The organism is Neorhizobium phenanthreniclasticum, assembly GCF_040066075.1.
GTDB classification, from domain to species: Bacteria; Pseudomonadota; Alphaproteobacteria; order Rhizobiales; family Rhizobiaceae; genus Neorhizobium; species Neorhizobium petrolearium.
Genome location: NZ_JBEAAL010000006.1, coordinates 278,544 through 324,458 on the forward strand (window position 1 = coordinate 278,544; position 45,915 = coordinate 324,458).

Annotated in this window: 39 protein-coding genes (1 of these 39 cut by a window edge); 23 read left to right on the top strand and 16 right to left on the bottom strand. The window is 58.3% G+C overall.

Annotated features, from left to right (window positions below; translation table 11 throughout):
- Both ABK249_RS11355 and ABK249_RS11360 read right to left on the bottom strand, forming a co-directional pair.
- On the bottom strand, positions 1–35 hold the 5' portion of the coding sequence (locus ABK249_RS11355; protein WP_052182843.1) for an MFS transporter. The gene continues 1,183 nt to the left of window position 1, outside the view; only the first 35 of its 1,218 coding nucleotides appear in the window; it begins with the start codon at positions 33–35; the stop codon falls past the left edge of the window.
- Between the two features lie 33 nt (positions 36–68).
- Positions 69–758 (bottom strand): Crp/Fnr family transcriptional regulator, encoded by a 690-nt coding sequence (locus ABK249_RS11360; RefSeq protein ID WP_037150835.1) that lies wholly within the window; start codon positions 756–758, stop codon positions 69–71.
- A 364-nt stretch (positions 759–1,122) separates the two neighbouring features.
- Here ABK249_RS11360 and ABK249_RS11365 point away from each other — a divergent pair, with 364 nt between their 5' ends.
- The 11 genes from ABK249_RS11365 (at position 1,123) to ABK249_RS11415 (ending at position 13,111) form a co-directional block, all read left to right on the top strand.
- Complete coding sequence (locus tag ABK249_RS11365; RefSeq protein ID WP_227702453.1) at positions 1,123–1,980, top strand: transporter; 858 nt, start codon at positions 1,123–1,125, stop codon at positions 1,978–1,980.
- Between the two features lie 48 nt (positions 1,981–2,028).
- Positions 2,029–2,820, top strand: coding sequence for a hypothetical protein (locus ABK249_RS11370; RefSeq protein WP_227702454.1), 792 nt, complete (start codon positions 2,029–2,031; stop codon positions 2,818–2,820).
- A gap of 51 nt (positions 2,821–2,871) precedes the next feature.
- Entirely contained in the window at positions 2,872–3,894 is a 1,023-nt protein-coding gene (locus tag ABK249_RS11375) for a DUF1214 domain-containing protein (RefSeq protein WP_227702455.1), read from the top strand.
- Entirely contained in the window at positions 3,891–5,255 is a 1,365-nt protein-coding gene (locus ABK249_RS11380) for a DUF1254 domain-containing protein (RefSeq protein WP_227702456.1), read from the top strand. Before ABK249_RS11375 ends, ABK249_RS11380 begins: the two co-directional genes overlap by 4 nt.
- Positions 5,256–5,479: 224 nt before the next feature.
- On the top strand, positions 5,480–6,691 hold the full coding sequence (locus tag ABK249_RS11385) for an alpha/beta hydrolase (RefSeq protein WP_227702457.1): 1,212 nt from the start codon (positions 5,480–5,482) through the stop codon (positions 6,689–6,691).
- Positions 6,692–7,030: 339 nt separating this feature from the next.
- The gene (locus ABK249_RS11390) at positions 7,031–7,738 is read left to right on the top strand and encodes a FadR/GntR family transcriptional regulator (RefSeq protein ID WP_037154504.1); all 708 of its coding nucleotides are present in this window, start codon (positions 7,031–7,033) and stop codon (positions 7,736–7,738) included.
- The gene (locus tag ABK249_RS11395; RefSeq protein ID WP_227702458.1) at positions 7,735–8,901 is read left to right on the top strand and encodes a PLP-dependent transferase; all 1,167 of its coding nucleotides are present in this window, start codon (positions 7,735–7,737) and stop codon (positions 8,899–8,901) included. The genes ABK249_RS11390 and ABK249_RS11395 overlap by 4 nt, the downstream gene beginning before the upstream one ends.
- 32 nt (positions 8,902–8,933) lie before the next feature.
- Complete coding sequence (locus ABK249_RS11400) at positions 8,934–10,190, top strand: ABC transporter substrate-binding protein (protein WP_037154500.1); 1,257 nt, start codon at positions 8,934–8,936, stop codon at positions 10,188–10,190.
- Positions 10,191–10,277: 87 nt separating this feature from the next.
- Positions 10,278–11,213, top strand: a complete 936-nt coding sequence (locus ABK249_RS11405) for a carbohydrate ABC transporter permease (protein ID WP_037154498.1) — start codon at positions 10,278–10,280, stop codon at positions 11,211–11,213.
- A 4-nt stretch (positions 11,214–11,217) separates the two neighbouring features.
- On the top strand, positions 11,218–12,048 hold the full coding sequence (locus tag ABK249_RS11410) for a carbohydrate ABC transporter permease (RefSeq protein WP_037154495.1): 831 nt from the start codon (positions 11,218–11,220) through the stop codon (positions 12,046–12,048).
- Between the two features lie 4 nt (positions 12,049–12,052).
- A complete protein-coding gene (locus ABK249_RS11415; RefSeq protein ID WP_227702459.1) occupies positions 12,053–13,111 on the top strand; it encodes an ABC transporter ATP-binding protein in 1,059 nt (352 codons plus the stop codon).
- Positions 13,112–13,261: 150 nt separating this feature from the next.
- Here ABK249_RS11415 and melA (ABK249_RS11420) read toward each other — a convergent pair whose 3' ends face one another.
- The 6 genes from melA (ABK249_RS11420) to melA (ABK249_RS11445) all read right to left on the bottom strand — a co-directional run bounded on the left by melA (ABK249_RS11420) (position 13,262) and on the right by melA (ABK249_RS11445) (position 22,264).
- Entirely contained in the window at positions 13,262–14,632 is a 1,371-nt protein-coding gene (melA, locus tag ABK249_RS11420) for an alpha-glucosidase/alpha-galactosidase (RefSeq protein ID WP_227702460.1), read from the bottom strand.
- A 21-nt stretch (positions 14,633–14,653) separates the two neighbouring features.
- The gene (locus tag ABK249_RS11425; RefSeq protein WP_037154536.1) at positions 14,654–16,321 is read right to left on the bottom strand and encodes an ABC transporter ATP-binding protein; all 1,668 of its coding nucleotides are present in this window, start codon (positions 16,319–16,321) and stop codon (positions 14,654–14,656) included.
- 10 nt (positions 16,322–16,331) lie between these two features.
- Complete coding sequence (locus ABK249_RS11430) at positions 16,332–17,465, bottom strand: ABC transporter permease (RefSeq protein ID WP_037154490.1); 1,134 nt, start codon at positions 17,463–17,465, stop codon at positions 16,332–16,334.
- Position 17,466: 1 nt separating this feature from the next.
- Positions 17,467–18,474, bottom strand: coding sequence for an ABC transporter permease (locus ABK249_RS11435; RefSeq protein ID WP_227702461.1), 1,008 nt, complete (start codon positions 18,472–18,474; stop codon positions 17,467–17,469).
- A 111-nt stretch (positions 18,475–18,585) separates the two neighbouring features.
- The gene (locus ABK249_RS11440; protein WP_265105670.1) at positions 18,586–20,673 is read right to left on the bottom strand and encodes an ABC transporter substrate-binding protein; all 2,088 of its coding nucleotides are present in this window, start codon (positions 20,671–20,673) and stop codon (positions 18,586–18,588) included.
- A 124-nt stretch (positions 20,674–20,797) separates the two neighbouring features.
- A complete protein-coding gene (gene melA / locus ABK249_RS11445; protein WP_348862881.1) occupies positions 20,798–22,264 on the bottom strand; it encodes an alpha-glucosidase/alpha-galactosidase in 1,467 nt (488 codons plus the stop codon).
- 214 nt (positions 22,265–22,478) lie between these two features.
- On the opposite strand from melA (ABK249_RS11445), the gene ABK249_RS11450 reads away from it, so the two are divergent.
- The 3 genes from ABK249_RS11450 to fcl all read left to right on the top strand — a co-directional run bounded on the left by ABK249_RS11450 (position 22,479) and on the right by fcl (position 25,995).
- Entirely contained in the window at positions 22,479–23,357 is an 879-nt protein-coding gene (locus tag ABK249_RS11450) for an AraC family transcriptional regulator (protein WP_227702463.1), read from the top strand.
- A 570-nt stretch (positions 23,358–23,927) separates the two neighbouring features.
- On the top strand, positions 23,928–25,031 hold the full coding sequence (gmd, locus tag ABK249_RS11455) for a GDP-mannose 4,6-dehydratase (protein ID WP_407720924.1): 1,104 nt from the start codon (positions 23,928–23,930) through the stop codon (positions 25,029–25,031).
- Entirely contained in the window at positions 25,024–25,995 is a 972-nt protein-coding gene (fcl, locus tag ABK249_RS11460) for a GDP-L-fucose synthase (protein WP_227702465.1), read from the top strand. The genes gmd and fcl overlap by 8 nt, the downstream gene beginning before the upstream one ends.
- A gap of 294 nt (positions 25,996–26,289) precedes the next feature.
- Here fcl and ABK249_RS11465 read toward each other — a convergent pair whose 3' ends face one another.
- Positions 26,290–26,616, bottom strand: coding sequence for a sunset domain-containing protein (locus ABK249_RS11465; RefSeq protein ID WP_348862882.1), 327 nt, complete (start codon positions 26,614–26,616; stop codon positions 26,290–26,292).
- Between the two features lie 781 nt (positions 26,617–27,397).
- Between ABK249_RS11465 and ABK249_RS11470 the strand changes: the two genes are divergently transcribed.
- From ABK249_RS11470 to ABK249_RS11480, 3 genes are all read left to right on the top strand, one after another.
- Positions 27,398–27,766 carry a plasmid mobilization protein gene (locus ABK249_RS11470; protein ID WP_037154463.1) on the top strand — a complete coding sequence of 123 codons (369 nt, stop codon included), beginning with the start codon at positions 27,398–27,400 and terminating at the stop codon, positions 27,764–27,766.
- Position 27,767: 1 nt separating this feature from the next.
- The gene (locus ABK249_RS11475; RefSeq protein WP_227702467.1) at positions 27,768–29,948 is read left to right on the top strand and encodes a relaxase/mobilization nuclease domain-containing protein; all 2,181 of its coding nucleotides are present in this window, start codon (positions 27,768–27,770) and stop codon (positions 29,946–29,948) included.
- Positions 29,949–30,144: 196 nt separating this feature from the next.
- On the top strand, positions 30,145–30,849 hold the full coding sequence (locus ABK249_RS11480; RefSeq protein ID WP_037154460.1) for a GntR family transcriptional regulator: 705 nt from the start codon (positions 30,145–30,147) through the stop codon (positions 30,847–30,849).
- 8 nt (positions 30,850–30,857) lie between these two features.
- On the opposite strand, the gene fabG is transcribed toward ABK249_RS11480, so the two are convergent.
- The 4 genes from fabG to ABK249_RS11500 form a co-directional block, all read right to left on the bottom strand.
- Positions 30,858–31,634, bottom strand: a complete 777-nt coding sequence (gene fabG / locus ABK249_RS11485; RefSeq protein ID WP_037154458.1) for a 3-oxoacyl-ACP reductase FabG — start codon at positions 31,632–31,634, stop codon at positions 30,858–30,860.
- Positions 31,631–33,340, bottom strand: a complete 1,710-nt coding sequence (locus ABK249_RS11490) for an acetolactate synthase catalytic subunit (RefSeq protein ID WP_227702468.1) — start codon at positions 33,338–33,340, stop codon at positions 31,631–31,633. The genes fabG and ABK249_RS11490 overlap by 4 nt, the downstream gene beginning before the upstream one ends.
- Entirely contained in the window at positions 33,337–34,677 is a 1,341-nt protein-coding gene (locus tag ABK249_RS11495; protein ID WP_227702469.1) for an aspartate aminotransferase family protein, read from the bottom strand. Before ABK249_RS11495 ends, ABK249_RS11490 begins: the two co-directional genes overlap by 4 nt.
- Before the next feature lie 87 nt (positions 34,678–34,764).
- Positions 34,765–35,457, bottom strand: coding sequence for a GntR family transcriptional regulator (locus ABK249_RS11500; protein ID WP_227702470.1), 693 nt, complete (start codon positions 35,455–35,457; stop codon positions 34,765–34,767).
- 253 nt (positions 35,458–35,710) lie between these two features.
- Here ABK249_RS11500 and ABK249_RS11505 point away from each other — a divergent pair, with 253 nt between their 5' ends.
- The 5 genes from ABK249_RS11505 (at position 35,711) to ABK249_RS11525 (ending at position 41,285) form a co-directional block, all read left to right on the top strand.
- The gene (locus ABK249_RS11505; RefSeq protein WP_227702471.1) at positions 35,711–36,823 is read left to right on the top strand and encodes an ABC transporter ATP-binding protein; all 1,113 of its coding nucleotides are present in this window, start codon (positions 35,711–35,713) and stop codon (positions 36,821–36,823) included.
- Positions 36,820–37,725 (top strand): ABC transporter permease, encoded by a 906-nt coding sequence (locus ABK249_RS11510; RefSeq protein ID WP_227702472.1) that lies wholly within the window; start codon positions 36,820–36,822, stop codon positions 37,723–37,725. Before ABK249_RS11505 ends, ABK249_RS11510 begins: the two co-directional genes overlap by 4 nt.
- On the top strand, positions 37,715–38,593 hold the full coding sequence (locus ABK249_RS11515) for an ABC transporter permease (protein WP_081952905.1): 879 nt from the start codon (positions 37,715–37,717) through the stop codon (positions 38,591–38,593). The genes ABK249_RS11510 and ABK249_RS11515 overlap by 11 nt, the downstream gene beginning before the upstream one ends.
- A gap of 86 nt (positions 38,594–38,679) precedes the next feature.
- The gene (locus ABK249_RS11520) at positions 38,680–39,729 is read left to right on the top strand and encodes an ABC transporter substrate-binding protein (RefSeq protein WP_227702475.1); all 1,050 of its coding nucleotides are present in this window, start codon (positions 38,680–38,682) and stop codon (positions 39,727–39,729) included.
- 29 nt (positions 39,730–39,758) lie between these two features.
- Complete coding sequence (locus ABK249_RS11525) at positions 39,759–41,285, top strand: M81 family metallopeptidase (protein WP_280107495.1); 1,527 nt, start codon at positions 39,759–39,761, stop codon at positions 41,283–41,285.
- A gap of 283 nt (positions 41,286–41,568) precedes the next feature.
- Here ABK249_RS11525 and ABK249_RS11530 read toward each other — a convergent pair whose 3' ends face one another.
- From ABK249_RS11530 to ABK249_RS11540, 3 genes are read right to left on the bottom strand one after another with little or no spacing between them, the layout of a single operon-like run.
- Positions 41,569–42,078, bottom strand: a complete 510-nt coding sequence (locus ABK249_RS11530) for a GNAT family N-acetyltransferase (protein WP_227702477.1) — start codon at positions 42,076–42,078, stop codon at positions 41,569–41,571.
- Between the two features lie 54 nt (positions 42,079–42,132).
- On the bottom strand, positions 42,133–43,434 hold the full coding sequence (locus ABK249_RS11535) for an aspartate aminotransferase family protein (RefSeq protein ID WP_348862884.1): 1,302 nt from the start codon (positions 43,432–43,434) through the stop codon (positions 42,133–42,135).
- Between the two features lie 2 nt (positions 43,435–43,436).
- On the bottom strand, positions 43,437–44,702 hold the full coding sequence (locus ABK249_RS11540) for an 8-amino-7-oxononanoate synthase family protein (RefSeq protein ID WP_348862885.1): 1,266 nt from the start codon (positions 44,700–44,702) through the stop codon (positions 43,437–43,439).
- Positions 44,703–45,122: 420 nt separating this feature from the next.
- Here ABK249_RS11540 and ABK249_RS11545 point away from each other — a divergent pair, with 420 nt between their 5' ends.
- Positions 45,123–45,581 carry a helix-turn-helix domain-containing protein gene (locus ABK249_RS11545; RefSeq protein ID WP_052182998.1) on the top strand — a complete coding sequence of 153 codons (459 nt, stop codon included), beginning with the start codon at positions 45,123–45,125 and terminating at the stop codon, positions 45,579–45,581.
- The last annotated feature ends 334 nt before the right edge of the window (positions 45,582–45,915 follow it).

Consider the following 45,915-nt stretch of genomic DNA (forward strand, 5'->3'; position numbering starts at 1 on the left):
GCTTGTGTCCTGAATGTCTGAGATTCAACGTTCAAAGTTTCCCCCAGCGAGCGTTATTCCATGGTCTATTATTCAGAACCGTCGCCTTCCGAGAACTGTCGCAGCGCCTGCGGATTGACGACGGTGATGGATCGGTAGGTGTAGTCGACCCAACCAGCGGCAACGAAACGCTGCATTGCGATGTTGACCTGCTGCCGTGAAGCATTCGCCATGACGCCAAGATCGCTCTGAGACAGGCCGATAGGCATGTCGCCGAGCCAGCCAGCCCGTTGAAGCACCGATGCGATCCTGCGCCCCACATCGCGCTTTTGCAAATCGTGGACGATGCGGAGCAGAACATCAACGGTGAATACAGTGTTCATTCCAATCGCACGCGATACGCCAGGATCGCGTGCCGCCATCTGCTCAAGGGCGTCGAGTGGCACATGCATCATCCAAGCGCCACCAAGGGCCTTCAACTCGACCCTGCGTGGCTGGCCGGTCAAGAAGGGGCCTTCACCTGTCCACGCACCCGGCATCCCGAGATGGATCAGCCGGGGGGTCGCGTCAGGTGGCGCTGAATTGATGGTAAGGGAGCCGGCGACTAGCCCATACATGCCACCGACCGGATCGCCGTATCGGTATATGATCTGGTTGGCAGTGAACTTTTGCAAATGCGCGTTACGCAGCAGCTCCGTCCTAAAGGTCTCGCTCATGCTCGCGAGCCAGGCGCCTTGGGCCATGACTTCTTCCGCCTTCTTTCGCGTCAGATCCAGCATGATTTCCTCCACATTGCCAAGATCCGGACAGAATAGATGTCACCGATCAGCTACAAAGCACTCGAACATACGCGCTTGCATCACGGTCGCAAAATAAAGCAGCCGGGGAATGCCGGTGATGATATACTTGTCCGAATTTTCTAAGAATGTCCGAATCCGGACAATTTGATGTCGGCGAATATGCAATCTGGGCCCGTCGATGATGAATTGTCATGGTGTGGCGCAAGCATTGATTTGTAGAGAAGAAATCGAAGCCCGCTTAGATCGCGACACACCATTACAGTCAGGAAATAGCGCGGACCTCCTTTGAGCTTCGCGAGATCTTCCTACCAATTCTCGCCGACCAAAATATGCCAAAGAACTTTTGGGGCGGAAGATGAATTCTGGAATGTCGGGACATTCACCCTTCGTGAATCGCAAGTACAGCGGCGGTGAACTCGCGTTTATTTCCCTTTTTTTTCTATTCGTCAGCTTCCCTTGCGGCAATGCCGCGGCGCAGGCAACTGCGGACGACCGTTCGCAGAAACTGGCCAATCCACCTGCAAATCTGACCCGCGTTCCGCTCCAAAACAACGTCGATTTCGGCGCAGGCGTCAACGGCCACGGTTTTGCTTATACGTTGAATATCCAGCCGGTCATGCCGCTCGAGCTGACTGAAGACTGGAACCTGATTACGCGCACCATAATTCCCATCGGCTACCGCGATTATCTGCCCGGCGCAGATGTCTCGGGTCTGGGTGACGTCAATGCGAGCTTCTTCTTTTCGCCCAAGGGTCCAGGACCCGGCGGACTGATCTGGGGTGCTGGCCCCGTTGCTTTACTGCCGACAGCCACGGACGACTTCCTCGGAGCAGGAATATTTGGCCTTGGATCGACAGCCGTCGGTCTTGTTCAGCAGGGGCCTTGGACGGTCGGAGCACTGGCCAACCATATCTGGTCGATCGCAGGACCGAATGATCGGCCCGACGTCAGCGTCAATCTCCTGCCGCCCTTCGCATCTCATAATTTCGGCGGTGGAAGGTCGGTCTCCCTCAGCGTCGACGCCAACCATGACGGGAACAACGAACAACGGATTGTTCCGGTCAATTTCGGCGTCTCCCAGATTTTCACCTTGGGTTTTCAGGCCATGAGCTCCCAGATCGGAGGACGGTACTACGCCGGCGTACCGTCGGACAGCCCGGAATGGGGGCGGACCACGCTCGCATTCCTGTTCCCGAAATAAATGCGGGGCCGGATCGAGATTGATATTTGTTGGCAGAGGGACCAGTCAATGAAAGTCCATAGAATATTCACGGCGATGGTACTGATCAGTGCGTCCGCGGGTTCGGCCGCAAGTGCTGCGGACCTTCAGCAGCCGTTTATCATCCCCGAGGCTAAGCCGGCTGTAAGTGACGGCTGGACCTTTGCGGTGAGCCCTTATTTCTGGGGCGCCGGCATCTCTGGCGATGTCGGGCAGTTCGGTCTGCCGGCCGTTCATCTTGAATCCGATTTCGGCGACATTCTGAAGGATCTCGACTTCGGGTTCATGGCGGTTGGCGAAGCGCGTTACGATCGGTTCAGCATCTTCGGCGATGTCATCTACACCAAGGTATCGTCGGGGGCATCCACGCCGCTCGGCATCGTCGCAGAACGGGTCGACGCCACGTCGGAGACGTTCGCTGGACTTGTCGGTGCGGGTTATGCCGTCTTCCAGGATGGCCCCAGCAACATCGACGTCGTCGCCGGCGCGCGCGTCTGGCACGCGAGCACGGAGATCTCGTTTTCCGGCGGTCTTCTGGGCGGCGTTTCAGCCAAAGACAGCGCCACCTGGGTCGACGCGATGGCGGGTGTGCGCGGCCGGTACTTCCTGACGGACAATCTCTATCTCAGCGCCTGGGCATTGGTGGGGGCCGGGCAGGCAGACCTCGACTGGGATCTCGCTGCCGGCATCGGCTACCAGTTCAATGACAGGATCTCGGCCGTCGCCGGCTATCGCGCACTAGGCGTCGATTACAGCAACGACGGTTTTGTTTTCGACGTGGTGCAGCAAGGCCCGATTCTCGGCCTGGTCGTGCGCTTCTGACCGTTCGTCGATCAATCCGCTTCTTTACAGAACTAGCTTTGGAGGACTTCCATGTTTCTTGCAAGATTGAGCTTTTCGACAATTGCGGCGGCGGCACTGCTTCATGCGTTGCCGGCTGCAGCCGATCCAATCCTCGTCAACAGCGACAACTTCGTGCGCGCTGAGAGCGACCTCTACTTCTCCGGCATCGCTGCGAACGGAGGCTTCGCCAAGTTCGACCATACGCGGGAAATGGCGCCGCTTGACAAGCAGACGGTCATCCGCCTGAACCGCGACACACTTTATTCTTCCGCCGTGTTCGATCTGGATGCAGGACCGGTGACGATCAACGTGCCGGATACCGGAAGCCGGTTCGTGTCGCTTCTTATAATCGACCAGGACCACTATGCCCATGGCGTATATTACGGCGCTGGTTCGTACACCTTGACGCGCAAGGACATAGGGACCCGCTATGTCGTGGCTGCCTTCCGCTTTTTTGCTGACCCCAACAACTCGGAAGACATGAAGAAGGTTCATGCGCTTCAGGATGCGGTTACGGTCAAGCAGACGGCAGAGGGTCGTTTCGAGATTCCCGAGTGGGACGGCAAAAGCCGGGACAAGACCCGCCGCGCGCTCCTGGATCTCGGCGCGCTGCTCCCGGACACAGCGAAGATGTTCGGATCACGCGATGAGGTGGATCCGGTCCGGCATCTGATCGGAGCAGCGCTCGGATGGGGAGGAAACCCGGACAAGGAAGCGCTCTATCTCAACGTGACGCCGGAAAAGAACGATGGCAGGAGCATCTATCGGCTGACTGTCAAGGATGTTCCCGTAAAAGATTTCTGGTCGGTCACGGTCTACAACAAGGACGGCTTCTTCACGCCGAACGAGTTGAATGCCTACTCGCTGAACGACGTAACCGCGCAGAAGAGCACGGATGGCTCGATCACGATCCAGTTCGGAGGCTGCGACGGCAAGATCGCCAACTGTCTGCCGACGCCCGAGAGCTGGAACTACATGGTCCGCCTGTATCGGCCCGAGACGCAAATTCTCGACGGAAGCTGGAAATTCCCCGTTTTGGAGGAAGTGAAATGAAACGTCGCACTTTTTTGCAAGGCACCACCGCATTGATGGTGCTGCCGTCACTTCCGGCTTTCGCGCAGGATGACATCAGGGCGGTCGCCCGTGAAGCGTATATCTACACCTATCCGATGGTGAAGAACTACCTCACCATGTATCAATACGCGCTGGAACCGGGCGGTAGCCAATACAAGGGGCCACTCAACACTCTGGTCAGCATCGCCAGGGTCTACACGCCTGAAGATACGGCAATCATCACGCCGAATTCCGATACGCCCTATTCCTTCATCGTCTTCGATCTGAGGACTGAGCCCGTCGTGGTGACGATGCCGCCGATCGAGAAGGACCGCTACTATTCGCTGCAACTCATCGACCTCTACACCAATAATGTCGACTATCCGGGAACGCGGGTTGACGGCAATGGCGGCGGCGACTTTTTGATCGCCGGCCCCGGCTGGAAGGGCGACATGCCGAAGGGCATCAAGCGCGTGATCGAAATGCCGACGACGCTCGCCATGGGCATCGTCAGGACGCAGCTCTTCTCGCCCGACGATCTTGAGAGGGTAAAGGAGGTTCAGGCCGGCTATAAGGCGCAGCCGCTTTCCGTCTATGCCGGCACGCCGGCCCCCACCGCCCCGCCGCCGGTCGACTGGATGCCTGTCTCGGACGAGTTGATGGTCACGAACTACTGGCCGCTTGCTGCCTTCCTGCTCCAGTTCGCTCCCCCTTATCCGGGCGATGATGCACAGCGGGAAAACCTCGCCAAGCTCGGTATCCAGGAAAGAGTAACTTGGCCGGGAACGGCTCTTTCATCCGATATCGTGGCGTTGATGAAAGAGGTGGTGGTTGCCACGGAAAAGGAAATCCGTGACGAGGCTGCCAGGCTGACGGATTCGTCTAAGATATTCGGGACGCCCGAGTTCATGAAAGGCCAATACATGACTCGCGCCGCAGCGGCGCAGGGCGGCATCTATGGCAACTCCGTGCAGGAGGCACTCTACGTCATCTACGCTTTCGATGGGAATCGTCAGCTATTGGACGGCAGGAGGGGAAAATATACGCTAACCTTCTCCGTCGACATGCTACCTCCCGTCGACGCTTTCTGGTCAATCACAATGTATGACAAGCCCAAGCAGCTTTTGGTGCCTAATCCAATTGATCGTTACCTGATCAACTCGCCGATGCTTGCCGACCTCAAGAGAAACGACAAGGGCGATGTTGTCCTCTACCTGCAGCACGAAAGCCCGGGTGCGGAACTGGAAGCGAACTGGCTCCCCGCGCCGAGCGAAACTTTCTACGCGGTCATGAGGCTCTATCTGCCCAGGGCGGAGGCGCTGGACGGCCGTTGGAAGCCGCCGGCGGTCGAAACGCTTTAGTCGCAAGGCCCAAGACGCTCCCTTGACCAGCGGCCGGTTCCAGGCCTCCTTGAAGGCGTTGGGGTGGCCTTCGCTTCCACCCCAACCTGCCGTCCAAGGTTAGCATCAGTAGCGCTTTTAATTCGTGGTCCGCGGCGAGCTCGACGGTTCGAAGCACGCCGCGCGAACCTTCTTGCTCAAAACCTGGGTCACCGGATCGTGGGTGGCTCCTCGACGGAGTGGCCATGCACAAGGCGCTTTTCCTCGGTATCTTGCTTACTCTTTCAAGCTGCGGCCATCCCCCCGGTGTCATGCAACCCGTCACGCTGGCCGCAAATTCCCAGAAAACATCCCAGGTGGAGATGCTGGTCGCGACTAACCGTCAGCCTTCTGGTGACCCGGAGACACTGTTTAACGGCGAGCGCAGCCCGAAGCCGTATCTGACGGAGGTCGCCGTTTCCATCCCGCAGGAGAGAAAGCAGGGCGCTGTGCAGTGGCCTCGGCAACTGCCGCCGAACCCGGCCAGCGAATTCGCGGTTATGAAGGTCAAGCAGGTCGAGACCCTCTCCGAGGCAACTGCATGGTTTAGGCAGAACATGGCAGGCGGTCATGCTCTGGTCTTCGTTCACGGATATAACAATCGATATCAGGATTCTGTTTTCCGCTTGGCCCAAATTGTCCATGACAGCCGCATGCAGGCCACCCCGATCCTTTTCACCTGGCCATCGCGGGCTCAACTGATGGCGTATGAATATGACAAGGAGAGTGCCAACTACTCCCGCACGGCCTTGGAGCAATCACTGCAAGTTCTGGCATCGAACCCAGATGTCAAGGACATTACCATCCTTGCCCACTCGATGGGAACGTGGCTCACGATGGAAGCACTGCGTCAGATGGGCATCCGCAACGGTCGCGTGAACCCGAAAATTGCCAATGTCATCCTTGCGTCGCCCGATATCGACATACAGGTTTTTGCGAAGCAGTTCGTCGAGATGGGGCCACACACCGCGAAATTCACGATTTTCGTATCACAAGACGACAAAGCGCTCGCGGTTTCCAGCTTCCTTACCGGCAAGGTGCAGCGTCTTGGCGCGGTCAATCCGGCAGAAGAAGTCTACCGCTCGAAATTTGAGAAAGCAGGCATTACCGTCGTTGATTTGACGAAGCTCGATACCAGCGATCGCCTCAATCACGGGAAATTTGCGGAAAGTCCGCAAATCGTCCAGCTCATTGGCGAGCGGCTGATGAAGGGACAGACGCTGACGGATTCCAACGTGACCTTGGGAGATGGGGTGGCAGCGGTCATCGGAGGCACGGCACGCACGATCGGCGCCGTTGCGGCAACAACAATCTCCGCACCATTAAATGCCGTGGAGAAGCGGCAACAAGCTTCACCGCTGCCGGATATCGCTCAAACGCTCACTGAAGCGCCCGATTCCAAACCTCTCATCGATTGACTCCCCGCCATCAACGATATCTGCGTCGGGTTGATGAGCGGCACGGCTCACCGTCCATCGCCGGTCTGCGTGGAAAGTGGCTATTGCATTGGCCGAGAGGCTAAGTCTCCGACCTGTCGGGCCGCTGGTCATTCTGTTCAGCCGGGCGATAAGGCGAGCATCACGTTCGAAGCTGAAGGCGACGCCTTCTGTACGAGGGAAACTGCCGACTTCCATCTGCCCCGTGGCGATCCTGATCCTGCGTGTACCAATCGACGAGGGGGCGTGGAGCCACCTCTCTATTGACAGGTGGGATAGCAGGTTATTTTATTGCTCAGATGTCAGACCAATTTTCGCCTTATGAGTAAACTGTTGATCTCCGCGCTGCCGCCTGTCGATCGGGCCCGCCAAGTCGGCGAGGCGCTCGCCGATTACGTGGAGGGCGCTGATCTGAAGGCCGGCGACCGGTTGCCGGCCGAGCGGGAGCTGATGGCGGCGCTTGGTGTCGGACGCTCGACCATCCGCGAAGCGATGCGCCGGTTCCAGGCGCTTGGCGTCATCGAATCGCGAAAGGGAAGCGGCAATTATCTGCTGAAGCCTATCTCCAGGCGCACGATCCACATGCCGTTGTCGCTCGATACGGCCAATCTTCGCGATGCGCTGTTGCAGACACTGCAGGTGCGCAGGGGGCTTGAATGCGAGGCCGGCATGGTCGCGGCGCGCATGCGGACTTCTGCTGATCTTAAGATCATCGAAGCGCGTCTCGAGGAAATGGAGCGGGTCCATCACGCCAAAGGCGCTTCGGGGCCGGAGGATCTGGCGTTTCATCTGGCTGTCTACGATGCCACTCACAATCCGCTCTTCCGTCAGTTGCTCGAACAGATGCGCGAAACCTTCGAGCGTTTTTGGAGCCATCCGTTCGAACGTTTCGACTTCGCCCGCCGGTCCTTTCCTTACCACCGGACCCTGTTTAACGCGATTGCCGCGCAGGATCCGGAAGCGGCACGCAGCGAAACACTGAAAATCCTCAAGATCGTCGAAGAAGATATCAAGGAAATGTCCAAATGAATGACGGCTTGGAACAGTTCGAGTTCGCCTCGCTGATCACGGCCCACGACGACGGCAATTACGCCGAGGCGGTGGTTCCCCCGATCTTTCAGACGTCGCTCTTCACCTTCTCCGATTTCGACGACATGATCTCGGCCTATCGCGGCGAAAAAGTGCGGCCGATCTATACGCGCGGGCTCAATCCGACCGTGCGCGCATTCGAGGAGATGCTTGCAAAGCTCGAGGGTGCGGAAGATGCGCTCGGTTTTGCAAGCGGCATGGCGGCGATCTCGTCCGCTATAATCAGCTTCGTTGAGCCAGGCGACCGGATCGTTGCCGTCAAACACGTCTATCCCGATGCATTCCGGCTGTTCGGCACGATCCTCAAACGAATGAAGGTGGAGGTGACCTACGTCGACGGCCGTGATGAGGAAGCGGTTGCCAAGGCCCTGCCGGGCGCGAAGGTCTTTTACATGGAAAGCCCGACAAGCTGGGTGATGGAAGCTCACAATGTCGGTTCGCTTGCCGAGCTCGCAAGGAAGCACGGCGTGGTTTCGATGATCGACAACAGCTGGGCAAGTCCGTTCTTCCAGCGGCCGATCACGCTCGGCGTCGATCTCGTCATTCATTCGGCCTCGAAATATCTCGGCGGGCACAGCGATGTCGTCGCGGGCGTCGTCGCAGGCTCCAAGGAGATGATCGCAAGGCTAAAGGCCGAGGCCTATCCCTATCTGGGTGGCAAGCTTTCGCCCTTCGATGCGTGGCTCCTGATCCGCGGGCTTCGGACGCTGCCGCTTCGCATGAAGGCGCATGAGGCAGCTGCACTCACCATTGCCCGCCGTCTTCATGAACTCGACGTGGTGGCGCAGGTGTGTCATCCGGGTCTGGCGAACCGCCTTCCGGTAGGTCTCAACGGCACCTCGGGTCTGTTCTCGTTCATCTTCCGCGAGGGCGTCGATATCCGCGCCTTCGCCGACCATCTCAAGCTCTTCAAGCTCGGCGTCAGCTGGGGCGGCCACGAAAGCCTGATCGTCCCGGGCGAAGTGGTGCTGCAGCAGAAGGCCCAGCCGAATTCCGCGCATGCCTTCGGCATCCATGCGCGGTCCGTGCGCCTCCATGTCGGCCTCGAGGGAACAGAGGCCCTGTGGAGCGATCTTCAGGAGGCGATTGCCGTCGCCTCCTAAAGCATCAACCGATAACAACTGGGAGAACGACAATGAAAACACTCGTAACAACTGCGCTTTTCGCGACGTTGATGGCAGGCAGCGCGATGGCCGATACAACCCTTAAGTTGGTCGAGGTGATCACCAGCCCGGAACGCACCGAGACGCTGAAATCGATCGTCGGCAAGTTCGAGGCCGCCAATCCGGGCGCCAAGGTCGAGATCATCTCGCTGCCTTGGAACGAAGCCTTCCAGAAGTTCGCGACCATGGTATCGGCAGGCGACACGCCGGATGTGATGGAGATGCCGGATACGTGGCTGTCGCTTTACGCCAACAACGGCATGCTCGAAAGCCTCGAGCCCTATCTGGCAAAATGGGAGCACACCAAGGAGCTGACGCCGAGGGCGCTCGAACTCGGCCGCGATGTCAACAAGACTGCCTATATGCTGCCCTACGGCTTTTATCTGCGGGCCATGTTCTACAATAAGAAGCTGCTTTCCGATGCCGGTGTTACAACGCCGCCGAAGACGATGGACGAGTTCGCCAAGGCCTCCGAAGCGGTCTCCAAGCTGCCGGGCAAATACGGCTACTGCATGCGCGGCGGCCCGGGCGGCCTGAACGGCTGGATGATCTTCGCCGCCTCGATGGCCGGCGACAACACATACTTCAAAGAGGACGGTACCTCGACTATGAACAGCGAGGGCTGGACAAAGGGCATCGAGTGGATGGTCGATCTCTACAGACAAGGCTATGCGCCAAAGGACAGCGTCAACTGGGGCTTCAACGAAGTGGTCGCTGGCTTTTATTCCGGAACCTGCGCTTTCCTTGACCAGGATCCGGACGCGCTGATTGCGATTGCCGAGCGCATGAAGAAGGAGGATTTCGGGGTCATTCCGCTGCCGAAGGGGCCGGACGGCAAATCCTTTCCGACGATCGGCTATGCCGGCTGGTCGATGTTCTCGACGACCAAGAACAAGGATTTGTCCTGGAAGCTGATCGCAACGCTTGAAGGCAAGGAAGGCAATCTCGAATGGAACAAGAAGATCGGCGCCCTGCCGGCCTATACGTCCGCGGAAAAGGACCCATTTTACGCCGGTGATCAGTTCAAGGGCTGGTTCGAGGAACTCGCCGATCCGGACACGGTCCCGACCGTAATGCCGACCTATCTCGAGGAATTCGCCTTCTTCAAGGATTCGCTCGCAATCAAGACGTCCCAGCAGGCGCTTTTAGGCGACATCACCCCAAAACAGCTGGCCGATCAATGGGCAGAATATCTGACCAAGGCGCAGCAGAAGCACCTCAAGAAATGAGACGAACTGGAAGACCGGCAGCGTCAACGACGGCCGGTCTTCCGCCAGATCAAGACGGCGAAAAGCCGCGAAGGGGAAATCCTGTCCATGATGATTGCTGTCGGCACCAGGAACGGACATCCCGTCCGAAAGCCATGGTTGACGCGTTTGGCTGATGCCTCGGAGCCCTATCTCTACAGCGCGCCGTCGCTGATCCTCATCGTCGCGGTCATGCTGGTGCCGCTGGTCATCGGCATCTCCTACGCCTTCAGGGATATCCAGCTCCTCAACCCCTTCTCGGGAGGGTTCATCGGCATCGAGCATTTCCGCGCGCTTTCCCATGATGCGGCCTTTTACGGGGCATTGAAGAACACGCTTTGGTGGACGGGCGCTTCCGTCCTCCTGCAGTTTTTCTTCGGGCTCATCCTCGCCCTGCTATTGGACAAGCCGTTCTGGGGCAGGGGCCTCGTCCAGGCGCTGGTCTTCCTGCCCTGGGCGGTTCCCTCCTTCCTCGCCGGTCTCAACTGGGCCTGGCTCTTCAATCCGGTGATCGGACCGATACCGCACTGGCTTTTCGGGCTCGACGTGATGTCCCAGCCAGGCAACATCCTTTCTGATCCGCAATATGCGATGTGGGGGCCGATCGTTGCGAATGTCTGGTGGGGCATTCCATTTTTCGCCATCACCCTGCTTGCCGCGCTCCAAGCAATCCCACGCGATCTTTATGAAGCCGCATCGATCGACGGCGCCAACTGGTTCCAGCGGTTCTTTTCGATCACCCTGCCGTTCCTTGCACCGACGATCGCCATCACCGTATTGCTTCGCACGGTGTGGATCTCCAATTTTGCGGACCTGATCGTCGTGATGACCGGTGGTGGGCCCGCCGATCGGACCCAGATCGTCGCAAGCTATATCTTCACCCAGGCCTTCAAGGCGCTCGATTTCGGCTACGCATCGGCGATCGCGCTCGTGCTGCTCGTTCTTTTGCTCGCCTATTCGATGATCATCATCCTGCTGCGGCAGACTTTGCTGAACAAGGATTGAACCCATGAAGCAATCCCTTCTGCTGATCGTCGCGCATCGCCTCGCGATCCTCTGCTACATCGTCTTTGCGCTTTTCCCGCTGTTCTGGCTGCTGAAAGTATCGGTGACGCCGAACGATCTTCTCTATTCCGAGGGCGTGCGGATGTGGCCCTCGCGCGCGACATTCGACCATTATTCCTTTGTGCTGCGGCACAGTGCCTTTCCGACCTTCTTCAAGAACAGCCTGATCGTATCGGGATCGACTGCCGTGCTCGTGACGGTCTGCGCGTCGCTTTCGGGCTATGCGCTCTCCCGCTTCAGCTTTCGGGCGAAATACTGGATCGTCGCGCTGATGTTGCTGACCCAGATGTTTCCGCTGGTCATGCTGGTCGCGCCGATCTTCAAGATTCTGTCGCCGCTCGGCCTCACCAACAGCCTGACAGGACTGGTGGTGGTCTACACCGCGTTCAACGTGCCCTTTGCCACCTTCCTGATGCAGTCTTTCTTCGACGGCATCCCGAAGGAACTGGAGGAGGCGGCGATGATCGACGGGGCGACGAAGTTTACGGCCTTTCGGCAGATCATCCTGCCGCTTACGCTGCCCGGCATCGCCGCGACGCTCGGCTTCGTCTTCACTGCCGCCTGGAGCGAACTGCTTTTCGCGTTGATGCTGATCAACGGCAACAACGCGGCCACCTTCCCGGTCGGGCTCCTGACCTTCGTTTCGAAGTTCTCAGTCGACTTCGGTCAGATGATGGCTGCCGGCGTGCTGGCTCTCATCCCGGCCGGACTCTTCTTCCTTCTCATTCAGCGTTACCTCGTCCAGGGCCTGACGGCCGGCGCGGTCAAAGGGTAGTCAAATGGCATCCATTGAGATCGAAAAACTCGAAAAGTCCTACGGCCATGTCTCCGTGCTGCATGGCATCGACCTCGATATCCGCGACGGGGAGTTTGTCGTGCTGGTTGGCCCGTCGGGCTGCGGGAAGTCGACGCTGCTCAGAATGATCGCGGGGCTGGAGGACGTCAGCAGGGGCGAGATCCGCATTGCCGGCAACCGCGTCAACGACCTGCATCCGAAGGACAGGGACATTGCCATGGTGTTCCAGTCCTACGCGCTTTATCCGCATATGAATGTTGCGGGAAACATGAGCTACAGCCTGCGCCTGCGCAAGGCGACGAAGGAGAAGATCGGTGCGGCCGTTGCCGGCGCTGCCGCAAAGCTCGGCCTGGAGCCACTCCTCGAACGGCGGCCGAAAGCGCTCTCTGGCGGGCAGCGCCAGCGCGTCGCGATGGGTCGCGCTATCGTTCGCCAGCCGAAAGCCTTTCTGTTCGACGAGCCTTTGTCCAACCTCGATGCCCGGCTGCGCGAGCAGATGCGCGCCGAAATCAAGAAGATGCATGCCGACCTTAAGGCGACCTCGATCTATGTGACCCATGATCAGATCGAGGCGATGACGCTCGCGGACCGCATCGTGGCCATGCATGGCGGTGTGGTGCAGCAGGTAGGCAGCCCTCTGGAGCTTTACGATCGCCCCGCGAACCTTTTCGTCGCCGGTTTTATAGGCTCGCCTGGAATGAATTTTCTCGACGTAACCTATCGCGGCGGCGCGCTCAGACTGAAAGACGGAAGCCGCGTTGCCGACAGCCCGCCTGTCGCTGTTCAGGAAGGAAGTGACCTAACGCTTGGCATTCGACCCGAGCACCTGACGATCACGACCGATAGCGGTGGCATATCGGCCGAGGCCGAGCTGGTGGAGCCGACTGGCTTTGGCATCATCGTGCATCTGACGTTGCACGGAATGCCGGTGAAGGTGTTCACGCTGGACCGACAAGCATTGGCAATCGGCGGGGAAATCAAAGTGTCTTTCCCGGTCCAGCACATTCATCTGTTCAACGATCAAGGTAGCCGGATCGGATAGCTGTCCGAGCGATATTCCACGTCGAAAATCGACTGCCGGAAGGTCCGGCTGGCTACTCTAGGGGAATTCCGGCAGCCTCAGCCAACCAAAGGTACACTCCAAACCTGAGACGGGTAGCGATCCACCCACGCGCCCGCGGCCCCGGTCGGGTCATGCTACGCTGGCTTCATGCCTGGTGCGAACCCAATCCGGCAGCCAGTCGCCATGGGCGGCCAGAAGATCGTCGACCAGGGACCAGATCTGATCGAGATCGAGTTCGGCCGCTGTATGGGGATCCATCATCGCCGCATGATAGATATGCTCGCGGTTTTGCGTCATCAGCGCTTGCACCGTCAGTTCCTGCACGCTGATATTGGTGCGCATCAGCGCCGTTAGCTGCGGCGGCAGTTCACCGACATAGGTCGGCTGGATGCCGGAGGCGTCGACAAGACAGGGAACTTCCGCCGCGCAGTTTGCCGGTAGGGAGGTAATACAGCCGTTGTTGCGCACATTGCCGTAGATCACCGAGGGTTCGCCGGTCCAGACGGAGTTGATGATCGAGGAAGCATATTCTTTCGAAGGGTTGACCTCGATTTTATCGGCGCTTCGATAGGCCGCGGCCTGATCTTTCCAGCGCTCTATCTGCTCTATGCAGCGTTTCGGATATTCATCGAGCGGTATGCCGAACCTTTCAATGAGGTCGTCGCGTCCCTCCTTGATGAAATAGGGGGTGTATTCCGCGAAATGTTCCGAACTTTCCGTGACGAAATAGCCGAGCCGCGTCAGCATCTCGTAGCGAACCTTGTTCGGGCAGCGCGGGTTCCAGCCGGGCTTCGGCGCCCTGCCTTCGCGATAGGCTCGAAGTAGCTCGGGATAGAGGTTCTTGTAGGAACCGTCGGACTGCCGATGCTCGAACGTCAGGAAGAAGGCCATGTGGTTGATGCCGGCCGATCTATAGCGGATCTCTTCGTAGGGGATGTCGAGGTCATGCGCCAGCTCCATTGCGGTCCCCTGAACCGAATGGCACAGGCCGACCTGCTTGATGTCCGGATATTTTTCCGCGATCGCCCAGGTGTTGATCGCCATCGGGTTCACGTATTGCAGCATGATCGCGTTCGGGCAGACGACGCGCATGTCCTCGCAGATCCGCCACAGATGCGGCACGGTGCGAAGCCCGCGCATAATGCCACCCACACCAAGCGTATCGGCAATGGTCTGCCGCAGCCCATATTTCTTCGGCACTTCGAAATCGGTGACCGTGCAGGGTTCGTAACCGCCGATCTGGAATGCGACGACGACGAAATCGGCGCCGGCCAGCGCCGTCTTCTGGTTAGAATAGGTCTCTGCCGTCGCTTTGACACCCAGCGTCGAGATCAGCTTGTTGACGACAATTGCGCTCTCCTCGAGCCGCTGTGGATTGATATCCATGAGTGCGATGGTCGCGCCCGAGAGGGCGGGTCGCTGCAGAACGTCGCCGATGATGTTTTTCATGAAGACCGTCGAGCCGGCTCCGATGAAGGCGATCTTGGGATAAGCTGCCATGTATACCTCCGGTATCGGCATTTAGGCGACCTCGAAAGCGGCCCTGACGAGCCGTTTCGTATAGGCGGTCTTGGGATGGGTGAGAATGTCGTCGACAGGCCCTTCTTCGACGATCTTGCCCTGCTGCATGACGATCACACGATGGCAGAGGGCCCGCACGACCTTAAGATCGTGCGAGATGAAAACGTAGCTCAAGCCGCGTTCGTCCTGCAGCTTGCGCAACAGCTCGATGATTTGAGCCTGGACGGAAAGATCGAGCGCCGATGTCGGCTCGTCGAGCAGGATAAACTCGGGTTCCAGTGCAATCGCGCGGGCAATTGCAATGCGCTGGCGTTGCCCGCCGGAGAATTCATGGGGGAAGCGAGACAGAATATTTCCCGGCATGCCGGCGGCTGAAAGGGCCGCGTGTACACGTTCGAGGCGCTCAGCCTTGGTTGCTCCGAGCCCGTTGATAAACAGGCCCTCGTCGATGATCTGGCCGATCGTCATGCGTGGGTTGAGCGAGGCGAAGGGATCCTGAAAGACGATCTGCATGCGCGCGCGCAACGGCCGCATTTGCGCCCTGGAACGGTTTTGGATCGACATGCCGTCAAACGTGATCTTTCCGCCATCGGGCGTGTTGAGTCGCACCAGTGCCTGACCGAAGGTCGTCTTGCCTGAGCCGGATTCGCCGACGAGGCCGAGCGTTTCATGCCGCCTAAGCGTAAGGTCAAGGCTGTCGACGGCCACCAGTTCGCGAAGATCGGGTTTAAAGAAGCCTCCGTGACGCAGCATGAAGGACACGCGAACGCTTCTGGCCTCCAGTATGACATCCGAGCCCTTCGGCAGCGGATTGGCTTGTCCGCGGGGCTCCGAGGCAAGCAGTTGCTTCGTATAAGGATGCTGAGGATCGGCGAAGAGCTGCTCTGTCAGATTGTGTTCACGCATTTCGCCATGCTGCATCACATAGACGTAGTCGGAGAACTTGCGCACGATCGTCAAATCGTGAGTGATGAGGATGACCGCCATCTGCATCTTTTTCTGGAGATCGCGGATGAGATTGAGGATTTGCGCCTGCACTGTCACGTCGAGAGCAGTGGTCGGCTCGTCGGCAATCAGCACGTCCGGTTCGTTCGCAAGCGCCATGGCGATCCCTACGCGTTGCCGCTGACCGCCTGAAAGCTGATGAGGATATTGCTTCAGGCGCGCCTCTGGATCGGGGATCTGGACCTCATTCAGAAGCTCCAGCGCACGGGCTTCCGCCCGCTTCCGGCCGATTCTGCGGTGAACCCGGATTGCCTCCACGATCTGGCTGCCGATGGTATAGATCGGATTGAGTGAACTCATCGGTTCCTGAAAGATCATCGAGATGCGATTGCCGCGCAGCTTGCGGCGGGCCTTTTCGGAAAACTTCAGGACATCGTTGCCGTCATAGTTGACGATCGAGTTCGGTGAGACGAGAGCACGCTTGGACAAGAGGCCCATGACCGTGCGTGCGGTCACCGACTTGCCCGAGCCCGATTCCCCGACAATCGCGACCGTTTCGCCGCGGTAGAGCTGGAAGGAAATGTCGTTGACTGCCTGGATGGTGCCATGCTCGACCTTGAAGCTTACGGCGACATTGCGCGCGTCTATTACGGGAAGGCCGGTGTGGCGGCCATGATCGTGCCGGACCGGCGGGGCGAAAGTCGGGACGAGAGAAAGAGCCATCTTCATCACCTCAATAGGGATCGACCGCGTCGCGCAGGCCGTCGCCCAATGCGTTGAAGGCAAAGACGGTCACCAACACGAAAAAGACCGGCGAGAGAATCCAGGGATAGCTTCCAATCACGGAGTAATTGGCTGTGTCCTGCAGCATCAAGCCCCAGGAGATCAGCGGCGGCTTGACCGCGAAGCCGAGAAAACCGAGGAAGGATTCCAGAAGAACCACGCTTGGGATATGCAATGTCACGGCAACGATGACATGGCTCATAACGTTGGGAAGGATGTGCTGAAAGATGATGCGCCGGTCGGTAGCGCCGACTGCGATTGCCGCGCGCACGTAATCGATGCGGGCCAGCGCCATGGTCTTGCCCCGCACTTCGCGCGACATCTGTGCCCAGCCGAGGGCCGACATCACGATGATGACGAAGCCGAGGAAGACATTGGTTGGCGCGGTGATGGGAATGAGCGAAGTGAGAGCAAGGTAGAGCGGCAATTGGGGAAAGGCGAGAACCAGTTCAACGAAGCGTTGGATCCAGACATCGAAGCTGCCGCCGAAATAGCCGGAAATCAGGCCGACGCTCGTGCCGATGATGGTGACGATCGCAACGACTGTAAGCGCGATCATCAGCGAAATTCGCGAGCCGATAAGCGCCCGTGACAGGACATCGCGCCCGAACTTGTCGGTGCCAAGCAAATGCACCGGCTCCCCGTCCGTCGTGCCGAGGAAGTGCCGATCCGTAGGAATGATGCCGAAGAGCTTGTAATCCCAACCCTTTACGAAGAAGCCGAGATAATGCGGATTGTCGTAATCGGGCCCGACGATCGGCTGGAAGGTGATCGGATCGAGCTCGTCGGATTCGGCAAGCGCGTACACCCGGGGCGGAAAGGAAAGATTGCCGTCCTTGTCATGAAAGCTGATCATCTGCGGCGGTGCGAATCCGACATTGGTCGCCTTCGGGTCCATCGGCGCGAAGAAATCGGCGAAGACGGCCATCATGATCAACAGGGCGACGAGTATGAACCCCATCATACCTGTCCAGGATCGCTTCAGACGACGCCAGACGAGCGCAGTATAGCTTTCGTTGTGTTCCGGCGTATTTGGGGTGACTTCTTCCTGCGACGATGGCGGTGCGGAGATAAAGGCGAACATATCAGGCTCCCGCGAACTGACGGACCCGCGGATCCAGGAGGGCAAGCAGCATATCGGCGATGATGTTGCCGATGATGAGGGTGGCCGACAGCACCATCATAAAGGTCGCCGTGACATAGACATCGCCGATCGCCATGGAGCCAACAATGGCCGGGCCCACCGTTGGCAGCGCAAAAATGATCGCCGTCTCGATCTCCCCGGTCAGCATGTATGGAAGGACCACGCCCTGGTACATGACGAGTGGATGAAGCGCGTTGGGCACGGCGTGCTTCATGACCACGGCACCTGCGGACAAGCCTTTCGCCCGGGCCGTTTCGACATATTGGGCGTTCAGGGTATCGAGCAGATTCCCGCGCATGACGCGCATGTTGTAGGCCAGCCCGCCAAAGGTGGCGATCGCTACGACCGGCCAGACATGGCTGACGAGATCGACGAATTTCGCCAAGGACCATGGCGCCCCGCCATATTGCGGGGAAAAGAAACTGCCGATTTCGGAGACGTTGAACTGGAAGACAAGCAGATAGACGATGATCAGCGCCATCAAAAAGCGCGGCACCGTCATGCCAAGAAAAGCCACTCCAGACAGCAGGTTGTCGACCCAGGTATATTGCCGTGTCGCAGCCCAGATGCCGAAGCCGATGCCCAATAGCGACGCCAGCAGGTGGCAGACCAGCGCCAATGCGAGCGTGCGCGGCAACCGTTCGCCGACGACATCTGCGACAGGCTTGTTGTAATACATGCTGTGGCCAAAGTCGCCTTCAGTAACGATGCCTTTGATCCAATTGAGATACTGAATGATGATTGGTTTATCGAGGCCATGCTCGGCACGGTAGGCCTGGGCTTGCGCTTCGGCCTGCGCGTAAGAGGCGCCACTTTGATTTATGAGCTGGGAGCGGATGTAATCGGCATAGTCACCCGGCGGTGCCTGGATGATCGCAAATGTCACCACGCTCAGGATGAAGAGAACGGGGATGGCGGAGACTATACGCACCAGCAGGAATCGTAGCATGAGAGGGTCCGCTTCTCCTGGCAGCCGAATATCCGTGACTGCTTTGTTGGTTCCGCCGGCCGCGCGCCACGACGCGCGGCCGGATTTGCGTCACTGGAAGGAGGGGAGGCGTTAGTTCGTCGGGCCCTTGTCACCGGGTTTTCCAGGCAGCTGTTCGGGGAAAAGCTCGTATTTGCCTTGGCTCTCGGCCGCGACCCAGAGCCGTTCGCGAATGACGGAGTCTTCGGCCCAGTTGAACATGAAGATCGGCGTGCCTTGCGGCACGTTCGAGAAGCGCTTGTTGATGATCAGAGCGCCTGGATATTCCGTCAGGCCGACCGTATCGACATGCTGCGTCGCCGCCTTTTGATACTGCTTCATCAGGCTGACGCGCTCATCGTTGTTTTGGCTTGTCTGGAACTTGGCGATAAGGCTCACAAGCTCCTTTTCATAAGGCAGCAGATCGACGCTACCATCTTCGCCTGCGCGGTGATGCCAGCTCGTGCGCGGGCCGACAGGGGCGAGCTGTTCGGTGTTTTGAACAACCGAAGCGAGTTCCGGCGTGCTTCGTTGAATCAACCAGTCGAAACGTCCGCTATAATGCGCATCGTCGCGCTTGGGGCCGTCGAGGGCATTGAGGATGACCTTGATGCCGGCCTTTTCCATCTGACCGATCACGCCTTCTGCAAGGCTCTTATCAGTGGCATAGCCATTATTCACGAGAAGCACGATTTCGAGGTTCTTGCCGCCTGCCGTGCCGGACGGGAAGTTTAAGATCCCATCTCCGTCCGTATCCTTGAGCCCAACCTTGGCGAGCCGTGCCTTGGCGCCCTCGAGGTCATAAGGGTAATAGACGGTGGAGTTGCGGTCGTAGAAGCTGGTGCCGGAGGAAATGCCGCCCGGATAGATGGCAGTGAAAGGACCCTTAACGAGGGAATCACCGATCGCCTTGCGATCAATCGCCATGGTGATCGCCTTTCGGAAGTCCTCGTTGCGATTGAGTTCGCGGATTGCCTGTCCACGTGCATCCGGCCTTCCCCAGCCGTTGCCGGAGAGGTTCATACGCAGATTATAGCCGATCAGCCGTGGTCCGAAGGCGAGACGGGCGGGTGCAGTCTTCTCGGCCGCCCGTTTGAGCGAGGCGACGAAATTTTCTGGCTGTTCCAGATTGGAGAAGTCTGCGGAGCCGGCGACCGCCTGCACGTCGCGATCTGCCCACGTCGACAGCTTGTAGTGGAGTTCGTTTAGATAGGGCAGCTGATTTCCCTTTTCGTCCACCTTCCAATAATAGGGATTGCGCCGCATGACGATGATATCGTCGGGACGATATTCGACCGGTACCCATGCGCCCATCACCGGCATGTTCAAAAACTCGGGCGGGAAGGCGTTCTTGAACTGCTCGTAGGTATTCTTCGAATATTTCGGATGCTGCGGCTTGAGGATATGCGACGGCCCCGGGCAGAAGTTCGGATAGGCCATCGTGTAGAGATACTGTTTCGGAAAGGCCTCTTTGAAAGTCCATTCGACGGTATAGGCGTCGATTTTGCGGAGTGTTGTCCCTGTGCCGAATGCTTCCGGGGAGGCGCCTCCGCCAAGCGGCGAGACGTTCGGATCGATGACCTCATCCTCCCAATAGAACATGAGGTCATCAGCATCGAAGGGATCGCCATCCGACCATTTGGCGTTTTCAATCAGGTGCATGGTCAGCTTATGGCCATCAGCCGACCATTCCCAGCCTTTGGCGAGGTTTGGTAGGGGTTCGGTATCTTTCGCCTCGACCTGAAACAGGGGAGCCGTGCGGGTCAGGCACTCGGAGAGCCCGATATCGATCCCACCCCAGCCCTGGGTCTGGCCTGCGCCATAGTTCCATCCCTCGGGGCGTCCGCCGATGACGTGGCGCAGCGCATCGCCATAGACGCCGATGCCGTCGGGCATGTTATCCGTCTTGAAGACCAGCGGTTCCTTCGGCAAGCGATCCTTGACCGGCGGCAGCTTTCCGGCGGAGACGAATTTCGTCGTCACCCATTCTGGTTCGTGATACTCGGGGAGCGCCTTGAACTCCAAAATGGAGTCCCGTGACACATGCTTGATCTTGCCTTCTGCCGGAAATTGCGGCGGGACCGGCGGTGCCGTCGGTTCGGACGCATGCGCGCCCATCGCCACGGCTGAAACACCTAATGCCAAGCCGGCCAGACTGCCGATGTTTCGCAAACTGCTCATCGTCTCTCCCTCTTTTGCCGGAGCGCCGGTGGCTGCTCCATCTTCTCCGTACGATCGTGGCCAAGCCTCCACGTGATGGACTTCCTCCAAAAGCTCCATCTCAGCCCATGCCCACGTCGGCATTTCACACGGCCTGCTTCAGCATCTCCTTTTCTGTGCGCAGTTCATCGATGGAACGCACGCTGCGGCGAGCAGCACCCGCCCAGTCGCGGGTCCTCACGGTAGAGCGAGCAAGCCGTTCCTTGGCGGCAGGTACGGCATCGGCATATTGCGGCAGCCAACGGGCTTCAGCGACCACCATCTCGTCTACCATCTGCCACACCTCCTCCGGCGTGCAGACCGCGCCGACCAGCGGGTCATGCAGGACAGCGAGTTTCAAAAGTTCGATATCGCCGTTGATGGCCGCATGCACCGACATGCGTTGTACATTGATGGAAGACGTGCATGTTGCCGCGCAGGCTTCTGGCAGGGTGATCCCGGAGACCATGTTGATGCCGAAGCGATCGACGAAGCCTGGCGACTCGATAATCGCGTCGTCTGGTAAATTGGTGATCACGCCGTTGTTCTTGACGTTGAAATGGCCACGGTAGACCCGGCCGGTCTCCAGCGCCTCGATGATGTGGCTCGCGTGCTCATTGGAGCGTTTGGTCGGATCGATCGGCTTTTCGGCGGATGCGAGGAAGCTGGGAAACTCCGTTTCGAACCAGTTGCGGGTTTCGGTCGAATGGCGCAGATAGCCGCCGGTCTCTCCGTGGATCCAGTCGGACATGTCGATCCATCTGACGATCTCCTCGGGGCGCTTGCGATACCAGGGCAGGTATTCGGAAAGATGGCCATTGCTTTCCGTCGAGTAGATGCCGAAGCGCTTCAGCACGTCGATCCGGAGCTTCTCCTGCTGCGAATAGACGGGGTGCGCTTCGAAGGCGGAAATCAGTTCGTCTTTGCCGATTCTGCGGCCGTCGAGCCGCAGGTCGATGAACCATGTCTGGTGGTTGATGCCGGCGCAGACATAGTCGAGTTCCTTTACCGATTTCGCGCCCAGAACTTCGGCGATCTGTTCGGCACCGTGCTGAACTCCATGGCAAAGTCCGATGGTTTCGACCTTGCCATATTCGATCGCGGCCCAGGTATTCATCGCCATCGGATTGGCGTAGTTCAGGAATCTGGCCCCGTTTTCGGCGACGTCGCGAATGTCCTTGCAGAAATCCAGGATGACCGGAATATTGCGCTGGCCGTAAAGAATGCCGCCGGCGCAGATTGTATCGCCCACGCACTGGTCGACGCCGTATTTCAGGGGAATGCGAATGTCTTCCGCATAGGCTTCCAGGCCGCCCACCCGAACACAGCTGATGATATAGCGTGCGCCCTCCAAGGCCCGTCGCCGGTCCGTCGTTGCAGTGACTTTAGCCGGCAGCCGGTTGGACGCAACGACCTTGTCGAGGATAGCCTTGATCATCTCAAGATTGTGTTCGCTGATGTCGGTCAGGGCAAATTCGGCGTCCTGAAATTCCGGCACGCAGAGGATGTCCGTGAACAGCTTTTTGGTGAAGCCAACGCTGCCTGCTCCGATAATAGCGATTTTGAAACTCATGAGCTTCCACCTCGATTACGTCCCATGCCGGGAAGAGGTCAGATGAAGGAAGACAGGCTGCATGACAGCGAATGTCGTCCAAAAGTGCCGAATTTACGGGCATCTTTCCCCCAGGCCGTGTCGCGGCCCGTGACCTCTTCCTCTTCCCGACGCAAGATTATGCGGATAAAACAGGTGCCCACCAGAGAAGGATTATGCTTTCGAGGGTAATTTTGTGCTGTCGAATTTGATTGCCAATGGACAGACGATGCGAACGGTGTCGCTGCCGCGCGGGCGCCAACGCCTGCATGCCATGCCCACCAGCACCGGCTATGAGGTCAGGGAGAATGAAATCTATGACTGGGACGGGCGCAGGCGCGGCCAGACGCCCTTCACCGTACTCCAGCACACGATTCGCGGCACGGGCAGGCTGCGCTACCAGAGCAGGAGTTACAGGCTGCAGGATGGCGACACGCTTCTGGTGCTGGTCCCGCACAACCATCGATATTGGCTGGAGAAAGGCGACCGCTGGGAGTATTTCTGGATCTCGATGAATGGCGAAGAGGCGCTGCGCATCCACAAGATGGTTCTGGCCTTGGCCGGTCCGGTTCTGCGGCTTCAGCCGGCCACGATCGATCATCTTGCCGATTGCAGTCTTCGATTGATTGAGGGCGCAACTCCGACACCGGGAGCCGCATCCGCTATCGCTTACGAAGCGGCGATGGCCCTTTACGACGATGTTTTCGGCTCGCCCGCCTTTGTCGCTGAGCAAAGTTTCATGCAGCCGGTGATCGACTACATCAATGCCAATCTGGAAAAGCCTCTTCCGGTGAGTGATTTGGCTGCCATCGTCGGCCTAAGTCGCGCGCATTTTTCTCGCAGCTTTTCCGAAAGCGAGGGAGTGCCGCCGGCCGAATATGTCCTGCAGCAGCGCCTGCAGCGGGCCGCAAAACTGCTCACCAAGGGAGATTTCCTCCCGGTGAAGGAGGTCTCGATGATGTGCGGCTTTCAGGATGCCAACTACTTCGCCAAGGTGTTCCGTCGCGTCTATGCCATCACGCCAACGGAATTCAGGACCACCGGCATGTATGCCAGCGTTGGAAAGCTGAGGTGATGGAATTGGGCGACGATCCAGTCGGCACAATCAAACGGATGAGCCAACAGCGGAAAGCCTGCGAAGAAGACGAGGTTCGGCCCCGGATTAACAGGCCTTGTTCGGCCCGCAGTCCGCATGCGGACCCGTGAAGATGCCGCTTCCGCTTCGTGCCACCTGACGGCCCTGTTCGCCGCCGAGGACGAGCTTTCGGCTTCCCCCTCATTCCGGGGGAATGTTCAAAGTTCCCCGGAAAGACTGAGTGGGCTTGCCCCTTCGCGGTGGCAACCGCCGCCGCCAGAGCCAGAACGCCACGGTTGGACGACAGCATGCTGCCGTCGAAAGGTGCGGCGACCGGTTTGCCGTCGACAGATGACAAACCGCTCAACTGCAGGTTAAGATTGTTTATGGCCCACGTGGTCTCCGGGATCATTTCAATGGCTTGCGTCACATCCGCCAAGCCACTGCGAGTTTTTTAAGTTTGGTGGTGGACGAAATAACGTAAGCTTGATGCCACCTTTCAGTGTCAATGTGACATGAATTAATGGAAGTGATGCGTCGATAACCGATGCATTTCGGTAGAGGGACATGATGAGTGAAAATTCGAATGGCAACGGCAAGGTTGCATTAATTACCGGCGTCACCGGACAGGATGGGGCCTATCTTGCCGAACTGCTGCTAGACAAGGGCTATACCGTCCATGGCATCAAGCGGCGCTCCTCGAGTTTCAACACCAATCGCATCGAGCATCTTTATGAAGATCCGCATGTGGAAAATCCGCGCTTCATCCTGCATTTCGGCGATATGACGGACTCGACCAATCTCATCCGCATCGTGCAGGAAACCCAGCCGGATGAGATCTACAACCTTGCCGCCCAGAGCCATGTGCAGGTCTCCTTCGAGACGCCGGAATACACCGCCAATGCGGACGGTATCGGCACCCTCCGTTTGCTTGAGGCGATCCGCCTCCTGGGCCTGACCAAGAAGACCCGCTTTTATCAGGCTTCCACCTCGGAGCTCTACGGCAAGGTGCAGGAAGTGCCGCAAAGCGAGACGACGCCCTTTTATCCGCGTTCGCCCTATGCCGCCGCCAAGCTTTATGCCTACTGGATCGTCGTGAACTACCGCGAAGCCTACGGGATGCACGCTTCGAATGGCATCCTGTTCAACCACGAAAGCCCGATCCGCGGCGAAACTTTCGTCACCCGCAAGATCACCCGCGCGGCGGCCGCCATTCATCTCGGCCTTCAGGATCGGCTTTATCTCGGCAATCTGGATGCCAAGCGCGACTGGGGGCATGCGCGTGAATATGTGCGCGGCATGTGGCTGATGCTGCAGCAGGACGAGCCGGACGATTACGTTCTGGCGACTGGCGAAACGCATACGGTGCGGTCCTTCGTGGAGAAGGCCTTTGCGAAGGTCGGCATGCCGGTCGAGTGGCGCGGAGAGGGCGTCGATGAAAAGGGGTATGACGCGACATCCGGTCAATGCGTGATCGAGATCGATCCGCGCTATTTCCGTCCCACCGAGGTCGACCTTCTGATCGGCAATCCGGCCAGGGCGCATCAGAAGCTTGGCTGGAGGCATGAGACCAATCTCGACCAGCTGGTTGCCGAAATGGTGCGGGAGGACCTGAAGGTCATGGCGCGCAACGTGCCGTCTGCGGGGGGCAATAAGGGGCTTGCCCATGCCTGACGTGATCTATGGCCTTGCCGGAAAGAAAGTCTATGTCGCGGGTCATCGCGGCATGGTCGGCTCGGCGATCGCCCGCCGTCTGGCTTCCGAAGGCTGCACGATACTGACGGCCACGCGCGCTGAGGTCGACCTTACGAGGCAGGAAGAGGTGGAGGAGTGGATGAAGAAGAACCGCCCGGATGCGGTCTTCCTTGCTGCGGCAAAGGTCGGCGGCATCCTTGCCAACGATACCTATCCGGCCGATTTCCTCTACGACAACCTTATCCTCGAAGCGAACGTCATCCATGCGGCTCACCGGGTCGGCGTGGAGAAGCTGATGTTCCTCGGTTCATCCTGTATCTATCCGAAATTCGCCGACCAGCCGATTGTCGAGGAGGCATTGTTGACAGGCCCGCTGGAGCCCACCAATGAGTGGTATGCGATTGCCAAGATCGCCGGCATCAAGCTGTGCCAGGCCTATCGCAGGCAGCATGGTCGCGATTTCGTCTCGGCCATGCCGACGAACCTTTATGGTCCCGGCGATAATTTCGATCTGAAATCGAGCCACGTCATGCCGGCACTCATCCGCAAGGTCCACGAAGCGAAGGTTAACGGGTTTCCTGAGATTACCCTTTGGGGCACCGGCACGCCGCGCCGTGAATTCCTGCATGTGGACGATTGCGCAGACGCCTGCGTCTACCTGATGAAGAGCTATTCGGGCGACACGCACGTCAATGTGGGGTCTGGAGAGGACATCACCATCCTCGAACTGGCCGAACTCGTCTGCGAGATCGTCGGTTTCGAGGGGAAAATTGTCCACGATCTTTCCAAACCGGACGGTACGCCGCGCAAGCTGATGAGCGCCGAAAAGCTGCAGCGCCTGGGTTGGAAGCCGAGGATTGGGCTCAAGGACGGGGTTGCGGATGCCTACGGTGCGTTCCTGAAAGGCGCGTATCTGGTGCGTAAGCATGGAGATGCAGCGTAATGGCTGTGAGACTGCAAACAGAAACCGCCTCCAATTCGCCCGACAGCCCAGTTTAGGGTCGCCAAGCGAGTAGGTAAATGCAAAGGCGTTGGCGCGTGATGAGGGGCGCTTGTTTGTATATCCTTTCGCCTGATCTGTCGGGTCCAACAGGCGAGATGCCGCGGCTCCGAGCTCTGGCCGCGGGCCGGCGATAGTCGCTTGCTTCGTCATTGCGGCATTCATGCCAACCCTGGTGCTTGCGCGCCAGGACCCGGCGCTTTTCGGTAGCCCGCCTGAGGCGAAGAACCGCAAGGCCTAATTCCTCGCCTTGCGCCAACCTGCTGCGCGGGCTTCGTCCTCTGAGCAGAACCAGCGCTCGCCGTATCGCGGGCTGATCTTCGTCGCAGCGTAGTCCTCTTGGCCGGGGACGTGAAAGATGCGTTCCCGGCTATTGATGCTGATATTGCCCTTGATGTCGCATCCGCGTGCCGATGCGGCGACCGATCCTATAAGATCACCCGCGCCGTAGTATCCGACCGCGCCAATCATGAGAACGCCGGCCAAAAGGCCAAGGACGGCCTTGGCAACCGAAAGGATGCGATTTTGCCTTTTCGGTTTCAAATGCTGGCGAGGGCTACGCATGAACATCCTCCAGTTCATGCATGGAAAGCACATAGGGATTGATGGGCGGTTTTGCAGATCATTAAAAGACGCTGGGGAACGCTGAATTGCGACGACGATCGCGGCAATTCCGGGACTCGTTCACGACTTGTGACACCTTGCGTCCAGGAGGTGCGGTTAACTGCGGCCGCTATCTGATGGGAGGGGATACCCAGCCGACGCGACAGGCGGCCCAGTGTAAGATCCGGATATCGGCAACGTTTTCACGTGCATTGCGGTATCGAGCATGGGCCATGCCCCGACGGTCTTCCCCAGCCGTAGGAAACCGGACAGGAGCGGGGTCTCCAGCGAGGCCGCACGGCCCCGTTGCTCGCGCCAGCTCAGGAAACCCATCGCCGCCCTGGCATAGGCGTGGCGGGTGTTCGGGTTGCGGGTTTGCGCGGTGAAGAATTCCAGGAGGCGGCTTCGGGCGCATGCTCTCAAATCAAATCTGAAATGTAACTATTTCAGTAACATCATGAAGTCGCATCTTACGTCTCGCCTTCCTGGGTGCTTATCGGAGGAAACAGAAACATGATATAATCTATTGTAAATAATATTTGTTTTGTGATGGTCGGTCGTCGTCCGCGGGGTTCGTGCTGAGATTGCGGAAAAGGAATATAATAAAATAAGTAACTTTCTCTGGATGAGTAAGTGAAATTGCGGTAAGGTTCGTCGCCTTGGAGATCATGTTGAACCGTCCGTTTTAAAACCGCCATCGCGGAAACGACGGACGGGCAGCTTGCGGGTGAGGACTGCAGACATGGGGCAGCGACGTGAAAGAACGATCTACCTCCGGGTCACGACGGAGGAACATGCGGCTATTGCGCAGGCAGCCGCGCAAGCGAAACTGACTGTCGTCGACTTCACCCGATCGGTGGCTCTCAGCGGTGCTGGGGCCCAACCGTACTACACCGACGAAGACCGCCTGTTGCTTCTGTGTTTGCGAGAAGAGTTGCGGGCGGAAGGCTGCAATCTCACGCGGGTTTTGATTGCTCTCAACCGTGATGGGCGTTTCGCGGAGGCACCGTTCAAGGCCGATTTGCTGAAAATGCAACGCGTGATCGCGGCTCTGTGTGTGGAGCTGTCCGCTCGAGCGAAGAAGATTACCCCGCAATCAAGGAGGGATTGAAATGCAGGCTATCGATCAAAGCTTTCTCAATGAGTGGGCCAGCAGGCGTGAGGCGCTTAAAATTGAGCTTGCGGCCAATCAGGAAAGGCGCTCGGAACTTGAGGAATGGTGGCGGCGTGCTCGCGGAGAAGTGCCGCCAGACTCGATGAGCATTTTTACCAAGAAAGGACAGCGCTTGAGCGCAAGGCGCACTGGGGGCAGGGCTGAACGCGGCATGCCTCAACGCTTTATCGCGCTTGCGCTCGGGGCCCAGCCCGCAGTCGTAAAGGTTTTGGGCTTTGGGGGCGGTGCCGGTGTCAAAAGGAAAATCAGCTATATTTCACGCGACGGTGAGGTGAAAATCGAAAACGAGCGGGGAGAAACGCGCAGCGGCAAAGATGCCGCCGATGCGACGTCGCGAGAATGGCGACCGCTTTTAAGCGACCGGAAGGCGAGCCAGGATATCGGTTTATTTGAAATTGAGGTGGCGTGGCGGCCTGCGACGGCGCGATCTGAGGATGCTGGCTTGGTTGTCGCCAGACAGGCATTTGCAGACAGGTCCTTCGCACTGGCTGCGACGCAGACCTCTGGGTCAACGCGAATTGAGGGACTGGTCGTGCTATTGTCTCCGACGGAAGGCCGCCTTGCGACCGACCGTCACGCGAGCAAGGCGATAAAGGCGAGGTTGATGGAAGCGTTCGCGAGGGAGGCGGAGGCAATAGAATTCCGGTTCACCGGAGGTGGGCATGGTATGCAGTACGGGAGGTCGCAGCTTCAAGCCCTGGTGGAGACGCATCGTGATCTGGTTCACGACGAGCGGGGCGAGCCGATCGACGACATGAAAGCCGCAAGTGAGCTTGTCGAGCAAAGGTGGCAGGCAAAGCTTGGAAGCATTCGGCCCCGTGACACCATGCATCTCGTCGTCTCTGCCCACCATGGGACGGATCCAGCCCGGTTTGAAGACGCAGTCCGCGCGTTTTTGGCGCAGGATTTCGAAGGCCATCGCTATGTCTTTACTGTTCATGATCCGGTTCACGACCCGAAACCTCAGTTGGAGGGAGGAAGACGGCCGCATATTCATGTGCATGTCGTTGTGGCAACCCTGTCAGACTATGGCGACAGGTTGACGGTTTGGATTTCCGATTTCAGGCGGTGGCGCTTGACTCTGGCAGAGAAGGCCCGTGCACGCGGCCTCAATCTGGAAATGACCGACCGCCGCGACATGCTCACCGCACCGGCATATTCGAACAAACATGTACGACCGATCAACTACCTCGGACGCACGCAGTATAAGGGCACAAGCGTCAACGGCCAGCGCCGTTATAGCGCGAAACGCTGGGAGCTACCTTATTTACCTGCAAGTGAGCGCAGCCGTGCGTATAGTTCGATTGCGCAACGGAATTGGCAGTTGTTGTCGACGGCAGGCTACACGGCACAAATCCAGCAGTTTGCAGGTTTGAAGCTCGCGCGCTTTCAGGATCTCGATCGACAATCGTTGGGCCATTCATCGCAGGCTGCGACACGTACCGTCGTGCCAGAGCAGATGGCAAGGTCGCGGGCCGGTGTCGAGCATGGCAACGAATGGCAGTCTCGAAGCGCAGATCGCAGGCCGATGAGGGAAGACGAAGGCGGGCGTTCTGGTGCGAAACACGACATGCGTGATTTGCCAGGTGCCGGATCCGAGGACATTGAACCGCGGCAAGAAAGGAACGCAAGCGCGATCGCAGGAGATCAGAGCCGCTCGCGAAATCCTCTCGCCAGAGAGCTGTGGGGGCCGTCAAAAGAGGCCGATCGAGCCGAGCCGTTCGGCAATCGGGTGAGCGACGTCGGACATGTCGCCTTCGCGGCGATAAGGCGCTTCAGAGAGGTCGTCTTTCGCTCCAAAGCCGATGCCCAAGAAATCAACGTCCTTCGGCAAGACATCAAACGAGATCTTCAAAGCAAGATTATGAAGGCAGCGGAGATCCCCGGAGCCGAGGCGGGTTTTAGCTTGCACGCGCTGGCAAGCCCTACTCATCGAGAGGCTGCACCTGCGGTCGCGAAAGACCACAGCATCGTGACGCCGGAGCGTGGAACGGCTGAGGCCTCGGGAGTGAACAGGGATCGGGAAGAAAGGATTGCAGAAGCTTCCAAGCTTCAGATCTCTTCGCCTGTCCATGAACGACGCGCTCGCGATTTCGATCGTGATGAGTATGAAAGGTGAATGGCCATTTTCTGCACGTTCACTTGAGCCGGAGCGACCGTCAATCTGCTCGGCTGCAAGAAGCTCCGGAGGCGGTCGATATATTTCCAATATCGCTTGGAAATACCAGTTCATTCCGAACAGCCGTGTTAATCTACCAGAACGTGTAGGGGGCAGGAGCCGGTTGACGGCAAAAATCGAATGGCAGCAATGATTGATGAAAGCAGTTCATGGAGATCGCATTTCGCCTGACAAATCGACGGAGGCCTATACCCGGCTCAAATCGGCGGTAACGAGCTACAGGTCTTTTCCTGGCACGTTCTTCAACATTCGAACGCTTGCCGAGCGCATGAAATTGAGCCCGACACCGATCCGCGAAGCGCTTATCCGGCTCGTTCATGAGGAGGTGATTGGTTTCGTTCCAGGCCGTGGCTACTATGTCAAACCGCTCGACATCGATGATCTGCGCGCCGATTACGAATTGACTTTCCTCATGCTGCGTTTCGCGATCGAAAAGAGCGCCAATCGGTTCAATCTTGACGATTTGCCGCCCGTTCCCACGCCCATTGACCTTCAGGGAGAAGTCGACTTGGCCGCCAACGCGTGCACCGTCTATATCGAGACCTTTTATGAACAAGTGGCTCTCTTGGCTGGCAACTTGCGTCTGGTGCGAGCCGTGCGGCAATTCAATGATCGCATAAGGCCCGTTCGGCTCTTTGCATTGCGGTCGATGCCGAGCCCAGGTGAAGTACCAGCAGATCTGAGCCGCTTTGCTGCGGCCTTGGCAAGTGGCGAGCAAAAACGGGCGCTGGGGATGCTTGAAGAGCGATGCCAGGAGATGGTTGCCGCTCTTCCGGATTTGGTGAAATCGCTCCACCTGCGCGCGCAGCACGTCCGGATGCCACTTGAGGACCTCGTCTAGTCGCCCGCCTATACGGGCACGAATTCTCCGCCATTGACGTCGATTACGGCGCCGTTGATAAAACTGGCGGCATCCGAGGCAAGGAAGTCGACAACGGCTGCGACTTCCTCCGGCCGACCCAGTCGGCCAGAGGGGATGCGCGTTCGCGCGGCGCAATTCTCCGGGCTATCTGCCGGGCCTGTCATCTCCGTAAGGATGCGGCCAGGTGCGACGGTGTTTACGGTAATTCCCGCCGCGCCATATTCGGCCACCAGCGAGCGCGAAAGGCCGGCGAGTGCGGATTTCGACACCACATAGCCGGTTCCGGCAATGCGCGGCAAGGTGCGCCCCGCGACCGAGCCGATGAAGACAATTCGGCCAAAGCCGGCTGCCGACATCGCCGGGGCTGCGAGTTGGCAACAGACCATCGCGCCCGTCAGATTGACACGAAGCGTGTCGTTCCATTCCTCCAGTGCGATACGGCTGAACTCGGTCCGTCTGCCATTTGGCTTGGGCGACCAGCCGGCATTGCAGACGAGCACTTGCGGTTCCTCCCAAAGCGAAGTTACCTTGGCAAAAAACAGTCTCAGCGCATCAGGATCTCGAATGTCGACGGTGGCCGCGTGAACCCGATGGCGTCCGAAGTCCTGTGCAAGCGCACTGCCGGCATGGCAGACCTTTTCGCGGCTCTGACTGAAGATGGCGACACGGTGTCCGCTTTCCAAAAGCTTTTGCGCGCAAGCAAAGCCGATCCCGCTGGTTCCACCCGTGACGATCGCCACGCGCCAGTGATCGCCTTGCGTCATGCCACGTCCTCCAGCTGAGCAAACAGTGACAGGGGTGGAAATGCATCGGGGCTGGTCATCACCTCAATCAACAACGGTCCGTCACCGTTAAAGGCGCGATCGAGCGCGGCGGAGAGGTCCGATCGTTCGTGAACGCGCATGGCCGCACATCCGCAGGCTTCGGCAATTTTCGCGTGATCAACTGGATTGAGATGGCAGGCGCTGGTGAAGCGTCCGAATTTCACAGTCTCCGCGTGTTTTTGAAAGCCGAGGATCCCGTTATTGAGCAGGATGACGATCACCGGTAGATTGCAGCGAACCAGCGTTTCCAGTTCGGCCCAGCTATGGGCGAAGCCACCGTCACCGACGACGATTACGACGGGATGTTGGGGAACCGCTGCCTTGGCGCCGATGGCAAGCGGAAGTCCCCAGCCGAGGCCGGCAAGTCCTCTTGGACTGATAAAGCGCATGCCGCTTTTCAGGCTGCGCAACTGACCAACGATCCACATGGAAGAATAACTGGCGTCCGCTACGACGGTGGTGTCGGGGGTGAGGTGACTTTGCAGTTCCACCATGACAAGCTCGGGACGAAGAAGCGATTTGTTTGCGTCGAGGAGCAAGCGGCGATCGTCTTCAAAGCTTGCCCAAGCCGCTGCGATCAGGGCTTCGACGTGCTTTCGGTTTGCCCGGCGGCGATGGAGGTCCTGGCGTTCGAGAAAAGCACAAAGCGCCGATAGTGTCTCGCCGGCATCGCCAACCAGGCGGATGGCCTCATAGGTGCGTCCGATCTCCTGGGGATCGACATCCACGTGAATGACGCTTGCCGTTTGAGGAATGAGGCGCCAGCTATCGGTGCCGTTCTGATTTGTGCGGGTGCCGACCAACAACACGAGATCGGCGTCATCGATGAGATCACGGCAATGGCGGCCCAGGGATCTTGGGCCGGTCAGCGTAATCACCCCCGCTGACAGTGGATGATATTCGTCCACGGCACCTTTCCCCATGTTGGTGGTGAAGACGGGGAGGTTGGCAAGTTCTTGAAGCTCGGCAAGCGCTGTAACGGCCTGGCCGTTGTGGATACCTCCTCCCACGATTGCGATCGGCGCGCGGGCTGAGGCAATGCGTTCGGCCGCATCCTGGATGAGGTTGTCATTGGGCCGGGTGAGATCCAGCGGAATCGATCCAAGACTTGAATTGCGGGCGAAACGTGCTGGCGGCGCTGGTTCGCGCAAGAGATCCGCGGGCAGAAGAAGCACCGCAGGGCCAGGCCGGCCGGATGCAGCAGCCGTGAAGGCCATGTCGACATAGTCGTCGATCCGATCGGCGCTGATGACCCGCCGCACCCACTTGGCGCAGACGCGAAAAAGATCAAGGTGATCCAATTCCTGGAAGGCGTTGCGATCGGCTTGGTTGCGCTCGACGTCCTGGACGAGGGCAATGACGGGAACGCTGGCCTTCAAAGCTTCCGCAAGCGGTGGCACGAGTAGCGTTGCGGCGGGGCCATTTTGCGCCGCGACGACTGCAACGCGACCTTTGCGGCGCGCATAACCATCGGCCATGGCGCCGCCCATATTTTCCTGTCGGTAGGCGATCTGGCGAATTCCGATCGCCTCGGCGGCGAGGATAACCGCAGATGGCAGGCTTTGGGCGAAAATGACATCGACGCCGTGTCGTTTCAGAGCAAGTGCGATACGTTCGGCAACCGTCGGGATCGAAGGGGAATTCATGCTGCTAACTCCTCGCAAACGAGCGCCTTTTCGAAGGCATCGACGATAAGTTCGATTTCGGTGTCGCCCATCGCCGTCGAGAGGCTGGCGGCGGCGCCAAAGGGCAGGATAATTCCATGCTTTTTGAAGTGGCGTCCGAGCTGGCGCATGGTATCGGCCTCGTTCCTGGAAAGATAAGCCTCCCGATATTCCCGCGGGGCCTGAAGCCTCGGATGCAGGCGAAACAGTGAAGCCGAGCCGGTGACGCTGAAAGGCGCCTCGTATTTTGCAATCACTTGCCGCAAACGCGTGCGAAGGTGATCCCCGAGCCGTTCAAGCCGCTCGAACTGCTCGGGCGTCATGGCCCTCATGCTGGCAAAGCCGGCGACCATCGAAACGGGATTGGCGGAGAACGTGCCTGCCTGAGGCAGTAGCGGCCGACCGCCTTGCCCGTCGAACACGGCCATGGCAGTCTTTTTTCCGCCGATCGCGCCGATCGGAAATCCGCCGCCGATTATTTTGCCCATGGCAATCAGATCGGCATCGAGCCCGAAGCGTGCCGATGCGCCGCTATAGCTTTGACGCAGATTAAGGACTTCGTCGGCAATAACGAGAATTCCGTATTGTCGCGCGGTTTCGACCACTGCGGTCAGGAAGGCTTCGTCTGGCTGCAGAAGTCCTGCGCGGCTGGGGACCGGGTCGATCAAAATGCAGGCCAACTGTTCGTGATGGGCTTTAATGCGGCGACGAGCACCGTCGGCGTCGTTGAAGCGAAGCAGGACAACGTCGTCGGTCACCGAACGCGGTTGACCTGGGTAACAGGGAACGCTGAAAGGCGCCTCGGGCGAGCCCCAGTTTTCGGGTGTTCCTGTTTGGCCGACTTCGGCCCAGTCATAAGCACCGTGATAGGCACCCTCGATCTTGGCGATCGCGGGACGGCCTGTGGCGGCACGGGCCGCCTTGATTGCAAACATCACGGCTTCGGTGCCGGTATTGACAAACCGAACCTGTTCTACCGCCGGAATTCTTTCGCACAACAATTCGGCAAGATTGATCTCATGCACCGTCGGATTGGAAAAACAACTGCCATCCTTGAGCGTTCGGCTGACGGCCTCGACGACCGGCTCGAAGGCATGCCCATGGATGAGTGTCGTGAAATTGTTGTTGAGGTCGAGATAACCGTTGCCGTCGACGTCGTGGACATAGGCGCCTCGGCCCCAGCCCACGTAGTCGGGACGGGGATCGCGATCAACGGTGGCGCGATTGACGCCGTCTGGAATGACGACCCGCGCCCGTCGGTAAAGATCCTCCGAGATATGCGTCGGTGGTGTTTGAAGTATCGGTGTTCGTGTCGGCATGAGTTCCTCCGGGCCGGCGGCAGGCCAGTGACACCAAAAGGAAGCCAGATTTTCAATTTTGACGCAACAAAAAAAATCGAATGTGGGTTATTTTTCCAAAAAGCGCTCGGAAAGGACGTGTCGCAACTGACGGTAGCCGTCACGGATATCGGTTTCGATGGCGGCGCGCACTTCACGGGGTTCGCCATGTCGCAGTCCCTCGATTGCTGCGCAGTGGTTGCTTACGCCGGACCGGGAGATGGCAAAGGCTGGGTAAAGGTCGTTGAACGTGGCGCCGATGCGCAGCCACAATTGTTCGATCGTGGCGACCAGGATTGGCATGTTGGAGCGTTCGTAAAAGAAGAAATGAAACTCTTTGTTGGCCCATAGGGCTTCGGCATAGGCTTGCCTGTCTAGGGCCGCATTGATGCGATTTTGGATGGTTTCAAGCGCAGGAATCATATCCGGAGAGATTGCCGTTGCTCCCTTCTCGGCGGCAAGCCCTTCAAGTGCGAGGCGCATTTCTGTGACCTCCCGCAACTGTGAAAGTGTAAGGTTGGGGACGACGACCGTTTTGGGGCCGGCATAGACGAGCGCATGCTCAATCGCCAGGCGGTTCAATGCGTCGCGTGCCGGTGTGCTCGATAGTCCGAATTCCTGGGCGACCCTCCGCACTGTCAGTTTTTCTCCAGGACGGAACGATCCTCGAATCAACTTCTCCTTGAGGACTGTGTAGGCGTGATCGCCAAGGCCGACGCTTTTTCCGGATGCGCGTTCGAGAGATTCGTGTTTGTCACTCATGTCCTATTCGTCCCCCTCGAGCGATTTGAAATATTTTTGTTGCATCATGCTTTTGATAACTGTATTCATCCATAACGTGCAAAACATTATAAGTCTACCTGAGCGATAATTTGATGGAATAAAAGTATAAAAATTCAATCCTGATGAGAATATGATGATCTCACTTCGATATTTCGAAATGAAATCGTGATAAATTCGATAGTAAAACGTATGAGATGAATGTCTGTATTTTGACATGCTTGCGATGAGGAGGATGATTTTGAAGGGCGAGACTGTAATTCTGGAAAAAATCGAGAAGAACTTTGCCGAGACGGCGGTTGTTCGCGATGTGTCGATTGCCGTCCAGGCAGGGGAATTCTTGTCGCTGTTGGGGCCGTCCGGCTCGGGAAAGACGACCCTGCTGATGATGATTGCGGGGTTTGAGGCACCAAATCGCGGGCGCATCAGTGTCGGGACGCGGGATATCACCTTCGAGGCTCCAAACAAGCGCAACGTGGGCATGGTGTTTCAAAGATATGCTCTGTTCCCGCACATGACGGTAGCACAGAACATCGCTTTTCCACTGCGTATGCGTCGCTGCAGCCGTGCGCAAGCGCGTGACCGGGTCGACGCCATGTTGGCGATGGTTCGACTGGAGGGGTTTGCCGACCGGTTGCCACAGCAATTGTCCGGGGGGCAACAGCAGCGCGTAGCGGTCGCACGAGCGCTGGTCGCCGAGCCGCCGGTTCTCTTGATGGACGAGCCTTTGAGCGCGCTCGACAAGAAGCTGCGTGAAACCATGCAGCTTGAGATCAAGCGGATTCAAAAACGGCTTGGTGTCACGGTCGTCTATGTCACTCACGACCAGGAGGAGGCGCTGACGATGTCGGATCGCGTCGCAGTCATGGCCGATGGCGAATTGATGCAGGTCGGCGCTCCCATCGACCTTTACCATCGGCCGGCCAATGCGTTCGTGGCAGGCTTTATTGGCAAGATGAATTTCCTTGAAGGCGAATATATCGGCCATGATGGCGACGAAGCGGTGATCCGCCTGTCGCAAACAGCCACTGTGAAATGCCCGATTTCCAGCGCGACGGCGGTGGCCGGCCAGCGCCTGACCGTTGCCATCCGTCCCGAAGACTTGTCCGTCCGACCGAGCGGGGATGTGAGGCCAGGCGGCTTCAAAGGCAGAGTCGAGGCCGCGCTCTTCGTCGGCGCAGCCTATGTCGTTCTGGTTGCGATCGATGGGCGAGCAGGGGAGGTAGTCGAGGCTCGCCTACCCGCCAATGGCGGATCGCTGCCGCTTGTTCCTGGCGATATCGTCGACGTCTTCGCCGAACCGTCTGCCGTGCGGTTGTTTTCCCATCAGCAGAGGCAGGCGGCATGACGACGGCAAAGACCCACAAACTGCCCGTGCGGGCCGCAATATCACTCACGAAGTCCAAATCGTGGCGCCACTATCCGATCGGCTTGTCACTCATCCTGATTATTCCGCTTTGCCTGCTGCTCGGCTTCGGATTCGTCTATCCGGTCGGGCGCCTATTGGGACAAAGCTTCTTTGCGCCCGATTTTGGCCTGGACAACTACCGCCGGCTTCTGGAAACGCCTCTTTATCTGCGCGTGCTTGGCCGGACCGTCATTGTCGCGCTGATCGTAATGGCGGCAAGCCTGGCGCTTGGCTATCCGGTGGCGCTTGCGATGGCAAGGCTCAGACGCGATCTCGCAGGCGTGGTCATGGCCTGCGTGTTGCTGCCGCTTTGGACCTCGGCGCTGGTGCGCTCCTATGCCTGGATCGTGATCCTGCAACGACGCGGCTTGGTCAATGATGTGCTTTTGGGGCTTGGCGTGATTTCCGAGCCGCTGAAGCTCATCTACACCGAGGGCGCCGTCATCCTGGCGATGACGCATGTGCTCGTGCCCTTCATGATCCTCCCGATCTTCGGTGCGATCCGGGCAATCCCGACCGAGCTCGTGCAGGCAGCCCGCAATCTCGGGGCAGGCCAGTTCACCGTGTTTGCCAGGATCCTGCTGCCGCTCAGTCTGCCCGGCATTTTCGCGGGCTGCCTGATGACCTTCATCCTCGCGCTCGGCTTTTACGTGACGCCGGCGCTTGTCGGCGGCCCAAGCAGCCTGCTGATGGCGACTTTGATCGGCCAGCAGACAACCGAGACGCTCGATTGGGGGTTTGCCGGTGCGCTGTCGACTGTTCTGCTCTGCGTCACCCTTGTGATCGTCGTCTGCTTCCGCAAGGCACTTTCCAACAACAGGGGGATTTCCAATGTCGCCTGATCTGGAGTTTGCGCTCGCGTCCCGTGAGATAGCCAACGAGGAAAACAGCTTGGTTTCCCGCAATAGCCGGTCGCTTTGGAGATGTCTCGGCGCGGTCACCGCAGGCTTTCTCATTTTGCTGATATTGCTCTTCTTGGTGCTGCCGATCGTCATCATCTTTCCCATGTCGTTCGGCAGCGCCAGCTACCTGGAGTTTCCACCGCGCGGCCTGACACTGCGCTGGTATGGTCAATACCTGTCGGACCCCGACTGGCGTGCCGCCACCTTGTTCAGTCTGAAGATTGCACTGGCGACGACGCTTTCGGCCACAATCATCGGAACGCTTGCCGCCATTGCCTTTGTGAGGGGCAGCTTCCCGGGCAAGGGCCTGTTTCAGGCGATTACGCTAAGCCCGATGATCATCCCCCACATCGTCATCGCAGTGGCCGTGTTTCTCGCGTTTGCGCCGCTCAACCTGTCCGGCAGCTTTTTGGGCTTCCTGATCGCCCACACCATGCTTGCCGTGCCGTATGTCGTGCTCACCGTGGTTGCGGCCCTGCAGCGCTTCGACACGACGCTCGAGCTCGCAGCACTCAATTGCGGCGCCGGCCGCATCCGCACCTTCTTTTCGGTCGTCCTGCCCAACATCCGTGTCGGCGTTGCAAGCGGAGCCGTATTTGCCTTCCTGGCCTCCTTTGATGAGGCGACGGTCGCGTTTTTCCTCTCCGGCATCGAAGGCAAAACCATCACCCGCAAGATGTTCGAGGACATCGACTTCAATCTGACGCCGGTAATTGCCGCGGTGTCGGTGGTGCTCACCCTCACATCGCTGCTTGTGATGGGAGCGTTGCATGTCTTCAGTCGTAATCCAGTCCCTGCTCAGCGCTAACGAACCCAACGAAAGGGATTATTTCCATGCCGATCGCAACTGCTCACTCCTTTAGACCAACAAGTCACGTCGTCAGATCATTGCGCATGCATTTGAGATCTGTCGCCTGCCTGCTGGCTTTCACGATTGCCGCCGCTCAACCGTCCTTCGCCGACGAGCAGATCGTGATTGCCACGACCGGAGGTACTTGGGAACGTCAGATGCGCGAGCATTTCTTTGACCCCTTCACCAAAGAGACCGGAATAAAGGTCGTCACTGTCTCGGGTACCGGTGCGGAGAATGTAGCCCGCGTGAAGGCGATGGCGGCGACTGGCAAAGTCGAATGGGATCTTTATCAGGCAGGCGAGATCCAGGCCGCCTCCGAGCTGCACCGGTCCCTCAACGAAGACATGACGGCCTTTTGTAGCGACTATGTCACTGACAAGGATCTGCTTTCAGACGCTTGTAATCCATCCGGGGTCTTGTTCGGTTATGGCACCACGTTGATGGTCTACAACACGGAGAGTTTCCCGAAGGATGGTCCGGCGAACTGGAAGGACTTTTTCGACGTCGATCGATTTCCAGGCCCGCGGGCGCTGCCGAACTTCAACGATCCGTGGCGGGTGATGGCTGCGGCGCTGCTTGCCGATGGTGTGGAGCCCAAGGACCTGTTCCCGCTCGATATCGACCGAGCCCTCAAGAGGCTGAACGATTTAAGGCCCCATATCGGGCTGTGGTGGAAGACCGGTGACCAGTCGACCCAAGGGTTCAGGACAGGTGAATATGTGATCGGGCAGATATGGCAGACCCGCGCGGCCGCATTAAAGCAGGAAGGCCAGCCGCTCGCCTGGCGTCAGGACCAGGCTTTCCTGGTTGGTGACCGCTGGGCGTTGATCAAGAACGCGCCAAATCGCGACAACGCGATCCGTTTCCTGCGCTATTTCCTGGACCATCCGCAAGCGCAGGCCAAGGTCTGCGAGGCGCTGACATGCACACCCGCCCGCTATTCGGCTGCCGCGGCCATGGGGGAGGCGGCTCGCGCCATGGTGCCGACATCGCCTGAAGTGTTCAGCCGGCTGATCAAGCCGGACGCGGCGTGGATCAATACCCATACGCAGCTTTTGATCGAGCGCTGGAACGAATGGAACCAGCAATAGCGTCCGTTTCAGCACATCATAGGAGAAAGATGATGACATCGAAGCCTTTTCGAGTAGCCGTCGGTCGGCTCTATCACGAATCCAACCGCCTGAATCCGCAGCCTGCCACAGAGGAACAGTTCGAGATTGAGCGGGGTGAGTTGGTCCTGAATGCTTCCGGTTCGACCTTGGCGGGAATCGTCACGGAGCTTCAGGGCGAGGCGATGATCCTGCCGACCCTTTCTGTTGCCGCACCGCCAAGCGGGTTGATCGATGATGATTTTTACCAGCGGGTCGCGCAGGAATTCTTAGACGAAATCGAGAGACTGCAACCTGATGCGGTCGTCCTTGACCTGCATGGTGCCGGTGCCACGACGCGGCTTGCTGATCTTGAAGGCGACCTGCTCTTCAGACTGCGAGCGCTGGTCGGGCCGGCCGTGCCTGTTGGCATCGGTCTGGACCTGCATGCGCATCTCACCGACGCGATGTTGCGCAATACTGATGTGTGCATTGCCTGCAAGGAAAACCCGCATTCCGACGTGGTTGAATGCGGCGCGAAGGCTGCAAGACTGATACTTCAAACGCTTCGAGGCTCGCTGTTTCCCGTGACGACGAGCGCTCGCGTGCCGATGATCTTGCCGGGAGCCGGAGAGACTGCATCTGGGCCGCTGGGAGAAATCCATGCCAAGGCCCGCGCGTTCCAAAACGCTTTCCCGGAAGTTCTCGATGTTTCGATTTACAATGTCTTCCGCTACGCAGACGATCACCATATTGGCCAGGTGGTCACCGTGATGACAAATAGGCCCGAGCCCATTTCAGCGAAGATCGCAAAGGATCTGGCGGGAGATTTTTGGCGCTACCGGGAGCGGTTCGAGGATGAACTCCTGTCGATCGATGAGGCCTTTTTGAGAGTTCGAAATGAGGCGCGGGAACGACCGTATGTCATGGCGGATATGGGGGACCGCATCCTTGCTGGCGCGCCGGGTGACAGCGTGATCCTCCTGTCGGCGGTGCTCGATGAGTTTGCCGATCTCAGGGGCGCATTGACGATCACCGATCCCGCCAGCGCCAGGGCCGCCATTGCAGCCGGCGTCGGATCGGTCGTGACGATGAAAGTTGGCGGGCAAATCACGCCGGGTTTTCGCCCGCGCGAGGTAACCGGGAAGGTATTGCATGTCAGCGACGGCAACTTCACGCTGGCTGGTCCGTTTCATGGCGGGGAGGAAAGCTCGCTAGGCGAGACTGCCGTCCTGCTGATCGATGACCGCATCTATCTGATATTGACGAGTAAGCCGGCCTTCAGTCACGACCCGGCGGTCTTCACCAGCCAGGGGATCGATATCGGCGGTCTCGATTTTGTCATCGTGAAATCCGGCTATCATTTCACGATGAACTTTGCGGGCATTGCAACGCCGCTGCTCGTTTCGACGCCCGGTGTCGGTTATTACAGAAAGGGCGCATTCACCTATGAGAAGTCGCGCTTCTGGCCGGAACATGCCGTTGACCAACCTGAGATCAATGTGGCGATTTACGGTGGTGTCAGAATGGTGACGGATGAGGAGTGCAAGGCCGCCTAATGGAAGGGCGTCGTCATCCCAAGGGGGGAGGTGACACGGATCTCGACATGATTGCCGGCAGCAGGCGTCGCCGTGCCGGCAATCATGGGGTCGCTTATCAGGGCAAGGGAGACCGTTTAGACCTGCGTTTGCGATCCAAGGCCCGCAAAAGCGGGTCGTCGAAATTCCACAGCCGCCTTTGCGCGCAGCCGGGCTTAATGTCCACCCTACATCCCCTGTTTGCGCCATCAGTTAGACGATGTGCGCTGAGCGGAAAGGCAGTACGAAGAGTGGGTGGTCGCAGTCAGACTTTTTGGCGCTCGCAGAAAGGGTTGTCCGCCCGCTTCATCTCATAGAACCTGAACGCAGTGCCGTTATGCTCGGTCATGCCGCGGTAGCTAAAGCCAAGATTTGCGGTCATCTTCTGCGATCGGATGTTCTCCGGCCGAATGACCGAGACAAGTCGGACGATCGGCAGACGTTCAAACGCATAAGCAATGATCGGTCCTAGACTTTCCAATGCAATCTTCTTGCCGGAGCTGAATCCAAAGAGACAGCAGCCGATTTCGACATCCTTGTCATCATAGTGTCTGAGACCTGCACGACCAACGAATGTCAGATCGCCATTGCTTTCACGCAGGTAAAGCATCCAGAAGCCGTAGCCGTATCGCCGCCATTCATCGAGATAAAGGGACAGCCTTGCGTCGGATTCTTCGCGGGTCGGCGATCGATCTTGCATGATCAGTTCCACCACCAGCGGATCGCAATGCAGCCGATAAAGCGCATCACCGTCCAGTGCGCTGACGGGTCGCATGAACAGCCGGCGAGTTTCTATATTCACGGGCTTTCCTCCCTGCTTGCAGATGACTTAAGTCGGCTCGCTTTTCAGCGATCGCAGCGCCTCTTCGAGCGTTTCAGCAAGATACGCGATATCGGTCCCGGTCATCGGGGTTGAGAGGGCTCCAAGCCCGATCGACGACAAAAGAACCTTGCGCTCTCGCATACGCGCGACAACCGATCTCAGCCTTGGGTCATGGGCAGCAGCGAACGTATCGGCGTAGCTTGCGACTTGTTCGGGCCCGACAAACAGGCGAAAAAGCGATCCTTCGCCGGTGACCGTGCCGTTGATGCCGACAGACGCGAATGCCTCGGCAATCAGGCTTCGGGCTTGCGCGCCAAGCACATTCAGCCGGTCAAATTCAGATCGTGGCAGGGCCGTCATTGCCGCAAGTCCTGCGGCCATGCTGAGGGGGTTGGCGGTGAAGGTGCCCGAATGGATAACACAAGCGCGGTCCGCCCGAGCTGGATCAAATACCGCCATGATATCGGTGCGGCCGGCGACGGCGCCGATCGGCAGCCCGCCACCGATGATCTTGCCGATCGCGCAGAGATCGGGAAAGTTTGGCTTGGCAACTGGAGCGCCGCCATAGCCGAGCCGGAAGCTTAAAACCTGGTCGAAGATCAACAGGCTGGAATTCCTGAGCGTGAAATTTCTAAGAAAAGTGAGGTAGTCAGCGCTGATCGCAATGAGACCGATGCGGGACGGCAAAGGGTCGACGACGATCGCCGCCAACCGATCCGCCGCGCTTTCGATAATCTTCCTCGTCCTTTCGATATCGTTGAACGGAATGATCAAACAATCCGAAAGGGCAGAGCGGGCGACACCTGAATGTTCGCCCTTCGGTGTCGGCCGTTCCGTCCCTGCAAGGGGAGGGGTCGTGACATTGGCTTCCACCACATCGTAATTGCCGTGATAGGCGCCGTCGCATTTGGCGATCAGGTCGCGGCCGGTGTAAGCGCGAGCGGCTTTGATCGCAATCATCACGGCTTCTGAACCGGTATTGGTGAAGCGGATCTGTTCGAAATAGGAGACCCTTTCGACAAGCAACTCGGCGAGTTCGATTTCGGCGACGGTTGGACCGGCAAAGCTTAAGCCAAGGCCCGCCTGCCGGCGGATAGCATCGACGACTGAGGGATGGCCGTAGCCATGGATGAGGGTGGTAAAATTGTTCTGAAAATCGAGATAGCGCCTGCCGTCGACGTCGGTGACGTAGGCTCCGCTTCCGCAGACGAGGTAGGTTGGATGCGGCTTCTCGAAATTGGATGTGCGGGTGTTTCCGCCAGGCATGACCCTAAGTGCGCGCCGATAAGCGGCATGGGAAAGGCTCATCGTCATCTCCTTATCTCCTTGTCTTGCCGCAGAACCTCATCAAGTGCATGGCAGAGCCCTTCGATCCCCTCTTTTGTGTGGCTTGCTGACAAGCAAAGGCGCAGGCCCGCTTCACCTTGCGGCACGGTTGGGAAAAAGACGGCGGAGGTGTAATATCCGCGATCGATCAGCGTTCGCGCTGCACTGATCGTAGTCGTTTCGTCGCCGATTTTGAGAAAGCGGATCGGAAGCGGCAGTCCGCTCTGGTCGGTCTTGCAGAGCCGATCGAACTGCTCGATGCGTTCACCAAGAAAAATCTGACGGCGTAAGAGTTCAGCGGTGCGATGTAGTTTCGCTGAGGCAAGCGCGGCACCCACGCCTGCAAGATTGAGTGATGCGGAAAAGGCATGCGCAATCGCAAATCGGCGGAAGAGTTTTTCATGTTCGTTGCTGCCGAGCATCAAGAGACCGCCAGAGGCCCCGAAACCCTTGCCGAGTGAGGCGGCGATGATCGTCCGGCCACCAACGTTGTCTGGAACTTGCGAACGAACGAAGCCTTCGCCTTGGCGGCCGAAGAGCGAAACACCGTGGGCGTCATCGATATAGAGGAAAAGGCCATATCGCTGTTGAAGCGACAGAAGGGCCTCGAGCGGCGCCGTACCGCCCATCGAATAAACGCCGTCACAAATGTAGGCGACGCAGGGATTTTGCTTACAGATCTGCTCCAACATGGAAACGTCATTGTGATCGATGGTGATGACGGCGGTTTCTGCTGCAAGCGTCGGTTTGTGAAACGCGAGCGTCGCATGCGCGAAGCGGTCAAAGACCATCACCGGTTTTTTATTCCCGGTAAGATGGCCGGACGCGATGAGCGGGAGCGCGCTCATGTTTGCTGCGAGAACGCTCGAATAGGTGATGACGCGAGCCTGGAACAGATCGGCAAGCTCATTCTCAAGTGTGGTCAACAATGCAAAATTGAGACGAGTGCGAGCGCAGGACCAATGCAGGCTTTTGTATTGTGTCACTGCGTCGATTGCGCCGGCGACGATTTCGGGATGGTTGTCGAGACCGAGGTAGGAGCATCTTACGAAGTCGAGGACGCATTTATTCGATCCACCAAGGTCAATGGAAACGAACCTTTCTTTCATGGGCCTGGCGGACAATCCCATGACGCCTGACTGATATGCGAGATCAAATTGCGGGCCGGCCTTGTCGATCATCGCGCGCGTGTTGCGGCTAGAGGTGACGGGGATACCAGCACCTCTCTCCTGAATTGAATTCTCGGTCATCTCAGCCTCCAGATCAACTGACGCGAGCATAGTCGGTGAGGTTCGAAGACTGAAATGATATCGATTCTATGCAGCTGATATATTTCGGAAATATTCTGCGCCATCGACTCTTCGCGAGCGGAAAAATAGGAAACATTCGAGCTTCTATGGGACAGAAAGATTGGCAGGAATTGCTCGCAGTGCTTGCAAAAATAATCTGAGACTTTAAAAAGGAGTCGAGCAGCGCAGGCTGCTTGGGGCTTCGAATCCCCATAGGTCGGTCCGTGCCACCGGAAGGCAACACTCCTCTATGGTCGGGGAGCCTGCGGCGTATAAAACAGGCTTTGCCAAAGGCCGCAGGGGCTGAATCTATCGGCATTCGAACTCCCCGATCACCAGGTTTCGCGTAGCGGACGTTGTCTGCTCCTGGAGGGAGTTGCCATGACATATGCAGTCGCTCGTCGGGCGCAGTGCCCATCGACAGGTCTGCCGGCCGAGGTTGGCGAGAGAACCGTCGACCAGCTTATCGGTCAGCAGATTCGTTTAAGGCGAACGCACCTCGGCATGACGCAGGGAGCACTTGCTGAGCGATTGGGCATGTCGTTTCAACAGGTGCAGAAATACGAAACCGGCGCCAATCGCGTAACTTCGTCAACTCTTTACGAGATCAGCCTCATTCTGGAGGTTCCGGTCGAGTTCTTCTTTAGCGCGTTGCCGAATGCGGCGGGTGAGGGAAGTCACATGAGCCCGGAATGGGCAGCGCGGCTTGCCTATATTTCGACGGTGGAGGGGCAGCACCTCATCGACGCCTTCCAGGATCTTCCGATGCCCGTGCGGGCCAGTATCCTTGGAATGGTTCGCACCCTTGCAAGGATCGCTCCCACGGCGAGCGAACCCTGACCGCGCACCCCGAACCGGCCGCATAAGCGAGTTCTTTGTCCATTTCGCCGGTCCGGACGGTCGAACGAGATTTTCTGTCTTCGAGTTCGGCGCCCCCAATAAATGGCGTGTCCCTGTAACGCTTTATTCGAGATTTGAGCTAGTGTGACGTCCCAGAGATTATGACTCGTTGAGCAAAGGTATTGGATAAGACTTTGCCATCTTTTCGCGGGCTTGGTCTGTCGAGAACATCCATCGGATTTGAGCGCCACTTTCGGTTCGACGCCGCTCCCAGGCGTCAACCTCGGATTTGAGCAAGTCGCGGTTGTCGATACGGCGGTCAAGACACTGTCGG

Bases quoted from the DNA above. Each gene is read 5' to 3' on its own strand.
- ABK249_RS11375 (WP_227702455.1), top strand. From the start codon at position 2,872: ATGTTTCTTGCAAGATTGAGCTTTTCGACAATTGCGGCGGCGGCACTG.
- ABK249_RS11425 (WP_037154536.1), bottom strand. From the start codon at position 16,321: ATGGCTCTTTCTCTCGTCCCGACTTTCGCCCCGCCGGTCCGGCACGAT.
- ABK249_RS11370 (WP_227702454.1), top strand. From the start codon at position 2,029: ATGAAAGTCCATAGAATATTCACGGCGATGGTACTGATCAGTGCGTCC.
- ABK249_RS11470 (WP_037154463.1), top strand. From the start codon at position 27,398: ATGGGGCAGCGACGTGAAAGAACGATCTACCTCCGGGTCACGACGGAG.
- ABK249_RS11490 (WP_227702468.1), bottom strand. From the start codon at position 33,340: ATGAATTCCCCTTCGATCCCGACGGTTGCCGAACGTATCGCACTTGCT.
- melA (WP_227702460.1), bottom strand. From the start codon at position 14,632: ATGGCAGCTTATCCCAAGATCGCCTTCATCGGAGCCGGCTCGACGGTC.
- ABK249_RS11495 (WP_227702469.1), bottom strand. From the start codon at position 34,677: ATGCCGACACGAACACCGATACTTCAAACACCACCGACGCATATCTCG.
- fabG (WP_037154458.1), bottom strand. From the start codon at position 31,634: ATGACGCAAGGCGATCACTGGCGCGTGGCGATCGTCACGGGTGGAACC.
- ABK249_RS11510 (WP_227702472.1), top strand. From the start codon at position 36,820: ATGACGACGGCAAAGACCCACAAACTGCCCGTGCGGGCCGCAATATCA.
- gmd (WP_407720924.1), top strand. From the start codon at position 23,928: ATGAGTGAAAATTCGAATGGCAACGGCAAGGTTGCATTAATTACCGGC.
- ABK249_RS11505 (WP_227702471.1), top strand. From the start codon at position 35,711: ATGATTTTGAAGGGCGAGACTGTAATTCTGGAAAAAATCGAGAAGAAC.
- ABK249_RS11475 (WP_227702467.1), top strand. From the start codon at position 27,768: ATGCAGGCTATCGATCAAAGCTTTCTCAATGAGTGGGCCAGCAGGCGT.
- ABK249_RS11500 (WP_227702470.1), bottom strand. From the start codon at position 35,457: ATGAGTGACAAACACGAATCTCTCGAACGCGCATCCGGAAAAAGCGTC.
- ABK249_RS11480 (WP_037154460.1), top strand. From the start codon at position 30,145: ATGAAAGCAGTTCATGGAGATCGCATTTCGCCTGACAAATCGACGGAG.
- ABK249_RS11530 (WP_227702477.1), bottom strand. From the start codon at position 42,078: ATGCGACCCGTCAGCGCACTGGACGGTGATGCGCTTTATCGGCTGCAT.
- ABK249_RS11465 (WP_348862882.1), bottom strand. From the start codon at position 26,616: ATGCGTAGCCCTCGCCAGCATTTGAAACCGAAAAGGCAAAATCGCATC.
- ABK249_RS11525 (WP_280107495.1), top strand. From the start codon at position 39,759: ATGATGACATCGAAGCCTTTTCGAGTAGCCGTCGGTCGGCTCTATCAC.
- ABK249_RS11395 (WP_227702458.1), top strand. From the start codon at position 7,735: ATGAATGACGGCTTGGAACAGTTCGAGTTCGCCTCGCTGATCACGGCC.
- ABK249_RS11435 (WP_227702461.1), bottom strand. From the start codon at position 18,474: ATGCTACGATTCCTGCTGGTGCGTATAGTCTCCGCCATCCCCGTTCTC.
- ABK249_RS11540 (WP_348862885.1), bottom strand. From the start codon at position 44,702: ATGACCGAGAATTCAATTCAGGAGAGAGGTGCTGGTATCCCCGTCACC.
- ABK249_RS11385 (WP_227702457.1), top strand. From the start codon at position 5,480: ATGCACAAGGCGCTTTTCCTCGGTATCTTGCTTACTCTTTCAAGCTGC.
- ABK249_RS11390 (WP_037154504.1), top strand. From the start codon at position 7,031: ATGAGTAAACTGTTGATCTCCGCGCTGCCGCCTGTCGATCGGGCCCGC.
- ABK249_RS11360 (WP_037150835.1), bottom strand. From the start codon at position 758: ATGCTGGATCTGACGCGAAAGAAGGCGGAAGAAGTCATGGCCCAAGGC.
- ABK249_RS11400 (WP_037154500.1), top strand. From the start codon at position 8,934: ATGAAAACACTCGTAACAACTGCGCTTTTCGCGACGTTGATGGCAGGC.
- ABK249_RS11515 (WP_081952905.1), top strand. From the start codon at position 37,715: ATGTCGCCTGATCTGGAGTTTGCGCTCGCGTCCCGTGAGATAGCCAAC.
- ABK249_RS11535 (WP_348862884.1), bottom strand. From the start codon at position 43,434: ATGAGCCTTTCCCATGCCGCTTATCGGCGCGCACTTAGGGTCATGCCT.
- ABK249_RS11520 (WP_227702475.1), top strand. From the start codon at position 38,680: ATGCATTTGAGATCTGTCGCCTGCCTGCTGGCTTTCACGATTGCCGCC.
- melA (WP_348862881.1), bottom strand. From the start codon at position 22,264: ATGAGTTTCAAAATCGCTATTATCGGAGCAGGCAGCGTTGGCTTCACC.
- ABK249_RS11430 (WP_037154490.1), bottom strand. From the start codon at position 17,465: ATGTTCGCCTTTATCTCCGCACCGCCATCGTCGCAGGAAGAAGTCACC.
- ABK249_RS11380 (WP_227702456.1), top strand. From the start codon at position 3,891: ATGAAACGTCGCACTTTTTTGCAAGGCACCACCGCATTGATGGTGCTG.
- ABK249_RS11405 (WP_037154498.1), top strand. From the start codon at position 10,278: ATGATGATTGCTGTCGGCACCAGGAACGGACATCCCGTCCGAAAGCCA.
- ABK249_RS11440 (WP_265105670.1), bottom strand. From the start codon at position 20,673: ATGAGCAGTTTGCGAAACATCGGCAGTCTGGCCGGCTTGGCATTAGGT.
- ABK249_RS11545 (WP_052182998.1), top strand. From the start codon at position 45,123: ATGACATATGCAGTCGCTCGTCGGGCGCAGTGCCCATCGACAGGTCTG.
- fcl (WP_227702465.1), top strand. From the start codon at position 25,024: ATGCCTGACGTGATCTATGGCCTTGCCGGAAAGAAAGTCTATGTCGCG.
- ABK249_RS11415 (WP_227702459.1), top strand. From the start codon at position 12,053: ATGGCATCCATTGAGATCGAAAAACTCGAAAAGTCCTACGGCCATGTC.
- ABK249_RS11410 (WP_037154495.1), top strand. From the start codon at position 11,218: ATGAAGCAATCCCTTCTGCTGATCGTCGCGCATCGCCTCGCGATCCTC.